Here is a 57,671-nt window from a genome sequence, read left to right as displayed (position 1 = left end):
GGGACATCGTCATTCTGTCGATGCCGCTTGGGGCGTTCGGCCTCTTCGCGTTTTCCGGCATGGCCGACCACGACCAGGCACGCGTCGACCTGTGCGAACGCCACGCGAAACACTTCGATGCCGACGACTGGTGGTTCCTGACCTATCGAGGCTGGGCGCACGGCGAAAACGGCGACCTCCAGCTCGGACGCGCGCTCACGCAACGCGCGCTGCAATTGCGGCGACACAACGTGAATGCGGCGCACGCCGTCGCACACGTGCTGTACGAGTCCGGTGCAAACGACGAGGCGCAACAGATGATTACCGGCTGGCTGCCGGAGTATGACAAGACGGGCGTGCTTCACGGCCACATAGCATGGCATAGCGCGCTCATCGCCCTTGAGCGGGCAGACACCGACCGTGCGCTCGCCATCTACAACGAGCATGTCGCGCCGGCTGCGTCGCTCGGCACGCCGATCAACATCGTCAGCGACACCTCATCGTTTCTCTGGCGCATGCAGGCCTACGGCCACGCTGTTCCGTCGGGCATGTGGGAGGACGCCGCAAGGTACGCGTCGGATTACTTCAAGGACGCAGGCTTTCCGTTCGCTGACTTCCACATGGCGCTGGTAGCCGCGGCGACGGGCGACAGCAAAGCCGTCGAACAACGCGTTGCCGTGCTCAGCAGGCTCGTCGACGAAGGCAAGCTCCCGGCTGGCCCCGTCGTCCCGGCGATCTGCCGCGCGTCGTTGGCCTTCGCGGAAGAAAAGTACGCGCTTGCTGCGGAGATCCTCGAGCCGGTCGCGCGAGACGTCGTGCGAATCGGCGGAAGCGGCGCGCAGCGCGAGGTCGTCGAGGACACCTTGCTGGTTGCGCTCATGCGAAGCGGCGAGGCTGGGAAAGCGCACGCGATCCTCAACGAACGGCTGCATCGTCGCCCGTCTCCTCGAGACGAGCGATGGCTCGACCAGTTGCGCAGCGCTCACGCGCCCCTCGCGAATCGATGATCAGGGCGACGGGCGTGCGGAAACGGCTCATTGAAGGGATAGGTCCGGTCGCCGCAATCTCGATCGCACAACTCTTCGGTACTGCACTGTGGTTCAGTGCAAACAGTACTGTCGGCGACCTGGTGAAAATCTGGCAGATCAGCACTGCCGACATCGGTTGGTTGACGAGTGCGGTGCAGCTTGGGTTCATCCTCGGCACACTCATCGTCTCTCTGAGCGGTGCCGCCGATCGTTTTCGCGCGAGCAGGATCTTCGTCTGCAGCGCCGTCGTCGGTGCGCTGTTCAACCTCGGCTTTGCGTGGCTGTCGACCGGTCTCGTGAGTGGTGCGCTCTTCCGGTTCGGCGTCGGTATCTGCCTCGCCGGCATCTACCCGATGGGAATGAAGCTGATCATCGGCTGGGCGCCCAATCGCACGGGGCAAGCGCTCGCGCAGCTTGTCGGGATGCTCATACTCGGCACGGCGCTGCCCCATGCGATGCGAGTGCTGGGAATGGGTCTCTCATGGCAACTGGTCATTTCTGCGTCGTCGTTGCTTGCTGTCGGTGGGGCCGGCATTATCGGCGCGCTCGGCGATGGGCCGCACTCCGTCGTGTCGACCCGTTCTGCGAGCGACAAGGAGACACCGGCGACGTCGCCGCCATCCGTACTCAGCGCGTTTCGCGTTCGCCGGTTTCGGGCCGCGACGCTCGGGTATTTCGGTCACATGTGGGAGCTTTACGCGTTCTGGACCGCCGTACCGCTGCTGCTTTCCCATACCTCTCTGACTAGCGCTTTTCCTGGGCTCAGTGTTTCCGCGATGTCATTCGGTGTGATCGGGATCGGTGCGCTGGGCTCCGTGCTCGGCGGTGTTCTGTCGCGATACCTCGGCAGTGCGAAGGTGGCGATCGGCGCACTCGCGATGTCCGGTCTATGTGGGCTCGTCTTCGCCCTGTGCTGGCGCCACCTGGCTCCCGAAACGATGGCGGTGCTCCTCTTGCTATGGGGCGCGTCGGCCCCCGCTGACTCGCCGCAGTTTTCCGCCCTTGCTGCCGACGCATGTCCGCGCGCGCTGGTGGGAAGCGCGCTCGCGATCCAGAACTCGATTGGCTTTGCGATCACGGTGGTATCGATTGCAGCGACCACCTCGCTTTTCGAACATATCGGGCTCGATGCGATGTGGCTTCTGGTGCCAGGACCGGTGCTGGGTCTGGCCGCGTTTGCGTTCACCTTGCGGAAGGCGGATTCATCGCGAGAGCCGATGCAGTGCACCGGTAGCGTCGATCGCCCGCGAAGCACCGAAGCATGCGCTGATGGAGAACAGGAATGCTAGACCTCCAATACCTCTCGATCGTGATGGAAGTGGATCGTCTCGGCAGCGTGACCGCGGCCGCCGACCGGTTGAATGTGACGCAGTCGGCGCTCTCTCATATGGTTCGAAAATTCGAAGAGCGGCACGGCGTCAAGCTCTGGACCAAGAACGGCCGCGGACTGCGATTCACACACGCCGGCGAATATCTGCTTGGCCTCGCTGGGCGTGTGCTACCGCAGATGGAGCACGCGGAACGGACGCTGACGAATTTCGCGGAGGGTCGCCGCGGAGCGCTGCGCGTGGGCATGGAATGTCATCCGTGCCAGAAATGGCTTACCCGGCTCACGCCGCACTATCTCGCCGCGTGGCCCGATGTCGATTTCGACGTGCGCACCGCATTCCGTTTTGACGGCGTTGCCGCGCTGCTTGGGTACGAAATCGATCTGCTCATCACGCCCGACGCGATCGACGTGCCGGACATCACGTTCTCTCCCGTCATCGACTATGCGTTGATGCTGGTGGTGCCGGAGTGCCATCCGCTCGCGACACGCGAGTTCGCTGTGCCTCAGGACCTGATGAGCGAGGAACTGATCACGGTTCCCGTGAGCAAGGAGCGCCTCGACATCTTCACGCGCTTTCTGGTGCCCGCGCACTGCAAGCCGAAATTTCATCGGACGGCCGAGCTGACTGAACTGATGCTGCAACTGGTTGCAGCCGGTCGTGGCATCGCCGTCTTGCCGGACTGGCTCGTGGCGGAGGAGGGGAGCGGGCTGCCTGTACGGACCGTCCGGCTCGGCGAACATGGCTTGAGCAAGAGCATCAATGTCGGGGTTCGCAAGGGCGAAGAAGATGTCGCCTATATCGCCGGGTTTCTGACGATGGCGCACGATCTCTGGGCACCTGCGCAACGGAGGGTGGCCGGCTAAACGGATCTGGAATGACGCAATGAATACAGAAGCCTCGCAACGGAGCGGTTCGCCGCACGAGACAGCCGATGCCGGTAGCAACATCGCGAGACTGACGCGATCGCGCAAGCGCTGGCAGGCGCCAATTCGACGGTCGTGTATCCACAAAGTGGTCACTCGATATGAGGGCCAACGTACTTCGTATGTCAGTCGACGCAAGCCTCGCCAAGGAGCCAATCGCGAAACGCGACAAGTCTCGGCAACGCAGCACACTCCTTCCGGTAGACGACGTAATACGCGAGCACCGACGGCCGCACGATATCTGGAAACAGGCGAACGAGACGCCCGGCGGCGAGATCGTCACGCACAAGGACACTACGCGCTAGCGCGACTCCTCGGCCATCTATCGCGGCTTGCAACACGGCGGCAGAATTGTTGATTTTCAACCCGGATCGAGCCGCGATTGCTTTCTTTCCAACGGTTTCGAGCCACGCATCCCAGGTGACGAATCCGATCTGACGATCGACGGAGAGATCGTCTATCAGTGTCAGCCCGGCCAGGTCTGCCGGGCCGCGCAAGCGGCGATGCTTGTCGAGAAACGCCGGTGAGCACACGGGAAAAACCTCTTCGTCCATCAGTTTCTCGGCCTCCAATCCTGGCCAGTTCCCCGCGCCGTAGCGGACTCCGATATCAATCCCCTGGGTCGCAAAATCCATCAGCTTCAGGCTGGTGTCGAGACGCACGTCGGTTTCCGGCCAGGCGCTCTGGAAGCGGTCAATGCGCGGCAGCAGCCATTTCGCGGCAAACGCCGGACTGACGGTCACCGTCAGCACGCCCACAGCCGAGCCTTCCTTGAGTCGCGCGAATCCCAGGTTTAAACGATCGAACCCATCGCGGATGTCGGGCAGTGCCCGTAGGGCAACATCCGTTGGCACAAGACGCGCTCGCCCGCCGCTGCCGCGATGGAACAGCGGCACACCCAGCCATTCTTCGAGGCTGCGAACGAGTTGGCCGACGGCAGCGGGCGTGACGTTCAGTTCCAGTGCGGCAGCAGAAAAGCTCTGATGGCGCGCGCTCGCCTCAAAGGCGCGCAGCGCGTTCAGGAAAATCGGAGCGCTCATAGATAGAAAAGATTTTCTTTCAATGACGAACAGAATATCTCGTTTGTGAATGTGGTGCTGGGTGGCGAGAATACTTCCATGAATTGGCAGCGTCGGCAGAAGTCATGTTGCTTGGTTCCAGTCTTTCATCCTTTCCGGGAGCAGTCATGGGTAATAGTTTTTCTTCCAAGGTCGCCATCATCACGGGCGGCGGCTCGGGCATCGGTAAAGAAGTCGCCGCCCGCCTTGTGAACGCCGGCGCCAACGTGGTCATTGGCGGCCGTGACGAGGCCAAGCTCAAGCAGGCGGCGGCGGATATCGACCCGACCGGCACACGAGTGCGTGCCCATGTGGGCGACATCGCCCGGCCCGCCACTGCGACGGCGCTGGTCGACCTGGCGACGCAGGCGTTCGGCGGCGTCGACATTCTTGTCAACAACGCGGGCGTGTTCCGCCCCAAGGCATTTCTCGACGTGAACGAGTCCGAGTACGACTGGTTTCTCGACACGATCCTCAAGGGCAAATTCTTCATGGCGCAGGCCGCGGCGAAGGCGATGCAGCTGCGCGGTGGTGGCGCCATCGTGCAGACAGGCTCGCTTTGGGCCCTGCAGGCCATCGGGGCGACGCCTTCGGCTGCGTACTCTGCCGCGAATGGCGGCGTACACGCGTTGACGCGCAACCTTGCCCTCGAACTGGCGACCTCGAACATCCGGGTCAATACGGTCGCACCGGCCGTGGTGGAAACGCCCGTCTACAACACGTTCATGACGGACGAACAGGTCAAGGAATCCTTGCCGGCATTCAATGCCTTTCACCCGCTTGGTCGCAATGGCCAGCCGGCCGACGTCGCCGAGGCGATTCTGTTCCTGGCTTCTCCGGGCGCGTCGTGGATTACGGGCACCGTCCTCTCCGTCGACGGCGGCGTGATGGCGGGTCGCCAGGCCTGATCAACCCTTCCATGACAGGAGCCGAGAAATGGTCTATCTGCAAATCACCCTGAAGATCGCCGCTGCTAACCGTAACGCTGCCGCTGGCGTCTATCAGAAGTACAAGGCAGCATTCCTCAATACGACCGCGGGCGCGAAGTCGAAGGAGCTGCTGGTACGCGAGCAGGACGTGCAGGTGTTGCACGGCTTTGACACCGAGGAGAACGCGAAGGCCTACCTGGAGAGCGCGTTGTTCAGCGCCGATGTGGTCGGCGGTCTCAAGCCGCTGCTGGACAGCGTGCCGGACGTGCGCATCTACCAGGCCGCATAACACCCGTTCTACTGCGCGCCGAGCAACGGCGCGAGCCCTCACATAGCCACTGGACACAACGCCATGATGCAAGACTGGAATACCTATCGCGACGCGCTGCGGGAGCGCGTGAACGAATACGCCACGCTCACTCCCGATGTGGTGCGTGGTTTGATGACGATCGAAGGCGCCGCCGTGAAGACCGGCAAGCTGGAGCCCAAGATCCATGAGTTGATCGCGCTGGCCGTGGCGGTCACGACGCGCTGTGACGGCTGCATCACTGTGCATACCAGGAAAGCGGTCGAGCACGGCGCCACGCTGGAGGAGATCTCCGAAGCGCTGGGCGTCGCGATTGCGCTGAACGCAGGCGCTGCGCTGACGTACTCGGCGCGCGTTCTCGACGCACACGCTGCGTTGCCGGACAAATAGTCCATCCGAGGCCGGCGGCTGAGGCTCTTGTAGCAATCGGCCGCCGGCCTCCCGTTCATGGAGGAAACGCGATGCACGTCAACGCGGACTTCTCGCGCCGCGCTGTCGTCGCGGCCGATCAATACCAATGGGTTGCCTCGCCACAGAGCGGGGTCGAGCGCGTGATGCTCGACCGGCTGGGCGGCGAGACGGCTCGTGCCACGAGCATCGTGCGATACGCTTCGGCCTCGTCTTTTCCGCAGCACCGGCACCCAGACGGCGAGGAGATCCTCGTGCTGTCCGGCACGTTCTCGGAGGAGAATCAGCACTATCCGGCCGGATGGTATCTGCGCAATCCGCCTGGGTCGTCGCATCAGCCCTTCAGCGATGGAGGCGCAATCATTTTCGTCAAGCTCGGGCAGATGTCGCCTGGGGACGACTGCTCCGTGCGTATCGACACACGCAACCCGTCTTGCTGGGAACGACGCTCGGGCCGTGAAGTTTGCCCGCTGTTTGCGGATGCCTCCGAACAGACCGTCCTGGTACGTCTCGATCCGGACGAGCCGCTTTTCGCGAACGCAGTCGATAGCGCCGAACTGCTGGTGCTAACCGGCGAACTGTGCGGCGAACTGTGGACCGACGGGCGGCAATACGTTCGAGATAGCTGGTTGCGTCTGCCTGCGGGCGAATATCCCGACCTCGTGGCTGGCGCGCATGGCGCCACCCTGCATCTGAAGACGGGCCATCTCGCCGGTCTTGCGGCGGGCGGATAACCCATGTCGACTGCACACATCGCGATCATCGGCGGCGGCCTCAGTGGGTTGTATGCCGCCTTTCTGCTCGAACGGCATGGCCTCAGGGACTACGTACTCCTTGAGGCGCGCGATACATTCGGCGGCCGGATTGAGTCCGTTCCTGCCAACGGGCCGATGGTTGCAGGCACCGGGAGCGTAACGGAAGATCCTCACCGTTTCGACCTCGGACCGGCGTGGTTCTGGCCTGCGTTACAGCCTCAGCTGGACCGACTTGTCCGCGACCTGGGACTGGAGCGCTTCGAGCAGCACGAAGCGGGCGACATGATGGTTGAACGTTCGCCGCACGAGCGGCCAGCGCGAATCCGTGGTCATGGCCCTTCAGTACGCGCGTCGCATGGGTTTCAAGGTCGTTGCGGTCGGACGCGGCACTGACATCGCTGCCGATGCGCGATCACTCGGCGCGCATGTCTATATCGACACGAACCAGGAAGACGCGGCAGCGAGGCTCCAGGCGATGGGTGGTGCGAAGGCCATCGTGACGACCATCGGCAACACCGCCGTAGTGTCCGCGCTGTTGCGGGGGCTTGCGCCGCAGGGCCGGCTGATCGTGCTCGGTGTGGGCAAAGACCCGCTGCCCATATCGACCGGCCAGCTAGTCGTCGGCGAGCGCAGCGTCGCGGGATCGATCACCGGCTCACCCTATGAGAACGAGAAAACGCTGAACTTCAGCGTGCTGACGGGCGTGCGTCCGATGATCGAGACGATGCCACTGGAGAACGCGTTCATCGCCTACCAGAGGATGAAGCGCGGCGACGTCAAATTCCGGATGGTCCTGACCATGGGGCAAACGCGCGACGTGCGCTAACGACGACCTGTGGCAACCGGTCATCGTTCATGCCAGCAAAGCCGGATGGGGTTTCGAGTCCAGTGCCCGGCGGACGCTGCTTCGGATCGGCGGCGAGCCGCACCAACTTGAATCAAATGTCATACATCAACGCGGACACTCTCACTGAGGCGGCATCGTCGCCCCTTTACCCTCAAGCAAGGGGCAATGTCGCAAGACTGACCATCGCGCAGGCGCTCGCCGGCGCGAACTCGACCGTCGTCTACGCAACAGGCGCAATCGTCGGCAACACGCTGGCACCCAGTCATGCGCTGGCGACCCTGCCGATCTCGATCTTTGTGGTGGGGATGGCGGCCTGCTCGTTACCTGCAGGGGCCATGGCCCAACGTCACGGTCGCCGCGTCGCCTTCCTGATCGGGACCGGATTTGGCGTGCTTGTCGGCTTGCTCGCGGCTTTGGCGGTTGTGCTGGGCTCCTTCTGGCTATTCTGCGCGGCGACGTTCTTCGGCGGCGCGTATGCCGCTGTGGTCCTTTCCTTCCGTTTCGCGGCCGCGGACTGTGTGCCGCCGGAGCGGAGTCCTCGTGCGCTGTCCCTGGTCATGGCGGGCGGCGTGCTCGCCGGAGCAATAGGGCCACAACTCGTCATCCACACCATGTATCTGTGGGCACCTTACACGTTCGCGGCGACTTTCCTGGCGCAAGCGGCCGTCGCTGCGTTGTCCGCACTCATCCTGCTTGGCGTTCGTCTTCCAATGCCGGCGGCGTCAGAGGCAGCGGGCGGCCGTCCGATCGGCGTCATTGCCCGCCAGCCCCGGTTCGTGACTGCCGTCATCTGCGCGGTCGTCTCGTACCTGCTGATGAACTTCCTCATGACGGCGGCACCACTGGCCATGCAAATGTGCGGCCTGTCACAGGCGTCGTCCAACCTCGGCATTCAGTGGCACGTCATCGCGATGTACGCTCCAGGCTTCTTTACCGGGCGGCTGATTACGCGCTTCGGTGCGCACCGGGTGATCATCGCCGGCCTGGCGCTCACAGCCCTCTCGGCAGCAGTCGGCATGTTGGGCATCGATGTCGCGCATTTCTGGCTCACGCTTATCCCGCTCGGCATCGGGTGGAACTTCGGGTTTGTGGGCGCATCGGCTCTCGTGCTCGAGTGTCATTACCCGGAAGGAAAGGCCCGCGTGCAGTCGCTCAATGATTTCGTCGTATTCGGGACGATGGCGTTCGGCTCGTTCCTGTCGGGTGGCCTGCTGACGGCATATGGATGGGGCACGGTGCTTCGGCTGTCATTTGTTCCGCTCGTACTGGCGTCCTCGTTCTCGCTGGCTCGTCTGCGGCGCGCAGCCGTGGGACACCGGGGTGATCAATGCGCCACGTTCCGGGTGTCTGACTTCGGCACGAGGGGTAGCCCGGGTATCTGCGTCGCCTCGATAGCGGGGCAAAGGATCAGGCTGCCTGGATACTGAGGCTGCCCGGAGAGGACGCATCGAGAAAAATTATCGAAAAGTGTCCGCATCTCGATCGAAATTTGCAGAAAGGTCCTCGCGCCTGATTTTGGCTACTGTGCGGCGTCGTTACGATGGTTACAGGGCGGGCGCAGTGTTGCCGAGCCCAACGGGTCGCGGATTCTGTCGATCCGATCCACAGCCAACCTATCGTGAGTACGACCATGCAATTATCCCGACCGACGATATGCCTCGCGTCTCTGATGCTTTTCCTGCAACCTCTCACGGCTCACGCAGATCTGACGGTAAAGATCGGGCAGGTTTCCCCTCTGACTGGCGAACTCTCCCACATCGGGAAGGACGACGAGAATGGTGTGCGGCTCGCAATCGAAGATCTGAACAACAGAAAGGTCCGCATTGGCGGGCAAAACGTTACGTTCGTGCTCGACTCGCAGGACGATGCGGCCGATCCCAAGACGGCAGTGACCGTCGCGCAGAAACTGGTGGACGATGGTGTGGCGGGTGTTGTTGGACATGCGAACTCCGGGACATCGATACCCGCTTCCAAAATTTACTCGGATGCAGGCGTTCCGATGATCACCGAATCGGCGACCAATCCGAAGCTCACGCAGCAAGGATTCACGAATGTGTTCCGTATGGTTGCGAATGATGTGAGACAGGGTTCGGTCATCGGCGCGTATCTGGTCCACGATCTTGGCGCGCACAAGGTTGCCATCGTCGATGACCGCACGGCGTACGGTCAAGGTCTTGCCGATGAGATCGAAAAGTCAGTCAAGGCTGCCGGAGGCAACGTAGTCGCCCGTGAATTTGGCACCGACAAGACAACGAACTGGATGGCGATTCTCACGACCATCAAGAGCCGTCAACCAGAAGGTATCGCTTTCACGGGTGGCGACACGCAAGCTGCGGCATTTGTGCAGCAGGCGCAAAAGCTTGGGTTGAAGGTCAAGTTCATTGCCGGCGATGAAGCGTGTACCCCGCAGTTCATCAAACTGGCCGGTGCGTCGATGAACAACGATACCTATTGCACGCTGGCGGGTGTGCCGCCCGCAAAGATGCCGCAAGGACCCGAATTCTTCAAGCGCTATCAGCAGCGCTTTGGTGTTCCCGTGCAGCTATACGCTCCTTATGCCTATGACGCGGTACTCGCAATGGCCGACGCAATGCAGGCTGCCGGGTCGACCGACCCGAAGGTGTATCTCCCGAAGCTGCGCGCTTCGAAGCTGGACGGCGTGACAGGCTCCATCCAGTTCGACGAGAAGGGGGATATCCGTAACGGCGCAATTACCGTTCGCCAGTTCGACCAGGGCAACTGGACCGACAGGTCAGTAGTCCGTTGATTGCGTCACCCGCCCTCGGAAGCCACGGGTACACCGAGCCCCACCTTCACGCTGCTCATGCTCACCAGCGTCTTGAAGCGTTTGACGTTGTTGTTTGAGAAGAACAGTTGCCGCGTGAGGGCCGTGTACTCCTCCATGTTGCGAACCGTCAGTATCAGCACGAAGTCCCATTCACCCGCAACGTAGTAGCACTGCTGGATTTCCGGGCACTGCGCGAAGGTGCGTTTCATCGAGTCGAGCAGATCGATCTGCTCGCTCTCGACCTCGACCGTCGCGATGATCGTCAGCGGATAGCCGACCTTCTCGGGCGCGACGATGGCGGCGTAGTTACGAATGACGCCTTCGTCCGACAGGCGTCGCAATCTGCGATTGACGGCAGCCGTAGACAGGTTGACGCGTGCGCCGAGTTCGTTTTGAGGGATTTGCGCGTCGCGTTGGACTTCCATCAACAGCTTCAGATCAAAGTCGTCGAGGCTGAGTGTCATGGTTTTGCAGCCAGAAGGTCGAAACAAAGATATTTTTGCACGAGAGCTACCGATTTAGAGACTTTTTCCAGCCCCGCAAACAATACTATTTCCGTAGCCGACATGCTCGATATGCGCATTCCGCGAACTTCATAAGCAAGGGTGTCCGACTATGGAAAGCACGCTGCAGGGCCAGCTGAAGAGCTGGCGTCAGTATTTGCATCAACATCCCGAGACTGGCTTCGAGGAAGTCAATACGTCCGACTACGTGGCGAATATTCTAAGGACGCTGGGACTGGAGGTTCACCGCGGCATCGGCGGAACCGGACTCGTTGCCAACCTGACGGTCGGAGACGGGAAGCGAGCTATCGGCCTGCGCGCCGATATGGACGCGCTGAACATCGCCGAGCAGGCGCCCGATCGGGAGCATGCTTCGCGTACTGCCGGAAAGATGCACGCGTGCGGGCACGACGGGCATATGTCGATGATTCTAGGGGCGGCTCGACTCCTTGCCGAGCGGCGCGACTTCAACGGCACTGTCCGCTTCATCTTTCAGCCGGCAGAAGAGCATGGCCGAGGCGCGAAGGCGATGATGGCCGACGGCCTGTTCGAACGGTTCCCGGTCGATGCGATCTTCGGTGCGCACAACATGCCGGGCATGCGTGCGGGAACCTTTGCAACGCGTCCGGGCGGCATCATGGCAAGTGAAGATAACTTTGTTATTCACATCAAGGGACGCGGTACACACGCTGCCCGTCCTCACATGGGAGTGGACCCGATCGTCATCGCGTCACAGATCGTGATGGCATTGCAGACCGTCGTTTCGCGCAATCTCGACCCGAGTCTGCAGGCAGTGATTTCCTGTACGGAATTCATCACTGACGGCCTGAGAAACGTCATTCCGTCGAATGTCACCATCAAGGGCGATACGCGAAGCTATTCGCGCGAAGTGCAAACGCTGCTCGAGACGCGCATGCGCGAAGTATGCGAAGGCATCTGTCGCACGCACGGTGCCGATTGCACGTTCGAATACACGCACGAATTTGCTCCGACGGTGAACTCGGAGCAGTTCGTGGACGTCGCGGTAACAGCGGCGCGCAATGTGGCGGGAAGCGATGGCGTCGACGCCAACATCCAGCCGATGATGATTTCGGAAGACTTTGGCGCGTTCCTGCAGGTCGTTCCCGGCAACTTCACTTTCATCGGCAACGGCGAGTCGGTGGAGAAAGGGGGTATTCCCCTCCACAACGCTACCTACGATTTCAATGACGAAATCCTTTTGACGGGAGCGCGATATTTCGCCGAGATCGCCCGGCTCGAGTTGCCGGTCGGTTGACGATTAAAGGGAAATAAATGAATACGTCTGTACCTTCATCACTGACACTCGACGGCGCGTTCATGATCCAGCAATTGCGCCAGCTCGGCGAAGTGGGCGCCGATCGTGAAGCCGGTGGACGGACGCGCATTGCACTCACAGACGATGAGCGCGCCGGGCGCGATCTCGTCGTCAGATGGATGCGCGAACTGGACCTCGATGTCCGCATTGATCGCATCGGCAACATCTTCGGCACGTTGCGTTCCGATTCGGATGACGGCAGGCAGCGTCCACTGATGATGGGCTCGCACATCGACACGGTGAAAAACGCCGGAGCGCTGGATGGCTGCTACGGCGTGCTGGCGGGGCTCGCGGTCGTGAGAGCTTTTCGTCAGGCAGGCATCGGGCCGCAGCGGTCCATCACCATCGGTGTGTTCACCAACGAGGAAGGCATCCGCTATCAGCCGGATATGATGGGTTCGCTGGTCTACGCTGGCGGCCTGTCCGTTGATGCAGCATTGAACACTATCGGAATCGACGGCACGCGGCTTGGCGACGAACTCGTACGCATTGGCTATGCCGGCGACCTGGAGCCACGCGCAATCGCTCCGCACGAGTATCTCGAACTGCACATCGAGCAGGGCCCGATCCTTGAAGCAGAGAACATCCGCATCGGCGTGGTCGAGAATCTCCAGGGCATCTCGTGGCAGCAGATTACCGTTCAGGGCAATGCCAATCACGCGGGTACAACGCCAACGCGGCTTCGTCATGATGCGGGCTGGGCGGCCGCTGCCGTTTCGACGTTCCTGCGTGAGCTGGCCGTTACTGCCGGCACCACGCTGGCGACAATCGGCATGCTGCGCATCGAGCCGAATGTTATCAACGTGATTCCGCGCAAGGCAGTCTTTACGGTCGATCTGCGTGATCCGGACGAACAGCGCCTGCAGGATGCCGAGCGGCGGCTCGCTGAGTTCCTCGAAGAGGTCGCGGAGAAGGAAGGCGTGAAGATCACGACCGAGCGCCTGGTCCGCTTCGAGCCGGTCGTATTCGATGCAGAACTAGCCGATGCAATTGAAGCGTCGGCAGAGCGCATGGGCTTCACGCATCGCCGGATGACGTCGGGGGCCGGACATGACGCCCAGATGATCGCGCGCATCGCGCCCGCGGCGATGATATTCGTGCCGAGCCGCGGCGGCATCAGCCACAACCCGCGCGAACATACAGACGACGATCAGCTCATCGATGGCGCAAACGTTCTGCTAGACGTCGTGCTCCAGCGCCTCGCGGCGAAGTGAGCGGGATTCCATTCGCCAATTCACATCATTCAATACTGGAGTGTCACGGTCATGTTGGTAGGAAATCCGCGCGCAACGCGCACCTCATATCCCGCTGAGCTGAAGGAGATTCTCAGCATCGAAAAAGCACAGGAGAGCCGCGCATGGCTTTCCTGCTGGGACAAGATTTCGCCCGATGCGACGCCGCTGCGTGAGTTGCCCGGGCTGGCCGCGAGGCTCAAGGTCGGCAGCATCAGCGTCAAGGACGAGTCAGCGCGCTCCGTATTGGGTAGCTTCAAGGCTCTGGGCGCGCCCATTGCACTGGTGCGCCTGATCCAGCGGCTATGGCCGGATCATGATCTCGATGCGCGTGGTCTTTTCGAAGGACGCTATCGGGACCTGCTGACGCACTTCACGGTGGTGAGCGCCACGGACGGCAATCACGGAAAGGGACTGGCTGCTGCCGCGCAAACGCTGGGTTGCCATTGCGTGATCGTGCTGCATGCCAATGTCAGCGTCGAGCGCGAGAAGGCCATTGCCGCGTACGGTGCCGAAATTGTCCGGATCACCGGAAACTACGATGAGTCGGTCGAAGAGGCGGCTCGCCTGGCTTCGCTGAACGGCTGGCACGTCGTTTCCGACACGTCATACGACGGTTACGAAGACATCCCGCGTGATGTGATGCAGGGCTACGGCACGATTGCAGCGGAGATCGTCGAGCAGGGCGACAGTCAGCCGGATCAGCCGGCCTATACACATGTGTTCCTTCAGGGCGGTGTCGGTGGCCTTGCAGCAGGATTGGTCAGTTACCTTTGGGAATTTCATGGCGAGCATCGTCCGCGATTTGTCGTCGTCGAACCGCAGCAGGCCGACTGCCTGTATCAGAGCGCGTTGGCGGGACGCGCTGCACGTGCGACGGGCTCGGTCGACTCCCTGATGGCTGGGCTCGCTTGCGGCGAGACCTCGCCGCTCGCATGGAGGTTTCTCCAACCTGGCGTCGATGACTTCATGACGATCAGCGATGACGATGCAGTGAACGCCATGCGTATTCTGGCTGCCGGCAGCGATACCGACGCACCGATCGTTGCTGGCGAGTCGGGTGTAGCGGGTCTTGCTGGTCTCATCGTATTGCTGCAGGACCAGCAGCTGGCCAGGCAAGTGTGCCTCAATGGCGCTTCCCGCGTATTGCTCGTCAATACTGAAGGCGCGACCGCGCCCGCTACCTATCAGGAACTGGTCGGGGAGTCCGCCGAATCCGTCCTCGAGCGCCAAATGGCCTGGCGCGCCAAGGCGATAGCCTGAGCGAACGCCTGCTCGCCGTCATCGCCATCGCGATGACGGCTTAATTGCCCGGACGACAACGAAGCGCCGCGGCGGCGAGGATCAGTCACGCCCCGCGGACGCGATTCACGAGACACGTTGATGAACGATTAACGTCAACCGAAGTATCGGCCCGGTTACATTGCTCTTTACAGGCTTGGGCTCGATTATCGGCTTCGGATGGCTGCTTGGCGCTTCGCACGCTTCCGGGATTGCGGGCTCGGCCCCATCGTTGCATGGGCCATTGGTGCGGCTGTCGTGCTGGCCATCGCACTGACACTTATGCAGAACCGGGTACGACGTTTCCAGAGGCCTGCACTCCGCTGCCTACCTCGTTGCCGACCCGGACAGGCGCTACATCGATTTTATCGACATCAGCGCAGGGATGTTCCGCCCCCGTTTGACCTGTTCGCCCAATACCCTCGAAAACCCTGGCTCCCGAGCCTTTTTGATCCGTTGACATATGACGTCTCACCTAATACCTTGATGGGCATGACGTCTGGTTCCAATGCATGGCCCGGTGGTCTGACCGGGTTGAGGCGGGCGTGGTCCAGACTGACACCTGTTTTTCAACCTGTCGAAACTCGCAGAGGATCAGATGAACATCCCACATCAACTCAAACGCATTGTGTTCGCCGCGAGCGTGGCCTCAGGGGCATTGCTGGTCGCTCCGGCCGCTCATGCGGGGGACGTGACGATCGGCTTCGCCGCCCCGTTGACGGGGGCATCTGCCCACTACGGGGTCGATCTGAAGCGCGGCGTCGAACTTGCAATCGACGACGCAAACGCGAAAAAGCTCGTGATAGGTGGCCAGCCGGTGCGTTTCGTACTGGATGCGGAAGATGATCAGGGTGACCCGCGCATGGGGTCGCAGGTCGCGCAAAAGATGGTCGACGCGAAGGTCGCGGGAATCGTCGGGCACTTCAATTCGGGCACGAGCATCCCGGCTTCGCGGATCTACTACAACGCCGGTATCCCGATGGTGTCGCCGACGGCAACGAATCCGATGCTCACCTCGCAGGGCTTCAAGACGGTATTTCGCGTCACGAACTCCGATGCACAGATGGGGCAGCTCGCGGGCCATTCAGCCGTGCAGGCGCTGAAGGGCAAAAGCATCGCCGTCATCGACGACAGGACCGCGTTCGGGCAAGGCATGGCAGACGAGTTCGTCAAAGGCGTGGAAGCGGCGGGCGGGAAGATCGTAGATCGTGAGTTTTCGACCGACAAGGCAGTCGATTTCAAGTCCCAGCTCACGCGCATGAAGTCTTTCAGTCCCGACGTCATTTTCTGGGGCGGGCTCGATCAACAGGCGGGCATGCTGATCAAGCAGATGCGGCAGCTCGGCATCAAGGCGACCTTGCTGGGCGGCGGCAGCTTCGAGAACGACACGTTCCTGAAGGTAGCGGGCGACAGCGCGGAGGGCGCTGTTTCGTGGGACTATGGCGTGCCCTTGTCGAAGCTGAAGGCCGGGAAGGATTTCGACAACAAGATGAAGGCGAAGTACAACGAAGGCGTCGTCGCCTATTCGCCTTCAGCGTACGATGCGACGTGGGTGCTGATCAACGCGATGCAGAAGGCGAACTCGACCGACCCGAAGGTCTATGGACCGCTCATCAGATCGGTTGCGTTCGAAGGCGTATCGGGCAATATCGCCTTCATGCAGAACGGCGACATGAAAGACCCCGCCGCGACGTTCTATAAAGTGATTGGCGGAAAGTGGGTGCCGCAGGCGATCGCAATTGGCGACAAGGTCGAGGCATTGCAGAACTGACGGGGCGTCCTGCTCAAGTTAATACGCCGGATGAAACGAAGCGTCACACGACGCATCGTTCGTCCGGCGTTTGTTGTCAAGGAAAGCGCTGACGCGAAGCGCCAATTCACTCGCTGCGCGTGCTCGAGAGATGATGGTACCGTTCGAGACTCTCGTTCAGATGGCGTCGCATCGCGCGCCGCGCCGCGCTCTCGTCCTGCCGTTCAATTGCATCGAGAATGTCGGCGTGCTCGCGCTGAATCCGCCTGATGTACGTCTTGCGTTCCTTGGGGTTCGCTTTCGCGTGCTTCAGACGCAGGTCAATGATGATCTCCTGGCCGAGCGAGCGGAGAATCGAAGCGAAGTGCGGGTTTTCAGAGCAGGTGGCGACGGCCAGATGAAATTCGAAGTCAGCGCGCGCGCATTCAGCGTCGTCATCCGCGGCGACGATTTCCATGCGCGCATACACTTCCTTCAGTGCACGGAGATGTGGCTCTGACCGCCGCTGCGCCGCATAGGCCGCGCACTCCGTCTCGACGCCTATGCGCAGTTCCAGCACATGCATCGAGTTGTGCAGCGTCGTCGTGTCGATGAAACCCGTTTCGCCCGACTGGCTAGGTGCCTCCGAAACGAACACGCCAACACCATGGCGCGCAATCAGCCTGCGCCCCAGCTTGAGCGACGCAACGGCCTCGCGCACAACGGTTCGGCTGACGCCAAATTCACTGCACAGTTCAGGTTCGGTTGGAAGCTTGCCACCCGGCGCGTATTCGCCGCGGTCGATTTTGTCGTTCAGTGCCTGGATGACCAGTTCGGTCAGGCTGCGGCGCTTGCCAGTGCTCGCCGCGTTCTTCAGTAGAGTTTCAGCGTCCAGAGTCATTCCGTGTACTCACACCGGATCAGAGTGCTCTGCATTTCTCGGCTGCAGGCGTACCGCGCCGGCGTGGTGGAACGGGTCTGACCTGCGCCGTATGACATATTATGACTCTACCACAGGCGCGAATGCGTCGTTGCCCGCCCATCAACCGGGCGGGCCGACTGATTGATGAGGCTCAAGCGTAGATATAGCCGCCGCTGACGATGACGTTTTCGCCCGTTGCATAGGTGTTGCGTGCGCTCGCCATCATGACGACCCACTGCGCGATCTCTTCGGGTTCCGCGGCACGTCCCAGCGGATTTGCAGCGGCGAGTTCACCGAGAAAGCCGGCCTTTTTCGCTTTCTCTGTCGCAAAACCTGCGGGCGCAACAGAGTTCACTAGAATGCCGTCCTTCGCGACTTCCTGCGCGAACGATTTCGTCAGACTCACGACGGCGGCTTTGGTCGCCGCATAGTGCGCGTTCTGCGGATGAGCCTTGAACGCATCGACGGACGTAATGTTCACGATGCGTCCCGCGACGTGCGCTTCGACCTTCGGACGGCTGCGCATATGGTCGATCGCGGCGACCATCATGTGATAGGTGCCCTTGATATTGACGGCGTTCTCGAGGTCCCATTCGTCGTCGGAGATTTCGAGGATCGGGCGGCGCGGATAGATCGCCGCGCTGTTGATCAGGCAATCGACACGGCCGAGTGCTTCCAGCGCGTTGCGGAACACTTCCTGCGCGGATTCCTTGCGCCTGATGTCGCCGACCGCGCCGAATACCTGGTGACTTTGCGCCTTCAGCGCGCCCACGGTTTCGTCGAGCAGCGGCCCGTTCTTGTCGATCAGCGCGACGCTTTCAGCACCATCCGCGAGCATCAGCTTTGCGACGGTCAAGCCAAGGCCGGAGGCACCGCCGACGATAACGACTCGTTGATTCTTCATGGTTCGAATATGTCCTGTTTGACGATGCGTTGATTACTTGACGGCGACGATCTGCGAGCCGCCTGCTGCCTGATCGGTCGGGAAAACTTCCATGCGCGAGACGTCGACTGCATCGGGCAGCGAGAGCGCCGTTGCAATCAGTTCCGCGATGTTGTCAGGCTGGATCGAGCGATAGGCGTCGTAGAGCTTTTCGTTCGCGCCTTGCGCGCCGAGTGCGGTGCGATACAGGCTCGTCTGCACGCGGCCGGGCGCAATCTCGGTGACGCGCACTTTCGTGCCGAGCAGATCGCAACGCAGCGAATCGCAGAACATGCTGATCGCGGCCTTGGTCGCGCCATAGACGGCCGTGTTCGGATGCGGAAAACGCCCCGCACTCGACCCGACAAAAAACAGGTGACCGCGCTTGCGTCGGGTCATGCCGTCGAGCGCCATGTGAGCAAGACGCAACGGCGCGCGCAGATTGATATCGATCATGCGGTCGATATCCGTCAGCTCGCACTCGCCGAATTTCGCAATGGCAGGCAGCAGGCCAGCGTTATTCACGACGACGTCGATTTCGACGCGTTCGAACAGATCGCGCAAAGGCGTCGTGTCCTGCAGATCCAGCGCGATCGGCGTGACGTTGCACTCGCTCGCGAGCGCATCGAGCGCCTTTGCATCGCGGCCGAGTGCATAGACGTGCAGCCCGTCTTTGACGAGCCGCTGCGCAACGGCGCGCCCGATGCCGCTCGATGCACCCGTAACCAGTGCGGTCCGGTACAAATGGGAAGTCATGTTTTCAACCTCTGCAAACAGTGATGACGCGTTCAGATCACGCCTTCTTCGAGGAAGGGCTTGTTCTCGACTACGCGCTCATAACCGAGCGGTTTGAGATCGAGTGAACGGTATTGGCCGTAGACGATCAGTTCGCTCAAGCCCCGGCCGATCGCGGGAGACTGCTGCAAGCCATGTCCGCTGAATCCGTTGGCAAACAGGAAGTTCGTGACCTCGGGATGCGGGCCGACGATCGCGTTATGGTCCAGCACGCAGAAGTCATAATGGCCCGCCCACGAATTGACGACCTTGATGGCTTCGAACGCGGGAATGCGTTCGGCGAGGGCGGGCCAGATGATTTCTTCGAACTCGGAATGGATCACGTCGAAGTCGTCGACATCCGCAAGCGGATCGGGGTCGGGGTAGCAGCCCGTCAGGTAGTACTGTCCTTCGGGCCGGAAGAAGATGCCCGTCGTATCGATCGTGAGCGGGACGGTGCCTTGCAGCGGCGTGCGGCAGTCGAATACGAACAGGCAGCGCTTTCTCGGCTCCACAGGAATGTCGAGGCCAGCGAGTCGCGCCATCGCGGGGCCGCGCGTGCCCGCTGCGTTCACCATCAGGCCGCAACTGATGCTCTCGCCGCTCTTGAGCTTGATGCCCTTGATGCTCGCTCCTTCGCGAACCACATCGACCACTTCGTTTTCGATGTATTCGATACCGAGCGAGCGTGCCTTGCGGCGCATGCCTTGAAGCAGCCCATAGCTGTCGAACCAGCCTTCGCCGCTTTGTCCGTAGACGCCGTTCACGAGTCCTTCGGTATTCAGCCACGGAAAGCGGTCTTTCAACTGCGCCTGATCGAGCAGCGCGACATCGGCGCCGTTTTCGCGTTGCGTCGCGTAGTTACGCTCGAACATCGGCGCGCCTTTGGCATCGCCGAGGTACAGGTAGCCGTTTTCCTTGAAACCGAGTTCGGGCGCGTCGCCATCAACTTCCACGAGTTCGTGAAAGTTTCGAATGAACTCGGTGCCGAACTGCGAAATGCGGATGTTCAGCGGATTCGAAAACTGATGCCGGATCGAAGCGCTCGACAGCGCCGTCGCGGATTTCGCGTAAGTCCAGTCCCGCTCGACGACCAGCACCGAGCCGTTGAAGTCCGGGTTCGTCGCGAGAAAGTACGCGGTCGCGCTGCCGACGACTGCGCCGCCCACGATCACCACGTCGTAGTGGTTCTTTGTTGCTTGCTGTGCCATCTCAATGCTTCCAGAAAGTCGATCGGGTCAGCGGCGCTTACCTGTTGTTTGGATCATCTTCGAAGTGGCCGTCGGCAGCGAACTGGCCACCCTGAAAACGCACGGCGGGATGGCGCGGATCGCCGATGGGCGTGTTCGCATAGACTTCGGCGCGATACGCATCGGCGGAATCCTTCGGGTGGTAGCCGAGGTAGCCGGCCTGCGTGTTGTCCCAGAAGTTCGCGCTGTTATTTGAATTGCCATAGACGATCATATGGCCGACGCTCGGCGTCATCAGCGCCTGAATGCACAGGTGCGAGAAGTCGTCGTAGGAAAGCCAGGTGGCCAGCATGCGGCGGTCGACGGGTTTCGGGAAACACGAGCCGATGCGCACGCACATGGACTCGAGCCCGAACTTGTCGAAGTAGTAGCGCGACAGGTTTTCGACGAAGGTCTTGCTCACGCCATACAGGCTGTCCGGGCGTTGCGGCACATTGGCATCGATGGTCTGCGTGCATTCGTAGAAGCCGATCGCATGAACGGAACTCGCGTAGATCACGCGCTTTACGCTTTCCTGGCGCGCCGCTTCGTAGATGTGATAGCTGCCCGCGATATTCGAATCGAGAATGACCTGAAACGTGTTCTCGCGCGGCGCGCCGCCCAGATGGATGACCATGTCGACGCCTTTCATCATGTCGAACACGGCGTTGCGGTCGGCCAGATCGCAGACGAAGTGACGCTCGTTCGCGCGGACTTCGCCGAGCGGCGCGCGGTCGCTGAGCGTCAGTTGTTCTGCGTACGGCCGCAGCGATTCGCGCAGCACAGAGCCGAGCGCGCCCGCGGCGCCCGTGATCAGGATGTTCTTGAACGGAGGCTTGCTGATGTCGGTCATGTCTGTTCCTTACTTTCCTGCCGATGCTTTCAGGGCATCGAGCGTTAGACCGTAGTCGTCGCGCAGTTGCGCTTCGGAGATGTACTCGTTGCGGATGTCGCGCAACAAGGCTTCGCGGTCGCGCTGTTCCGGAGAACCGACGCCGCCGCCGCCCGGCAGGGACAGCGTGACGCGTTCATGCTCGGCGACGGCCTGCGTCCCTTTGCCCTTCATCTTCGTGCCGTCCGACAGTGTGACCCGACCCGGCGCGCCTGACTGGCCGCCCGACTGTCCACGCGCGGGGTGATCGATGCGATCGAACATCGCATTGAAGCGGAAGTAATAGCCTGCGCGCGGCCCGATTTCGACGATCTGGCCGAGGCCGCCGCGCAGCTTGCCTGCGCCGCCCGAGCCCGAGCGCATTTCCTTGCGCCACACGACGATCGGTCCGACCTGCTCGGTGGCTTCGACGGACATCGCATGCACGCCGCTCGGAAACGCAGTGGCGGACAGTCCATCGAGTTCCGCGCGCGCGCCCGTGCCGCCGCTGTTGAACATCAGGATCTCGCTGCCCTTGAGGCCCGAATCTTCATGCACGGGACGCGCGCTGACGTGCAGGTTCCACAGCGCGCCGGAGCCTTCCGCTGGCACGCGGTCCGGCAGGATCTTGTGCAATGCGCCCAGAACGAGGTCGGGCACGAAGTGGCCGAGCACATGGCGAACCGCGACGGGACTCGGGCGTTGCGCGTTCAGGATGCAGCCCGCCGGCGCCGCCACGCGGAACGGTTCCAGCGATGCCGCGTTGTTCGGCACCTCCGGCGCGATGATGCACTTCAGGCCGTAGCATGCGTACGCTTTCGCGTAGAGCAGCGGTACGTTGATGCCGTACGGACTGGCCAGCGAAGAACCGGCGAAGTCCGCCAGCAGGTGATCGTCGCCGACGGTGAGCGTCACGTTGAGCCTGACGGGCGTGTCGTAGCCGTCGAGCGTCATGTCGTTGGTCTGTGTGCCTTTCGGGAGCGCGGCAATGCGTTCGAGCGTTGCTTCGCGGCTGCGCGCCAGAATGTATTCGCCGATCCCTTCGACATCTTTCAGGTCGAACTCCCCGAGCATCTCCAGCAGGCGCTTGTGGCCCGTTTCATTGCATGCCGCCAGCGCGTAGAGATCGCCGACGACCTTGTCCGGCTCGCGCACGTTGTTGCGCAGAATGTTGATCAGATCGCGATTGACGTCGCCGCGCTCGATCAGCTTCATGATCGGCACGAACAGACCTTCTTCGTAGATTTCGCGCGAGTCCGGCCCGAAGCCGCGGCCGCCGATATCTACCACGTGCGCCGTGCTGGCGAAGTAGCCGATCAGTTCGCCATCGTGAAAGGAAGGAGAGACGACTGTGAAGTCGTGCAGGTGGCCCGTGCCTTTCCACGGATCGTTCGTGAGGTAGACATCGCCCTCGTACATCCTGTCGACGCCGATGTCGTTCATGAAGTGCTCGACGGCTTCAGCCATCGTGTTCACGTGCCCGGGCGTGCCCGTCACGGCTTGCGCGAGCATGCGGCCGCGCCTGTCGAATATGCCCGCGGAGAGGTCGCCCGCTTCGCGCACGCTGGTGCTGAACGCAGTACGGATCAGGGCCATCGCCTGTTCTTCCACGACGGAAATCAGGCGGTTCCACATCACCTGCATGTGGATCGTGTCGAGATTGTCAAGGGACATGGTTTGACTCCTGATCAGCGGGTGGCGTTCGGTTCTTTGGCGACGACGAGCAGACATCCGTCGGGCTGCACCATCGCATCGAACGACGAGGTGACGAGCGTCGAGGTCTCAGGCTCGACGATGATCGCAGGTCCCGTCACGCATTCGCCCACTTTCAGCGAACCGCGTTCGACAATGGCTGCTTCGACGAAACGATGCAGGGCCGCGTCGAAAATCATGCGGGTCTTTGCAGCGGCTACGGTCTCGCGTGACGTCACGAGTTGCAGGCGCTCAACGGGCGGCATCGGCGAGCTTGCCTTCACGGCCCAGCTGACGATTTCGATGTCGAGACCATCGATCGGGCGGCCGAAGAACTGCGTATAGGCTTTCGTGAACGCATCCGCGAAGGTAGTGCGATCGTCGGTGGCGAAATGGCGGCGTGGAATCGTCACGGGGATTTCCCAGCCCTGGCCGACATAGCGCATGAACGCCTTGATTTCGACGAGCGGCTCCGCATCGCCCGAGCCTTGCCGCGCGAAGTGCACGGCTTCTTCGCTCAACTGGCCGACGATCTCGTTCAATGCATCGGCATCGAAGTCGTTGAAGCGCATGCTCGCGCTGCGCACGCTTTCATAACCGAACGGCGCGCGCAGAAAGCCGATCGCAGAGCCGACGCCCGCGCCCGGCGGCACGATGAACTTCCGGATGCCGCTCTTCTCGCACAGACGCGCCGCGTGTAGCGGGCCTGCGCCGCCGAACGTGATCATCGTGTAGTCGCCGATGTCCTTGCCGCTTTCGACAGCATGTACGCGCGCCGCATTGCTCATGTTCTCGTCGACGACTTCGGCGACGCCATAGGCAGCTTCTTCAGCTTTGAGATCGATTGCGCCGCCCACTTCCTCGACCATCGCGGTGGCGGCGTTGTCGGTGGAGAGCTGGATTGTGCCGCCAGCGAAATTGGCGGGATCGAGGCGTCCGAGCAGCAGATCGGCGTCGGTCACGGTCGGCTGCGTGCCGCCGCGCTGATAGCACGCGGGGCCGGGCTCCGATGCCGCGCTATGCGGGCCCACGCGAATCTGGCGCATCACGTCGAGCGAAGCGATTGAGCCGCCGCCCGCGCCGATTTCGACCATCTCCACGACGGGGATCGAAATGGGCATGCCGCTGCCTTTCTTGAAGCGATAGGTGCGGGCGACTTCGAACGTGTTGGCCGTCTTCGGCGTGAGGTCGTCGATCAGGCAGATCTTGGCGGTGGTGCCGCCCATGTCGAAGGAAAGCACACTGTTCAGATCGTAACGCGCTGCGATGTGCGCGGCGAAGATCGCGCCGCCCGCCGGCCCCGATTCGACGAGGCGAACCGGAAACGCGGAGGCGCTTTCGATCGAGACGATGCCGCCGCCCGAGTGGATGATAAACAGCGGGCAAACTGCGCCCGCTTCGCGGACCTTGCCGAGCAGGCGATCCAGATAGGACTTCATGATGGGACGCACGTAGGCGTTTGCGCAGACCGTATTGAAGCGCTCGAACTCGCGAATCTGCGGCGACACTTCACTCGATATCGACACGGACACGTTGGGCAGACGCTTCTCGATCGCATCGCGCATCATGCGTTCATGCACGCCGTTCGCGTACGCGTGAATGAAACCGATTGCGACGCTCTCATAGCCGCCTTGCCCGATACGATCGACGATCGATTCGATTTGCGCTTCTGTCGGTGCGAGCAGAATGCCTCCTTGCGCGTCGATGCGCTCGCCGAGCGTGAAGCGGTCGCAGCGCTCGATCAGCGGCGGAGGGAGCTTGATGTTCAGATCGTATTGCTCGAAGCGGTTTTCCGTGCGCATTTCGATCGTGTCGCGAAAGCCTTCCGTCGTGACAAAGGCCGTCTTTGCACCGCGTCGCTCGATGAGTGCGTTGGTGGCGAGGGTGGTGCCGTGGATGATGACGCCGATATCCTGCAGCGCGATACCGGCCTTGTCCGCAACGATGCCGATGCCTTTGATGATGGCGCGTTCGGGCGCCGTGTAATCCGTCAGCACCTTGGTGGAGAACAGCGTTCCACCGAGTTCGAGCGCAACGTCGGTGAAGGTTCCACCGATATCAACGCCAACCCGTGCCTTGTCGTGACTGGCCACCATGACTCTCCTGTTTAACCAATGACATGTGCCGGGGGTGTCCCAGCGAAAAATACCGCCGACGAACGCTCCGGCAGTGCTTCGTGTCCTTTCCTCATGAAACACCGGAAGTACGATTTTTTGTTCGTTGACATATGATGAGTGACGTCTTACAGTGCTGTCAACACGAACAAAATGAATTTCGTATCCAGGCTATTTTTGATTGCTCCTGTTTCTTTGTAAAGCACGGTTTTATAAGGGTTTTCGTGAGCTTTCGTGGTTTGGCTCGGTCTGCGGCCGAGGCGCTGCGAGTGAGGAGGCGGAACGGTAGTGGACGCGAAAAATCGGGATTTTTCATAAATTCGGGCACACTGAGGGCCCGACGGCAGAGGAACAACGATGAAGGTTTTGGTGCCAGTGAAGCGGGTGGTCGACTACAACGTGAAGGTCCGCGTGAAGTCGGATGGGACGGGCGTCGACATCGCGAACGTAAAGATGTCGATGAATCCGTTCGACGAGATTGCCGTCGAGGAGGCGGTGCGCCTGAAGGAAGCGGGTGTCGCTAGTGAGGTCATTGCCGTTTCATGCGGAGTCGTGCAGTGCCAGGAAACGCTGCGCACGGCGCTGGCCATTGGTGCTGATCGCGCGATCCTCATCGAATCGAATGAAGACCTGCAGCCGCTGGCCGTGGCCAAGCTGCTGAAGGCGCTGGTCGACAAGGAACAGCCGCAGCTGGTGATTCTCGGCAAGCAGGCGATCGACGACGATTCGAACCAGACAGGCCAGATGCTGGCCGCGCTGGCGAACCTGCCGCAGGCGACTTTCGCATCGAAAGTCACGGTTGCGGATGGCAAGGCGACGGTGTCGCGTGAAGTCGATGGTGGTGCGGAAACGCTGTCGCTGAAGCTGCCCGCTGTCGTGACGACGGATCTGCGCCTCAACGAGCCGCGTTACGTGACGCTGCCCAACATCATGAAGGCGAAGAAGAAGCCGCTCGAGACCGTGAAGCCCGAGGAGCTGGGCGTCGACGTGACGCCGCGTCTGAAGACGCTGAAAGTCAGCGAGCCGCCGAAGCGCTCTGCTGGCGTGAAGGTGCCGGACGTGAAAACGCTGGTCGAGAAGCTCAAGACGGAAGCCAAGGTGCTTTGATCGACGCGAATTTTGCGGAAAGCGGAGACGAATGAAATGACGATTCTGGTAATTGCTGAACACAACGCACCGAAGGGAGTCCCCGTGGGGGGCAACGCGTCGATCAAGGCCGCGACGCTGAACACGGTCGCTGCCGCGCAGAAGATCGGTGGCGATATTCACGTGCTGGTCGCGGGCCACAACGCACAGGCAGCGGCTGAAGCCGCATCGAAAATTGCAGGCGTAGCGAAGGTGCTGCTCGCCGATGCGCCTCAACTCGAAGCGGGCCTCGCCGAAAACGTCGAAGCGACGGTGCTGACGCTTGTGCAAGACCCGGCGAAGGACTATTCGCACATCCTTGCGCCCGCGACCGCTTACGGCAAGAACATCGCGCCGCGCATCGCCGCGAAGCTCGACGTCGCGCAGATCAGCGACATCACGGCGGTCGATAGCGCGGACACGTTCGAGCGCCCGATCTACGCTGGCAACGCGATTGCAACAGTTCAATCGCAAGACCTGGTCAAGGTCATCACGGTGCGCGCAACCGGCTTCGACCCGGTGGCAGCAGAAGGCGGCAGCGCATCGGTCGAGAAGATCGACGCCGCAGCCGATGCAGGCATCTCGCAGTTCGTGAGCCGTGAAGTGACGAAGCTGGACCGTCCGGAACTGACGTCGGCGAACATCATCGTGTCGGGTGGCCGGGGTCTCGGCAGCGGCGAGAACTACACGAAGATTCTCGAGCCGCTTGCCGACAAGCTCGGCGCGGCGATGGGCGCATCCCGCGCAGCCGTCGATGCGGGCTACGTGCCGAACGACTATCAGGTCGGCCAGACCGGCAAGATCGTTGCGCCGCAACTGTACATCGCGGTGGGCATCTCGGGCGCGATCCAGCACCTCGCGGGCATGAACGACTCGAAGGTGATCGTCGCGATCAACAAGGACGAAGAAGCGCCGATCTTCAGCATCGCGGACTACGGTCTGGTGAGCGACTTGTTTGAAGCAGTGCCAGCCCTCGTAGCCGGGATCTGAACGGCAACCGAAACAACAAACCTGAGCGCGCGGTATCGCTGCGCGTTATGACTATCGAACCCGGAGAGCATCCAGCATGATTTCCACGACCGATCCGCATACTAATCGAAAACCTCGAAACGTTTCCCAAGCCGAGTGGGACACACGTGTGCAACTCGCGGCAGCCTATCGGCTGGCAGCAAAGTTCGAACTCACGGATCTGATTTACACCCACATCTCGGCCCGCGTGCCCGGCATCACCGACCAGTTCCTGATCAATCCCCATGGCTGGTTCTTTGACGAAATCACGGCATCGTCGTTGGTGAAGATCGATGTCAACGGAAATCCGATCGGCGATGATCGCTTCGAAGTCAATGCTGCGGGCTTCACGATTCATAGCGCGCTGCATCAGGCGCGACACGACGTCGAGTGTGTCGTTCATCTGCATACGACGTACGGCATGGCCGTCGCAGCGATGGAGTGCGGTCTCCTGCCGTTGAACCAGATCAGCATGCAGTTCTATAACCGCGTGGCGTATCACGAGTACGAGGGCATTTCGCTGGAACTCGATGAGCGCGAGCGCATAGTCGCATCGATTGGCAGCAGAGACTATCTGATCCTGCGCAATCATGGCCTTTTGACTACGGGCCGCTCGGTTGCAGAGGCATTCACACGCATGTTCTATCTGAACAGGGCTTGCGAAATTCAGGTGGCGACACTGTCAGCGGGACAGAAGGTCGTCATTCCTTCTCCCGAGGTGTGCGAGCACGCCGCGAAGCAGCACGATGACTATGCCTACCTCGGTACGGTGCATCTTGACCGCGAATGGACGGCGTTGCTGCGGCTGCTTGAGCGTGATGGCGCGAACTATCGGGTTTGATATCGGATATACCCGTAGTGATTCAAGGAAGAACGCGCTGCCCGTCGGGAACCTCAGCTCGAGCGACGAACGAGGTTCATCATGCCGGTTCGGGGGAAGTGAAAACTGGTTGTACTGCAATGGCGCAAGTCGATCTGTGGACCAAGCGCTCACTAATGAGACCCGCTCCCGGTCTGGAGCGCGGTGTGAGGCCAGGATATTTACGGACCGGTCGAACAAAGAGGTCCCGTGCTGTTGCAGTTCTTCGATTATCGGCAGGTACGGGTTACCGTTTGCGCGCGCATTGGCGATCACCGCGCCCCTCGATGTTGCGTAGACGTCGCGACCATGTGCGCTGGTGTCCAGCTCGCGGTGTCGCGCTTGTCACGCCGGCTTGTGGATCGCGTTGTACGCGCTGGCCTCTTCGAGGAGCCACGCTCTGAAAAGTTCGAGCGGCTTGCCATGGCTGAGTTCGGTCGGATAAACGAGGTAGTAGGCTGAATCAACCGCGGAGGCCACTTCGAACGGAATGACAAGGCCCTGCTGTTTCAGATGCCCATCGACAAAAAATTTCGGAACCAGCGCGATTCCTAGTCCCGCTGCTGCGGCGGCAATCAGCATCGTGTACAACTCATAGCGCACACCTTGCATCGTCGAATTGTCCTCGACGCCCAAATCGAAAAACCAACGCGTCCATGCGTCGGGGCGAGTCGTGGAGTGAAGAAGCGGATAGTTGAGCAACTCGTGCGCTTTTCTTATCGGTCTGGATAGCAGCGACGGCGCGCAGATCGGTACGACTTCTTCCCCGAACAGATAATCTGCGGACGTGCCGGGCCAGGTGGGCTTGCCGTAGTGAATGGCCGCCTCGAAGTGCGATTCCTCGAAGTCGAACATGCCGGTCTGCACACCCATGTTGACCCGTACGTCCGGCGTGTGATCGTTGAAGTACCTCAGCCGGGGAATCAACCAGTGCGAGGCGAATGTCGGAAGCACGGCAAGTTCGAGATAGCCGCCGCCGCTGCCATGCGCGATGATCGAAAGCGTATCGCGGTCCAGATTCTCCAGCGCCCGGCGCACCTGCGTGCCGTACAGCCGCCCGGCCCGGGTAAGAACCACGCGCTGCTTCGCACGAACGAAGAGGCGCACGCCGAGGTTCGATTCGAGCGTCGCTATCTGCCGCGACACTGCGCTCTCAGTCAGAAACAACTCCTTGGCCGCATGCGTGAAGCTCTCGTGCCGCGCTGCGGCTTCAAAGGCCATTAGCGCACCCATGTTCGGAATCTTGAACTTGCGCATCTTGGTTCCAAAAACTCATCAAGTGACAATTTTATATCGCTTTACGAGGTCCGCAAGGATTCCAATAATGCGAATCACGTTGGGATCGCCTTCAACTGGAAGGCAGAAGGATGACCCATTTCCGCCTTTGCGGCGGTCTGCTCTGAGAGACAAGCGATGCGCAATGCGAACGTAGAACGTCTGTTGACGAAGCTGCTCGGCAACGAAAAGACTAAACTCCTGTTTTCGACGCTGAATGTCCCGGCTATCCTGCAGGACTGGGAGGACGGTACCGTCACGCGTGCCGAACTGGCGCAAGCCATGAACATGGCGCTTTTCGAGGACCTGCTACAGCGCTCGCCGAACGGACGCACGTACACGAGTGACGCCATCGCCAACGGTGGCTCGGTGTACTTCGACCATGGGGCGCTTCGTACTGTCCGCTGGCCGCATAACGGAGCGCTGCCTCCGGGCGAAGGTGCTTTCACCCGAATCCTGCGTCCGCTGGGTTTCAGGCTGAACGGTCGCTACCCGTTGGACAAGCTCGGCATGACGGGCCGCGCGTACGCGCACGAAGACGCGCCAGACGAGATCGCGCAGTTTTTCGTCAGCGAACTGCACCCCGAGCGGTTTTCGAAGGAATTTCAAACGGCCGTCACCAACGTCGTGAAATCGTCGAAGGACCCGTTGACGCCGCTCGCGATTTCGCAACTGTCGGATCTTGAACGCGATGGCTCGCTGCCATTCGAGGCGGCTCAGGAATTGCTGCCCGTCATCGTTCGCGCATTCGCCCGTCAGCACGACATTCCCAGCGAAGCAGACTATGCAACGCTGCTGCTAGAGTCCGCCGAGATGGCGTGGATTTCGACGGAAGGCAATGCTTTTAACCATGCAACGGACCGCGTGGACGATGTGTTCGCATTGTCGGATGCCGAGAAGGCGAAAGGCCGGCCCATGAAGCCCGAAGTCGAGCGTTCGCGTTCGGGCCGCGTTTTCCAGACGGCGTACCGTGCCGATACGGTCAGGCGTGAGTTCAGGTCCGCCGACGGCAGGACCGTGACGCGGGAAGTGCCGGGCTCGTTCTATGAATTCATTACGCGCAAGCGCGCGTTCGATCAAAAGGAGCGCCGCTGGCAGACCGACCTGCGCTTCGACGCCGGCAACGCGACGGGTATCTTCAAGATGACCGCCAACGCAGCGAAGTAACGTGAAAGCCGCCACACCGTTTCAGGCAAGCAAGAGTCTGCTTCAGGAAGTCGAAGCGGAGCTTCGGAGGTCGATTCGAGGTGAAGTCCGTTTCGATTCCAGTTCGAAGGCCCTCTATGCTTCCGATGCGTCGAACTATCGGCAGATACCGCTAGGCGTCGTCGTGCCCGCCGACGTCAATGATCTCGTTGCAGCACTGGGCGCGTGCCGTCGCAAGGACGTTCCGTTTCTGACCCGCGGCGGTGGCACGTCGCAGAACGGGCAGTGCGTGAACGTGGCGGTGGTGGCCGACGCAAGCAAGTATGTGAACCGGGTCGTTTCAGTCGATCCGGAAAGCAGGACGGCAATCGTCGAGCCAGGCGTCGTGTGCGATACGTTGCGCGACGCTGCGGAAAAGCACGGTCTCACGTTTGCGCCGGACCCGGCGACGCACAGCCGCTGCACGCTTGGCGGCATGATTGCCAACAACTCGTGCGGCGCGCATAGCGTCATGGCGGGCAAGACCGTCGAAAACGTCGAAGCGCTCGAAATCGTCACGTACGATGGCGCCCGCTTCTGGGTCGGGCCGACCACCGACGCCGAACTCGAAGACATCATCGCGCAAGGCGGTCGTCGCGGCGAGATCTACCGCAAGCTGCGCGATCTCCGCGATCGTTATGCGGACCGCATTCGGCACGAGTTCCCGCAAATCAGGCGGCGCGTATCGGGCTTCAACCTGGATCAGCTGCTGCCGGAGAACGGGTTCAACGTCGCACGTGCGCTGGTTGGAACGGAAGGAACCTGTGCCGTTACGCTTCAGGCGAAGGTCCGGCTCGTCCACAGCCCGTCATGCCGCGTGCTGCTTGTCCTCGGCTTTTGCGACATCTATACGGCAGCGGATGCGGTTCCTCATTTCAACCGCTTTGCGCCGATAGCGATCGAGGGTCTGGATCGCGGCATCATCCGGGGACTGCAGACGCGCGGGTTGAAGGCCGAGGAAATTGCGCTGCTGCCCGCTGGCGATGCGTGGGTCGTGCTGGAATTCGGCGCCGACACCATTGCCGATGCTATCCAGCAGGCCAACGATGCGCACGCCTGGTTTGCGGCGGGCGAGGGCGGCGTTGGTGTCACCGGCCTCGTCGTCGAAGATAAAGCGAAGCAGCAGAAGATCTGGTCGATCCGTGAGACGGGCGCCTCTGCTGTATCGCTATCAATCGATCGTTCAAAGCCTGACCCGATGGTTGGCTGGGAAGATGCGGCTGTCGATCCGCTGCGTCTCGGTGATTATCTGCGCCAATTTCAGGCACTCGTTGACCGCTATGGTTACGAGACGTGTCTCTACGGTCACTTCGGCGACGGCTGTGTTCACGCCCGTATCACGTTCGACGTCCGTACCGCTGAAGGGGTGCTGACGTGGCGGGGCTTCCTGCGCGAGGCGGCGCAACTGGTGGTCGATTTCGGCGGTTCGCTCTCTGGCGAACACGGTGACGGTCAGGCGAAGGCAGAGTTTCTGCCCATCATGTACGGCCCCGAAATCATGCAGGCGATGGAAGCTTTCAAGGCCATCTGGGACCCGGCGAACCGGTTGAATCCAGGCAAGGTCGTGAACGCCTATCGTGCGGATGAAAATCTGCGCATGGGGCCGTCCTACAAGCCGGTCAAGCTGACTACCCGACTCACGTTCGCGAGCCCTGAAGGCGACGGCATGCAACGCGCAGTCGAGCGCTGCATCGGGATGGGCAAATGCCGGTCACTCGAAGGCGGCACGATGTGCCCGAGCTTCCGGGCCACGAGAGAAGAGAAGTACTCGACGCGTGGGCGTGCTCATCTGTTCTGGGAAATGCTTCAGGGCGAAGTCATCACGAATGGCTGGAACAGCCATGAAGTGAAGGAAGCACTGGACGCCTGTCTTGCCTGCAAGGGCTGCAAGTCGGATTGCCCGACGCATACGGACATGGCGTCGTATAAGGCAGAGTTTCTTTCACACTACTACGAGAAGCATCGCCGGCCGAGGCAGGCGATGTTCATGGGGAGGATCGGACAATGGGCGCCATTCGCGAGTCGTTTTCCGTGGCTTATCAACTTTTTGGTGTCGACTCCGCCCTTGGCTCGTATCAGCAAGTGGTTCGCTGGCGTCGCGCCGCAACGCAATCTGCCCGTTTTCGCGCCTACGACGTTCAGAGCGCTGGCAAGCCGGCGTGGCATGGCGAACGGTAGAACCGTTCCGAAGCACGCGAAGAAGGTCATCCTGTGGGTTGACACCTTCAACGATCATTTTTCGCCGGAAATCGCAACGGCCGCCTTCGATGTACTGAGCCAGATCGGTTATCAGGTTGTGCTGCCCCGCAAGCGGCTTTGCTGCGGGCGGCCGCTCTACGACTACGGGCTTCTTGACGAAGCGAAAGCCTTGCTACGCAGCGCCGTCGATGAACTGGCCGACGATGTCCGCACAGGCGTGCCTGTCGTTGGGCTCGAGCCGGGTTGTCTCTCCGTCTTCAAAGACGAACTGCTGAAGCAGTTGCCCGATGACGTGATGGCGAGAAAACTATCCGCGCAGACCTTCCTCTTCTCGGACTTCGTCGCGCGCGCGGACTTCGACTGGCCGAAACTCGACGCTGAAGTGGTCGTGCACGGTCACTGCCATCAAAAGTCGCTGTTCGGGATGAAGGGCGAGACGATGCTGCTGGACAAGCTTGGCGTGAACTGGAAGCTGCTCGATACGGGATGCTGCGGGATGGCGGGTTCATTCGGATTCGACGCCGGCCACTACGACCTGTCGATGAAAATCGCGGAAGACAGGCTGCTGCCGCTGGTGCGCGACGTGCCATCCAACGCCTTCATCGTGACGAATGGATTCAGCTGTCGCGAGCAGATCGAGCAGGGGGCAGGGAAGACGCCACTGCACATCGCCCAGCTTGCGTTGAAAGCACTCGAGAATATGCCGTCGATCCAGTCGGCGCCTTGACCGCGCGTGACGGGCGACCTGGCCTCGGTGTCGTAAGTCGACGCATCGTGGCGACGAGTTACTCGTCTATATAAATTGCATGCCGAACTAAATGAAGCGGGAGCGAAACACAGGCAGATAACGCTCCGAGCCTTTATCTGCCTCGTCGATGCCGCGTACCGAGCCAATGCATTGCGACCTCTCCCAAGTGACAAACCGTTCAGAAACGCCCGGCCTCGGGAATCTACCGACGCTTCAAAACGACCGCCTTATAGGCCTCGAAGCATTGTCAGCAAAGGCTTGATGATAAAAGCGCATCAGGTCGTGCATAGATATCGTTTGATGCACAGGTATTGGCTACGGACAATCCGCTCACGCCTTCACGCTGATGCCTTTGGCACCGACTCCGACGTGAATGTGAGAGGCGCGCTGGGGCCGTTCATCGTCGCCGAAGTGCGTTTAAACCCGACTACAGATATCAAAGGAATGCCCATGATTTTCCGTCTTCGCACTTCCCCTCGTCTGCTCACTGTCGCAATGTCACTCACGCTGGTTGCGGGCGGCGTGAGCGCACAAGAGGTGGTGGTCAAGGTTGGCGTCGCCAGCCCGCTTACGGGTGGTGGCGCGGCGTACGGCAAAGATATCGAGAACGGCGTGCGCATGGCCGTCGACGAAGCCAACGCCGGGCATCCGACGATTGGTGGCAAGCCGGTCAAATTCGTCGTGGAATCGCAGGATGATCAGAGCGACCCGAGGATCGGCGTTCAGGTCGCCCAGCAACTCGTGGATGACAACGTCGCAGTCGTTATCGGGCACTTCAATTCGGGCACGACGTTGCCGGCGTCGAAAGTCAATGCAAAGGCGGGCGTCCCGATGATTACGCCCGCGGCGACGAACCCGACCATCACGCAGGCAGGACTGAACACGGTCTACCGCGTCATCGCAACGGATTCGCAGAACGCCGGCAACGCCGGGACGTACGCTGCAACGGTGACGAAGGCCAAACGCATCGCCATCATCGACGATCGCACCGCGTTCGGACAGGGCGAGGCCGATGAATTCGAAAAGGCAGCGAAGGCTGCAGGCGGGACCATCGTTGCGCGGGAGTTCACGAACGACAAGGCGGTGGACTTCAGCGCACAGCTCACGCATATCAAGAGCACGAATCCGGACCTGGTCTTCTTCGGTGGTCTGGACGCGCAGGCGGCGATGCTCGTCAAGCGTATGCGTCAACTCGGCATGAAGGCGCAGTTCCTGGCCGGCGGCGGCGTGATGGATGCGAACTTCATCAAACTTGCCGGTGACGCCGCTGATGGCGCGTCGGTCTGGGAATACGGCCAACCACTCGGAACGCTTCCGAAGGGCAAGAACTTCGAAGTGAAGTTCAAGCAGAAGTACGGAGTCGACATGCTTGCCTATGCGCCGTTCGCCTACGACGCAACCTGGGTTGCCATCAAGGCGATGGAGAAGGCCAACTCAGTGAAGCCGGCGGAATACAACGCTGCACTGAAGGCCACGAACTACGATGGCATTACCGGGAAGATTGCATTTACGCAGACGGGCGACCTCAAGAGTCCCAGCTCGACGATGTACCAGGTCAAGAATGTGGCTTGGGCTCCCGTGACGACCAAGACGGCAGACTGATGTCTCGTCCGGGCATCGATTGAAGGAGTGCGGCCTGGCCGGCCGCATTCATGCTGCCACAACGGCATCGAACGCGAAATGGTGTGCATGTTTCCATGCGATATGGCTCCTGTGTTTGCAGGCAAAATTGATTTGACGGCATCAAACCCCAGGAAGCTGCTGCGTGCGTTAAAGGCCTTGAAACCGCGAGTGCGAGTGTTGTAGCCACATGGCGCGCGCATACGGTTTCCTGACGTACTTTATTTCGTATCGGAAATTTGAAGAGGTATCAAGTGAAAGCATCGGCCATCCTCTCGGAACTCGGCATTTCCCACCTCGCGGAAGCTGGCGACATCGCCGTGCATTCGCCCATCAACGGCGAGCTGATCGGCCGTGTTGCAAGCAGGTCGGTTGCAGACATCGATGCGGCACTGGCGAAAGCACAAGACGCCTTCAAGATCTGGCGTAGCGTGCCCGCGCCGCGCCGTGGCGAGCTGGTACGGCTGCTGGGCAACAAGCTGCGTGAACAGAAGCGCGCGCTCGGCAGCATCATTACGCTGGAAACGGGCAAGATTCTTCAGGAAGGCTTGGGCGAAGTGCAGGAAATGATCGATATCTGCGACTTCGCGGTCGGCCTGTCCCGCCAGCTTTACGGTCTGACCATCGCGTCGGAGCGACCGGGTCACCGTATGGCCGAGACGTGGCATCCGATGGGTGTTTGCACGGTCGTCTCGGCATTCAACTTCCCGGCGGCCGTGTGGTCGTGGAACGCGGCGCTCGCACTGGTGTGCGGCAATGCCGTCATCTGGAAGCCGTCAGAGAAGACGCCGCTGACGGCGCTCGCTGTCGACAAGATCCTGCAGGACGCGCTCAAGGAATTCGGCGATGCGCCGGAAGGTCTGACGAGTCTCATCAATGGCGGACGAGACGTCGGCGCGAAGATGGTTTCCGACCCTCGCTCGAACATCGTGAGCGCGACTGGTAGCACGGAAATGGGCCGTGCGGTCGGTATCGAAGTCGCACGCCGCTTTGGCCGCTCGATCCTGGAGCTGGGCGGGAACAACGCCGGGATCATTTCGCATACGGCTGATATGGAACTGGCGCTGCGCGGCATCCTGTTCTCGGCAGTCGGCACGGCGGGCCAGCGCTGCACGACGCTGCGACGACTGTTCGTCCACGAAAGCGTGTACGACAAAACGGTCGAGCGTCTGAAGACCCTGTACAGCAAGGTCGTGATCGGCAACCCGCTGGAACAGCGCACGTTGATGGGCCCGCTCATCGACGAGCCGTCGTTCAATCGCATGCAGGCAGCACTGGAGCAGGCAAAGCGCGAAGGCGGCAAGGTGTTCGGGGGCGAACGTCATGCTGTCGCCGGCAATGAAAAGGGCTTCTACGTGCGTCCGGCTATCGTCGAAATGCCATCGCAGACGGAAGTGGTGCTGAAAGAGACGTTTGCGCCGATTCTCTACGTGCTAAAGTACAACGAGCTCAATGACGCGATCGAAGCAAACAACGCGGCAGTGCACGGCCTGTCGTCCTGTGTCTTCACGACGGATATGCGCGAAAGCGAGCGCTTCCTGTCGGCTTCGGGCAGCGACTGCGGTATCGCGAACGTCAACATCGGCCCGAGCGGCGCCGAAATCGGTGGTGCATTCGGCGGTGAGAAGGAGACGGGCGGTGGCCGCGAGTCGGGCTCCGATGCCTGGAAGGCCTACATGCGCCGCGCGACGAACACGGTCAACTTCTCGTCGGCGCTGCCGCTTGCACAAGGCATCGACTTCAACATCGAATAAAGACGGTCGTCCTTCGAAACCAGCCGGTACGAACTTCTACAGAAGAACGTATCGGCCTACAGCTTTACCGGGCACGCACCTGACAAGCGGCCCAGACAAATTGCAACGTGGAGCAAGTCGTGAGTTCTCAAGTCGTTATCGTTGGCGGCGGAGTGATCGGTAGTTCTATCGCCTACTTTCTGCGCGCTTCGGACCCGACGGTTTCCGTAACCGTTATCGAGCGTGACCCGAGCTACGCGAAATCGTCATCGGCGTTATCGGCCGCTTCTATCCGGCAGCAGTTTTCGACGCCGCTGTCGATCCAGATGTCGCTGTATGGCATCGAATTCCTGCGCAACATCGGCGAGCTGCTCGAAGTCGGCGGGAACAAGCCCGCTATCGACCTTCACGAAGGCGGCTACCTGTTCCTGGCGACGCCCGCAGGTGAATCGACGCTGCGCGAGAACCATGCATTGCAGAAGAGCCTCGGTGCGGATATCGACCTGATGTCGCGAGACGCGCTGAAGGCACGGTTCCCGTGGCTGAATGTCGAAGACATCGTCGCTGGTGCATACGGCATCAGCGGTGAAGGCTGGTTCGACGGCTATGGCCTCGTTCAGGCCTTGCGCAAGAAGGCACAATCGCTTGGCGCACGTTACATCGCAGCGGATGTGACGGGACTGGCGGCCGGAAAGTGACTCATGTGATTGCGAGCGACGGTGAACGGTACGCGTGCGATACGCTCGTCAACGCTGCAGGCGCATGGACGCGCACGGTATCGGAGATGATGGGCATCGACATCCCTGTCTATGCGCGCCGTCGAAGCATCTTCAATGTATCGTCGCCTGCCCGCCTGACCAATGCGCCGTTGCTGATTGACCCGACGGGCGTGTACTTCCGCCCGGAAGGCAATACGTATATTACTGGAACGTCGCCCGGCATTGACAACGACCCGGACGATCTGCCGCTGGACGAAGTCGACCATAACATTTTCGACGAAATCATCTGGCCGACCCTGGCTAACCGCGTACGGGAGTTCGAAGCACTGCGCGTCGAGAACTGCTGGTCAGGCTACTACGAGTACAACGTATTCGACCATAACGCCATCATCGGTTATCACCCGGATATCGATAACTGCGTGTTTGCCAATGGCTATAGCGGTCACGGTTTGCAGCAAGGCCCCGCAACAGGGCGCGGTGTGAGTGAGCTGATTCTCGAAGGCAAGTATACGACGCTCGATCTGTCGTCTCTCAGCTGGTGCCGTGTTCTGGAAAACCGTCCCATTGTCGAAAAGAACGTCGTGTAGTTGTGACGTAGCGCCGCTCCGTTCCGGGGTGGCAATCTCCCTGGTATCTTTTGCTTGGGCCCGACGCTGTCGGGTCTTTTTCTTTCTGCTCGCGAAACGGTTCAACTTCTATTTCAAAAGTGCGGATTCGGGGGAAGTACCGACGGTGTCCAGACCCGCATAAAGCTGGCTGTCAGCGTATGTAGTGCCACGGTTGATGAGAAAACGGCATGACCTGGTGCGTAGATATCGTTTGATGGACGAGTAATGGCTGACCACAATGAAGGCTCAAATTACCAACTGACGCCCACGAGCATCGACGGCCTGGACGACGCGACCGCCCGGCTCTCGGCCATCACCGACATGTACGAATTCACCGCGCCTTTCCAGAGCCCCTCCGGTTCCCCGATTCGAGAATTGTTCAAGTACCTGAGCGAGCCGGGCATGATTTCGTTCGCGGGCGGCTATCCGGCCAGCGACCTGTTCGATGTCGAAGGTCTGGGCGCGGCTGAGGCACGCGCGTATCAGGCTTCCAACCAATGTCTGCAATATGGTCCGACCGACGGATTGCCCGAGCTGAAACAAGAACTGCTCGCGTTGATGGCGCGTCGCGGTGTGACATGTGCGCCGGACCAGCTTCTCGTCACCACCGGCTCGCAGCAGGGCCTGGACCTGTTGCTTCGCATCATGGTTGCGCCGGGCGACGTCGTGATGACGGAGCAGCCGGCCTACCCAGCGACGCTCCAGGCGATGAAGCTCCAACAGGCCCGAATCGTCACCGTGCCCGTCGACGAACACGGCCTCGATGTCGACGCGCTTGCGGCGTTGCTTGCGTCAGGCACGGTCGCGCGTCCCAAGCTGATTTATACGGTCCCGACGTTTGCCAATCCGACGGGGGCAACGCTTACGCGTGAGCGTCGAATCGCATTGCTGAAGCTGGCCGTGAAGTACAGGCTTCTTATCGTCGAAGACGATCCTTATGGCGATCTGCGATTCGCGGAAGACGCTGTCCCTTCGATTCTGGCGCTCACGAGCGAAGTTGAAGACTCGCGCGAGTGGGTCGTGCACTTCGCAAGCCTTTCGAAAATCGTTGCGCCTGGCCTGCGTGTGGGCTGGACGATTGCTCACGCGGAAATTACGCGCCGCTGCGTGATCGCCAAACAGACCGTCGACCTTTGCAGCACGCCCTGGACGCAGGCAACGGCCGCTCAGTACCTGGCAGATGGCGCGCTCGAACGGCATCTGCCGCGTATAACCAGCATGTACAAGCGCAAGAGTGATGCGTTGTGCAACTCGCTGCATGAGAAATTGGGTCATGCCATTCAGTTTCACCAGCCGGCGGGCGGCATGTTCGTCTGGGCTCGCGTTGAGGGCATCGATGCATCCGGGCTGCTCAAACGCGCGATCGCGAACAAGGTCATCTTCGTACCAGGAAAGGCATTCTTCGCGGACAAGATCGACACGTCAGCATTGCGTCTGTCGTTCGCAGCGCCTGGCGTCGAAGACATCATGGAAGGCGCGAAGCGGCTCAAGCGCGCATATGACGAAGCACGAGCGGGCACCATCTCATCAGTTCAATCGTAGCAGGCTGAGGTACTCGGAAATGAAAGTATTGGTTGCTGTGAAGCGGGTCGTCGACTTCAACGTGAAGGTTCGCGTGAAAGCCGATCAGACGGGTGTCGAACTGGCCAACGTCAAGTTCTCGATGAACCCGTTCGACGAAATTGCCGTCGAAGAAGCTGTGCGGCTCAAGGAAGCGGGTCACGCGAGAGAAGTCGTTGCAATATCGGCTGGTCCGACGCAGTGTCAGGAAACCTTGCGCACGGCACTGGCCATCGGCGCTGATCGTGGCATCCACGTGAAGGTCGACACCGAGCTCCAGCAGCTTGGTGTCGCGCGAATCCTGCGCGCGATCTTTGAGCGGGAGAAGCCTGATCTCGTCATTCTCGGCAAGCAGGCTATCGACGACGATGCGAATCAGACAGGCCAGATGCTGGCCGCCCTCGCGGATCTTCCGCAAGCGACCTTTGCATCGCGGCTACAGGTGGAAGGTGGTGTGGCGCTCGTTGCCCGGGAGATCGATGGTGGTGCTGAGACCGTCAGCATCAAGCTGCCTGCCGTCGTGACGACTGATCTGCGCCTCAATGAACCGCGCTACGTAACGCTGCCCAACATCATGAAGGCAAAGAAGAAACCGATCGACGTCGTCGACGTAGCGGAACTCGGCGTCGACATCGCACCGCGCGTAAAAACGTTGACGGTCAGTGAGCCATCCAAACGGGCGGCGGGTGTGATCGTGCCGGATGTCGATGCGCTGGCGCAGATGGTCAAAAGCAAAGTCACGCTGAATTAAGGTCCTGTCATGACGACATTGGTAATTGCGGAACACGGCAACGTCGAACTCAACGCCTCGACGCTTCATACTCTGATGGCAGCACGTCGAATTGGTGAACCGATTCACGTACTCGTCGCGGGTTTCAGATCAGCTGAAGTCGCAGCGGCGGTGGCAAGGCTCGAAGGTGTCGAGAAGGTATGGCACGCCGACGCAGAACATCTGAAAGACGGGTTGGCCGAGGCCATCGAACCCAACGTAGTCGCTCTCGGCAATCAGTATTCGCATCTTGTTTTTCCGGCGACTGCCTATGGCAAGAACATCGCTCCGCGCGTCGCTGCAAAACTGGCGGTCGGACAGATCTCGGACATTACCGCAGTGATAAGCGCAGACACGTTCGAGCGCCCTGTCTATGCGGGCAACGCCATCGCAACGGTACAGTCGCTGGACCCGGTGAAGGTTCTGACGGTCCGTCTGTCAGCCTTCGATGCGAGCGCCGCAGAAGCGGCAGGAGCGGCACCCGTCGAAGCCCTTGCGGCCGTGCCCGACAGAGGGATTTCGACGCTCGTCAGCCGCGAACTGACTAAACTCGAGCGCCCGGAACTGACGGCTGCAAGGGTCATCGTGTCGGGTGGCCGCGGACTGGGATCGAGCGACCAGTACAAGTCCGTGCTGGAACCTCTTGCCGACAGACTCCAGGCTGCGCTCGGGGCTTCGCGTGCAGCCGTCGACGCTGGCTACGTGCCCAACGACTATCAGGTTGGACAGACCGGAAAAATCGTCGCTCCCGACGTCTACATTGCTGTGGGCATCTCTGGCGCCATCCAGCACCTTGCTGGCATGAAGGATTCGAAAACCATCATCGCGATCAACAAGGACGCGGAAGCGCCGATTTTCTCGGTTGCGGACATCGGCCTCGTCGGCGACCTCTTTGAGGCCGTGCCCGAACTGGTGGAAAAACTCGATGCGTGACCCGTTGCCATGTGCATCGCAATCGAATTGCACTGTCACAAGATCCGGGAGAAGACATGGACGAGACTCGACAGAGTCTACGTCGCGGCGAAGCCGCGGCAGGTATCCGAACAGCAGGTTTCGCGTCGTATGCGATGCGATGAGCGAACCGCTGTTTTATGAGGCCTCTGACCTGGCTGAACGCAGTGGGACGCTCGGGGATGGACATGGCCAGCTTTCGCTGGCTGCGCGGCCAACAACCTGGCACCGAAGTACGTCTTCGAGTCATGGCTGTCGACGACAAGGGCGATTGCCTTGCTGGTCTACCTCGTCATCGCGCTTAGCCAGTTGCGCCTGCGGAGCCAGTTGCTTTCTTCGCCGAAACTCAGGGTTCGTATGTAGCTGTGCCTGTTCCTTGGACTGTTCGTCGTGTTCCTGATTGTGGGCGCGCTTGTGGTCTTGGTGTGTGGAGACGCGCATCGCCAGGAAGTCGTTGCGACATTGGGCTTTAGCGCTGTGCGGGAATGCATTTGCTATTTCCAGCAAAGGCGTGCGCGGAAGCCCCGCGTTTAACGAGGGCGGGGCAGTACGGTAACGCGTTGCCCGGCCTTGGCGGCTACCTTCCTCGGCCCGCGAGGCGTTCCGATACAGCACCGTACCTCCGGGCTGAACAACGCACTGCCCATACCCACACTATGGCGGAGTCTGACTTCTTCCGCCCGTCCTCCTGGACTACGGCTCCTTATCTTCCCGATGCGGCCCCAGTTCACAGTGCAACTGGCCAGATCAGAAATCCGGTTGTTCTCGCGCAAAGAGCGTGCGTGCCAGGGTTTTTGACCACGCCGTGTCGTCAGGACGCTCGCGCTTGCGCGCCGCTCCATGTGGCCTTCCGCGTTCTGAACCGCCTCGGTCCCCGGATTTACACAACTATCGTGGCTCAACGGCTTGCCCAGGACGCTCCTCTACCGACGCTCCGCAGATCGCGTCGCGGCGGTCTGCGGACTCAGAACTTGTGTCGAATCCCTATCTGAACGAAAGTCTGCCGGTTGGTCGATGATGCCGTCAGCGCATTGAGTGTCGCTCGCGCCGCGTGGCCTGTGGAGTCTGTGCCGCTTGCGAATTGCGTGCTGCTGATTACATACACGTCCGTGCGCTTCGAGAGGTAATAGTCGAGCGACAGCGAAATCGTGTTGTATTCCGAGCTGCCGATCGGTCCCGCTCCCGAGCCGTGCGTGTAGCTATAGACGAATTCGCTCGCCAGAGCCGGTGTCCAGAAATAGGTGAGGTTGAATTCGCCAGTATTGAACTTCGCGGTGCCCGTCAGTTTGAGGGGATTGGAGCCGGACGATGCATCGCCGAGATCCTTGAATTGCACGTTGCTGTAGACGAGACCCAACGTAGCCGGGCCGAGGATATAGTTGCCGGCGACCGCGACGGCCTGATACGTATGCGCTGAAGCGTATCCGCTGTAGACCGGGCTTGCCGTCATATTGTTGACGTTCGTACCCGCAACGTTCGTGGGCGTTGCCGTAAAGAACGATTGATTCGGGTTTCTCACGTCCATGAAGGCCGCGCCCGCCGAGAAGCTGCCATATTCGTAGCCTGCACCGACCGACCAGATCTGATTGCGCGCGAAATCGCCTGCCTGCCCGCCGAAGCCGTACACGCCGCCCACGGTGAAGCCGCCAAGGCTCGGGCTCGTGTACTTCACCGAGTTGTTTACGCGCTTGCTATTGTTGAGGTTGTCGAGATCGCCGGGATGCGCAGTGGTGCCGCCGCCATAGTTCGCCGAATTCATGCGGGATTCGACGAAAGTCACGAGCGAATCGTACTGACGTCCCAGTGTCAACGTGCCATACGTCTTGCTCGACAGCCCCATGTACGCCTGGCGCCCGAACAACAAGCCGCCCTGCAAGGCGGAGCCTTTGCCGAGATCGAAGCCGTTCTCGAGCTGAAAGATCGCCGACAGGCCGCCGCCCAGGTCCTCGACACCCTTGAAGCCCCAGCGTGAGCCCTGCATGATGCCACTCGCGCCGCCGAACACGCGTCCGCCTCCGGCGTTGCTCTGGTAGTTCACGCCGTAGTCGATGAGTCCGTACAGCGTGACGGAACTGGTATTCGCTTGCGCAACGCCGCAGGCAGCGAAAATGGCGACAGCCGATATTGTCTTGATCTTCATTGGCATGACGAAGTAATGGATTTGTTGAGAACCTATCGGTGATGGAGTGTATGCAGCGTCGACTCTTCATGCCACATTACCCACACGAAAAAATTCTTGTATTCGCAATCTATCAAGCTGGGTTTGCGAGAATCGCAAGGCTTCTTTCCTGTCTGCGAATAGAAAAAGCGCGATGCCGAATCCGGGCATCGCGCTTCCTCAAAACGACTCCAAACGTCAGTTCAGATCGGCTTGCCCTCGCTCGACGCCCAGTTCCGCATCAGCCTATTGGTGGGCAGCGTTTCGTCGATCATCTTCCTGGCCGTCTGAATGCCCGCGACGGGCAATCCGCTCGGATCGAGCACGCCGATCTGCACGAGCACGGAAGCCTGATCCCAGTAGATGTGCTCGTTATAGAGCTTGTCGCCGCGAAAGCACACGACGGCAAGCATCGGTACCTCGAAGTACTTACCCGTCGGCGCGACGCTAGGCAGCAGCCAGTCAATCTCCCGATCGTGCGTTGCGCAGAATACGAATTCGTCGACGATGCGGTCCGCGCCGATGGTGCGCGATATCGGAATGAGCTTTGTGTCCTCGGGATTCGAATTGACAAAGTGATAGCGATAGAAGCGCTTCAACTCGTCATGTCCGACGCCGCCCGTCATCGTCGGGACGTGATTGACGTACGGCTCGCCGACCATCGTCGGCATGACGGCGTCGACGTCGCGCGTCGCGAATTCGTAGTAGCAGTGGCGCTCCCACAAGTTGTTCAGATCATGAATCGGACCGAGCACGCTTCGCAAGAGCGCGATGGTGCGCGAATAGGCCATCGTCGCGGCGGGCTTGTCATAGTGAGCGCGCTCCGGCGTGGCGAAGGCGTGATCGCAGCCGGGGTACACATGCGCTTTCGTTTGCGGGTTGTCAGCGAAAGCGGCGAGCAGTCGTTCGCGTGTATCTTGCGGACAGAAGGCATCTTCACCCGCGAAGTGAAAGAGCATCGGGCAGCGGATCGACGGCACTTCGTCGATGTACGCGTCGAGCCCCACGCCGTAGTAGCTCACCGCGCAATCGAGATCCAGTCGAGCGGCCGCCAGCATCGCGAGCTTTCCGCCGAGGCAATAGCCGATCGTACCGACCTTGCCCGCCTGCATCGGCAGTGCGTGCAAAGTTTTGAGCGTCGAGCCGATGTCTTGCACCGCGAGATCGATATCGAGCCTCTCGTTATAACCGAGCGCCTGATGAAAATCCATCTCGCCGTAGCCGAGTTCGACGCCTGGTTTCATGCGCCAGAACAGGTCCGGTACGAGCACCACATAGCCTTCTTCGGCGAAGCGGTCCGCCATCGCGCGCATGTACCCGTTGATGCCGAAAATCTCCTGCAATAGCACAAGGCCTGGCCCCGAGCCGTGCGCGGGCGCTGCCTGGTACGCGCGAAAGTGCTTGCCGTCGTGACTGTCGATGTCGATGTAAGAGCCCATGTCGTTATCCGTCTCAGGGTGTTGAGAGAAGTTGCGCGTGCGTGGCGGCACGATCCAGCGCGAGACCTTGCGCGAGTCCGTGCGCCATCGCGCCGATATAGGCCTCGCCTGCCATGCCTGCCAAGGCATCGAGCGCCGCATCGGCGGTATCGGCGGGATCGAGCTTCGGGCCTTCGAAATCGCGGCTCATGTCAGTGTCGATCGCACCGGGCAGCGCCGCCAACACACGCACGCCGTGCGGCCCGAGCTCCGCACGCAGCGATTCGGTGAGTCGCAACGCCGCCGCCTTCGATGCGCATAGCGAGCCCATCGCGGGAAGGCTCACGCGCGCGAGGATCGACAGCACGTTGATCATTGCACCGCGCCTGTCGATGAGCATCGGCGCGAACGCGCGTGCCATGCGCAGCGTGCCGAAGAAGTTGACGTCCATTTCGGCGCGTGCATCATCGATGTTCAGCGGCGCGAGAAACGACGAGTGACGGTTCACGCCCGCATTGTTGATGAGCAACGTGGTATCCGCGGCGAGGCGCGCGGCATGAGTCACGCACTCGTCGTCGGTGATGTCGAGCGTGACGGGAACCACGCGGGCGTCGTCGATATCGACATGACGGGCGCGCGATGCGGCATAGACCTTGCCCGCGCCGCGCGCGAGCAAGCGCGCGACAAACTGCGCGCCGAGCCCGCGATTCGCGCCCGAAACGAAGGCGACAGTGTTGTGATCGATCATGAGCGGCGGGTCATGAGAGTGAGAAATCGGCCGGCAAGGTCACTTCGAGCAGTTCCAGATCCGCGCTGCAATGCTTGAACGCGTAAGGAAGCATGCCCGGGATCGCGATGCTGTCGTCCGCACAGAGACGCCATTGCTCATCGCCGTGCACGACGTCGAGACTGCCCGCGAGCACGAAGAAGAAGCAGAACTCTGTATCGTGCATGCGCAAGGCTTCCTGTCCCTCGCCCTGCGGGCGAACCACGCGCACGCCCGCGAGTCCCTTCGTCGCCGCGCCGATGCCTGTGTCCGTCACGACGAAACCCGGTGATTTCCACGCTTCCCACACCGCATGCTTTGCGACATGCCGTACGAAGCGCTGACCATTGAATTCATGGTCTGGATCATAGACAGGCGAGGGCAGCGCCATGTCGTGATCGGCCATCGTGATGTGTTCGGCGGGGCTGCCGAGTTCGATCACCTCCGCACCCGCCGAACATTCCAGCACGCGATGACGGATCTCGGGCGGTTGAAGCACGCAATCGCCCGCTTCGAGCATGAATGGATCGCCTTGCCCTTCGTAGACGAGACGCACCCAGCCCTTGCGGCAGAAGATGGTCTGAAAGCGGATCTTGTGGAAGTGCACGTAATCGGGCACGGGTCCGGCATCGAGAATGCGGATGTGCGAGGCGATGAACGCGCCGCCATGTCGTTCGGGCAGGAGATCGCGATAGCGCATGCCCGCGCGTCCGACGCTCCAGTGTGCATCGTGGTTTGCCCGGGCGAGCACGAGTTGCTGGCGCGTCGGCGGCAGCACCATCGGTGGATTGGCATGAACGAGACGAATGGTGACGCCATTCGGCGCGATCAGATCCCGCGTTTCGCCGGGCACTTGCGAAGGGTCGTCGCAGAGGACGTCCAGCGTCTTGATGCCGTCGCGTATATCGAGGCCGAGTCGCAGTTTGAAACCGTCGCGAGAAAGGATCGCGGTGCGCGGGCCGTCTGCGGGGAAGATCGCGTCGAGCCGGAAGCCCAGGCGCGTGATGAAGAACTGCATCGTAGCGGCAAGATCGGTGCAGGGCATGGATACGAGAATGCCTCGCACGCCGTCGATCGCTGCGTCAGTCGGTGCGGAAGTACTGGAAGAAGTGTTCATGGGAAGTCATATCGATGATGAAAGGGAAGCGGTGACGCGTCGTCTTCGCGCATACCGGCGGCCCTGTCAGCACGCAGGCGATTCCCATGCGCCGCGGCGCGCGCGAGAAGTTATCGCCCGCGATCATCGCGGCAGACATCGCGCGAGCCTGTCGAGTCCCGCGCGGGTCGTGCAGATGCCCGGCGACAAGCGCAGCGTGCGACTGCGCGAATCGACGAAGAGGCCCGCGTCCTTCAGTTGCACGACGATCTTCGCGGCATCGAGATGAGCGGGGACTTCGGCCATGATGCTCGCGCCGCGTTCGTCATCGGCGCGCGGGGAGAGCAGGCGATAACCTTTGTCGTCGACGAGTGCGATCAGTTCGTGGCACAGCGCGAGATTGTGCGCCCGCGCGCTGCCTGCAGGCTGCGCGCGCATCCATGACATTCCCGGCTGCGACGCGACGAAAGGCAGCACCGAAGGCGTGCCTGTATCGAAGCGGCGCGCGTCGGATGCATAGGTGAAGGCGTCGATGTTCCAGTTGAACGGATCTTCCTGGCTGAACCAGCCGCGCACGGCAGGGGTCGTGCCCGCTTCGAGCGCATGCGGCGCGATATAGCCCAGGCCGGTCCCCGGCGCGCCGCACAGCCATTTGAGCGTCGACCCGCAGACGAAGTCGAAGGGCGTGTCGTTCAGATCGAACGGCAGGATGCCGATGTCCTGCGTGACATCGAGCGCCGCGAGGCTGCCGCGCCGGCGCGCCTGCTCGCACATCGCGGCAAGAGTCACGCGCTTCGATGTCAGCGACGATATCCATGTCACGAGCGCCAGCGCGACATCGCCGGTCCATGCGTCGATGAAGTCTTCGTCGCGCACATAGCTTTCCCCCTGGCGTACGGGCACGGTACGCAGCGTGAAGCCGCGTCGCTGTGCAAGGCCCGACAGCAGGAAATGGAGGCTCGGGAAGCAATCCGCCGCGACGAGCACGGTGCGATTGCGCAGCACGTCGTCAGCGAGGCCGTCGAGATAGCGGGCAAAGGCATCGGTGACGTTTTGCGCGCCAAACACGTTCGCGTCTTGCGTACCGATCAGCGCGGCCCAGTCGGAAAGCAGCTGCGCGCGTGCGGCAAGCGCGGCGTCCCAGCGCGTGTCGTCTGGCGCGCACCACGTTGCGGCAAAATTCGCGAGCGCTGCCGTCATCGCTTCGCGATGGCCCGGATACACGCCGACCGAGTGATACATCAGCCAGCCGCTGAAATCGTTGGTGAGATGGTTCATGGCTCAGATGTGCTTGACGAGCTTGTTGTGATAGACCACGACGCATGCGAGGCTCAACACAGCGCACGCCATCAGGTAGAACGCGGGTGACAGCGGATTGTGCGTCGCGCCGATCATCGCGGTCACGAGCCAAGGCGTGAATCCGCCGAACACCATGACGCCGATGTTGTAGCTGAATCCCAGACCCGTGCTGCGCACGCTGGTCGGGAAGAGCGACGAGAGCACGGCAGCGAGCGGACCGAAGTAGATGGCCTTCAACGCGCCGGCCAGCACCATGATCGCCATCAACACGGAGAACGACGGGCTCGACAGCAGCCACGCAAAGCACGGATAGATCGTAACGAGCGTAACCACGGCCGAGATCACCATCATGCGGCTGCGTCCGTAGCGATCCGCGAGATGGCCCATGAGCGGCGTGAAGATCATCAGGATTGCGCCCGTCACAACCGTCGCGGCGAAGCCCGTCGATGCCGGCAAGTGCAATTGCTTCACTGCATAGGTCGGCATGTAGAGGATCATCAGATAGCTCGCGGCCGTCGACACGGCCATGATGCCCGCGGCCAGCAGGATGCGGCCCTTACTGTGCGCGAGCAGTTCGCGCACGGGGGCGTTGCGCTTTGCGCGGGTAGCGGCATCCGGCAGTGTGTCGTCGATATGCTTGCGGATATAAAGACCCACGGGCGCGACCAGCAAGCCGAAGATGAAAGGCGCGCGCCATCCCCACGATTCGATCTGCTCGGGCGACAGTTGTGTGCTGAGCGCGAGCCCCGTGCACGACGCGAGAACGGTGCTCATGCCCTGGCTCGAGAACTGCCAGCTCGCGAGGAATGCCTTGCGCTTGCTCTTCTGCTCGATCATCAGTGCGGTGCCGCTGCCGAACTCGCCGCCCGTCGAGAAGGAGATGAGAATGCGTGCTGTCATCAGGCCGACAGGCGCGGCAAGGCCGATTTGTGCATACGTCGGAATGACCGCGCAGATGAGCGTGCCGATTGTCGTCAATGCAAGCGACACGAGCAGCGCCGCCTTGCGTCCGCGACGGTCCGCATAACGTCCGAGCAACAACGCACCGAGCGGCCGGAACACATAGGAGAGACCGAAGGTGCCGAACGTCATCAGCAGGGAGACGGTCTCGTCGTGCGCGGGAAAAAACAGCTTCGACAGTGTGACGGCGAAGAAGCCGTATGCCGCGAAGTCGAACCATTCGAGTGCGTTGCCGATACTCGTCGCGACAATCAGACGCCGCATTGGCCTGGCGTCGGGGCGGGGTACGCCTTCATCGATGACGGTCGAATCCATGGTGTGTGTTCCGTGCAAGAGGTCGGAAGGAGAGCTAAAACGGCTCCACTGCGGTACGGCGTCAACTGCTGTGCGGCGCACCGGGCTCGCCCAGATCCCAGAAGACGCCCGTCATCAACTCCAGTGCTTCACGCATGACGGGAGCGAGCACGTGCTCGTCGGGCGCGTGCTGACGACAGCCGGGATACGAGTGTGGAATCCAGATGGTCGGCAGGCCGAGCGTGTCCGCAAAGCATTCGTTCGGGATCGTGCCGCCGAGATTGGGCAGCAGCGTCACGGGCTTGCCCGTTGTCGATTCGATCGAGCGCTCCGTGAAGGCGACCCAGCGGTTGTTCGGATCGAGCCTCGTTGCGGCGCCCGACGCTTCGATCGTCACTTCGATACCGTCGAAACCTTCGCGGGTGAGATGCGCTTCGATCAGTTCTTTCGCGCGATGCCAGTCGGTGCCGACGACGAAGCGCAACTGGCAGACCGCTTCCGCCGCGCGTGGAATCGCGCTGACGGGATTGGCGATGTTGCCCGACTGCATCGCGAGCACTTCAAGCGTGTTCCAGGCGAATACACGTTCGGCGGGTGTCAGCCCCGGTTCGCCCCAGTTCGGTGACAAGGGAGGATCGCCTTCGTCCGTGCCGATTTCCAGATGCGCGACGCGTTCGCGCACTTGCGGCGGAATCGCCGGCGGCAGGAGCCCGTTGATACGGATGCGCCCGTGACCGTCGACGAGGCTCGCAAGCGCATTCGCGAGCACCGTCGCCGGATTGGCGAGCACGCCGCCCCAGTTGCCCGAATGGCGCGCGCCGAACGCATTGACCAGCGCGAGGCGGAAATGCAGCGCACCGCGTGAGCCGAGGAACACCGTGGGCGAGGGCGCGCGTTGTCGCGGGCCGTCGGAGGCGATCAGCAAGTCGGCGCGCAGGCGTTCGCGCAACATCGAGCACATGACGTCGAGCCCCGGCGAGCCGACTTCCTCGCCCATCTCAAAGATGATCTTCGCATTGAAGCCGAGCTCGCCGCGTTCCGCGAAGACTGTCGCGAGCGAGGCGAGATTGATCGAGTGCTGGGCTTTGTTATCCGCGATGCCGCGGCCGTACCAACGCTCGCCTTCGACTTTCACTTGCCACGGCGAGCGTGCGTTCGTCCAGTTGCACGCGTCGCCACCGATCACATCGCCGTGGCCGTATAGCAGCACCGTCGGCAGGCTCGGTGACTCGATGCGCTCGCCGACCAGAAACGGAGGCATTCCCGAGATAGGGTTTTCCACTATCTCGCATGCAAAGCCGAGCGATACGAGCTGGCTTTCGATCTCCTCTGAAAGATATCGGCGCAGCAGTGGCGCGGCGTCGGCTCGCTGGCTTTCGGTTGCGAACGCGACACGGCGGCTCAGTGTGTCGAAGAAGGCGCCGCTGTCGAAATGCGAGCGGACCTGGGCGATTGCGCTTTGTCGGGACATATCGGTTGCGTTTGTTCGATCGATTGTGTCCAGCGTACCTGGATCGAAGTGTTTTGGTATTCGCAATCAAACAAGGTACATTTGCGTGGAAATCAAACCTCGCTCGTCGCCTGAGTGGAAGATGCGCAAACTGCTCGAGCCCTCTCTCTATTATTTTTCGGTCGTCGCGCAGGCGGGCTCGCTGTCGTCCGCAACGGAAAAGCTCGGTCTTACCGTGTCGGCGTTGAGCCGCCATATCGCAAAGCTGGAAGGCGATATCGGTGTGCCGCTCTTCGAGCGTCACGCGCGCGGGATGGTGTTGTCCCATGCGGGTCGGTTGCTGTTGCGACACGCGCAACCGACGCGCAGGCGGTCTTTGATGAAATCCAGGGCGAGGAGCGCAGGCGCGCACGAACGATTACGATCGCGTGCACCGAAGGGTTTGCATTCGACTTTCTGCCCGTATCGCTCAGTACCCTTTGCAGCGAGCATCCCGATATCGCCATTGAACTGGAGGTGGTGTCGTCCGAAAGGGCGAGCCAACTATTGCTGTCGGGGCAAGCGTCTATCGCGCTCGCATTCAGCTTCAAGCCCGAGCCGGGTGTCGTCGTGCAGTTCACGCAGAAAGCGCCAGTCATGGCGTTGATGCATGTCGATCATCCGCTCGCAAGTAAGCAACAAATTTCGCTCAGGGATCTCACTGGGTATCCCGTCGTGCTACAGGACAAGGGCACGACCAACCGGCAGTTGTTTGATATTGCGTGCAATGTCGAAGGCATCGAGATCGTGCCAATGATGACCAGCCGCTATGTCGCCGCGCTCTATCGTTTCGCTCAGGCTGTACCCGAGGCGATCATGCCCTCGGGGTACGTGTCGGTCGCGAAGCGGCTGGGCGTCGACGGCCTCACTGCGATTCCGTTTGATAATCCGCTGTTGACGCAGCGTCGGCTTCAGGTGATGACACTAGCCGGGCGACAACTGGACGAACTGGCGCAGAGCTGCCTGAACTGGATTGTTGCGGATCTGGAGGAAACGTCCCGCGGTTCGTTGGTTGACGTTCACTCACTGCGGAGCTGAGAGCAGCTACGTTCGCTAAATTTTACATAAACCAAATTTAGCGATGTCGCGACATAATAATTAGGCATGCATATCAATTGTCGATCGGCTTGGAAAGGCGATATTGGCGGCAACCTGATCACAATTGGCATGGCGGCAGGCACGCGGTTCTGACACACGAGGCTGTCAAGGCGCGGCTCGGTCGATGGCAGGCATCGATCAGTTCGGGTCGAGGTCAACGGACGCAGGCCTTCGCTGCAAGCGACTTCTTCTGAGGCGCGCGGCAGCTGTGCAGAGGCACGTGTAGCATGTCGAGGCGCGATGCGCGAATTAAACAGTTCCGCCCATCTTGTCTGCAACTAACCGTCAGTGACGTTATCAGCCGTAGCCGGCTTCGCCAGCAATCCGTCAGCAGCGAGGGAGGCGAACCACGAGGCGCGTGCGACGTGACCACGATGCCCGCCGGCACGGCGCACGGTTATTTCAGGGTGTCGGAGGGCGGCGCGGCGGGCGCAATCGCATCCGTCACCAGTCAATGCGATGCTTTTCTCCCGTCTCGCGGTGCCGGCGGTCGTCGTCGACGTGCGGGTAGAGGCTCGTCGTGGTCTGCGACGCGTGACCGAGTTTGTCGCGCACGACGTTGCGCAGATCGACGCCGCCATCGGCCTTAAATCGGGGCAAGTGCACCAAGCAATGCCTTGGCCTCTCGCAGGTCAGCGGTGTCGAAGCCCTCCGTAAACCAGCCGTAGACCTCGGACAGCGCTTGCCGGGCGTCTGCAATTTTGCCCTTGCGCTGCCACAGCTGGGCCAGACCTGACGCCGCGCGCAATTCCAGCGATCTCGCGCCCTGATGGCGCGCCACCGCCATTGCCTTGCGAAAACAGGTTTCCGCTTCGTCGCTGCACGCGGACAGGCAACCATCCTTGTCCATTGCACCGAGCAGTATGCTGCCCTGGAGCCGATACAACTCCGCCTCGTAGTAGCGCTCCCCGGTTTTGTCCACGAACGCCATCGCCTCCTCAAGCATGCCGAGGGCAGTTTCGCTGTTGCCCCCGCACCGATAGCTGTCGGCCAGGAGGGCCAGAAAGTACGATCGATGGTCCTCGGAACCGGCAGCCCGGGCGGCGGCCAGGCCTTCGCGCATCTGGGCGATTCCCGCCTGGAGGCTTTCCAGTTCGGTCAGGGCCCAGCCCCGAAAATAGGTTCCCCACGCGACCCACAATGGCAGCCCCTCCTCGGACGAGAGCGTGAGGAGAGCATCGGCGTGCTCGAGGACCCGCGATGACTCCCGCCGGAGCTGATGCAACTCGGCCGCGTAAGCCAGAGCGTTCGCCAGGGTTGGACCAAAGGCAAGCTTTTGTGCGAGGGCAAGTGCCTCGAGGTTTCGCTTGTACGCCTGATCGGGGTAACCCTGAAGCCACAAGGTCAGAACCAGGATGTTCAACGCCCAGATGCCGGGATCCAGCGCATGAGCAATGGCATGTGCCTGATGCTGCTCAGGGTCGTAGAGGGCAAGCGCCTGTTCCGCGTGCGTGCGGGCGGCTTCGAGCTCCCCCTGGAGGAGGAGGCACATACCGAGTGCGTCATGTGCGTAACCGAGCAAGGCCGGATCCTGGGCACGCTGCGCCGTTTGGAGCATCCGTTCGGCCAGTTCGCGCGCAGTGGCATACTCGGCGCGCGACACATAGTGGATTCTCAGTCCAAGTTGCACCGCGAAAAGCTGTGACGTCTCGCCGATCTGCTCGCACAACGCCAGCGCGCGGGTATAGGTCGCCGCCACTTCCGGCGCGCCATAGCCTCTCACGTCCATCAAGGCCGGACCCAGCGAAAGCAGAAGTGTCAGTTCCCACTGCATGCGTGCAGGGGTGTCCGGCAGACGCTTGAGCAACTCGAGCGCGACGCCGAGGTGGTGCATCGCGTCCAGGTGGGCCGCATGTCGAAGGGCCTGTTGCGCGGCACGATGCAGATACTCGACGGCTTTCGGGATATTGCCGCTCAGGCCGTAGTGATGCGCCAGTTCGCTGCAGTAATCCGCGATGCGGGTTGGGAAGAGCGCCTCGATCGCCTGCGCGGTGCGCTCATGCAGTGCGCTACGGCGCTCCGTGAGCAGCGAATGGCCGGCGACTTCCTGGGTCAGCGCGTGCTTGAACGAATACTCGACCTCCGGAAACGCGGGCCGTTCGAAAATGAACTCCGCGGCTTCCAGGTGGGCAAGAAGCTGGCGCAGATCGTCATCCGTGTGCGCAACGTGGGCAGCGCAGATGCGCTGGATCAGGCTGAACGGGAATTCCTTGCCGATGACGGCGAGCGTCTGCAGCAACTCCTTCTCCGCGACAGGGAGCCGGTCGATACGGGCGGCGAGCACGCCCTGAACGGTAGTGGGAATATGCAGCGACGCCGGGGTCTGCTCGATCCGGTAACGGCCAGGATCGCCAAGCAGCGATTTTTCCTCGGCCAGCGTCTGGACCACTTCCTCCATGAAGAACGGGTTACCCTCCGTCTTTTCCAGGATGAGCTGCCTGAGGGGCACGAGAGAGAGGTCGTCCCCGAGCAGCGCCGTGAGCAGTCCCTGGGCTTCGGCCGGGCCCAGCGGTTCGAGTCGCAACGAGCTGCAGTGATCCGCGTGCTGCCAGCCGGGCTGATACTCGGGCCGGTAGTTCAGGAGGAGCAGGATCCGGGTGCCTGGCACGTGTTCGATCAGGTATGCGAGGAAGGCTTCCGTCTCGCGGTCCAGCCATTGCAGGTCCTCGAAGAGCAATTCGATCGGCTGATCGCGGCTCTCGCGCGTCAGCAGTTGCGTGATCGCGTCGAAGGTGCGGTCCCGCCGGATCCGGGAATCCATCTCTGCCAGCGCCGAACCGGCTTCGCCAACACCCAGCAGATGGAGCAGGTAAGGCACGAGATCCCCGAAGCTGCGCTCGAGCGTCAGCACCTTGCCCATGACCCTTTCCCGGCAACGTCGCTCGTCGTCCTGGGCGGTGATCTGGCAATAGTTCTTCAACAGCTCGATGAGCGGCAAATTGGCAAAAGCCTTGCCGTGTGATACCGAAAACGTCTCCAGCACCAGACAGCCGCGCCGGGAGCGCTCCTTGAATTCATGGAACAGCCGCGATTTCCCGACTCCGGCCTCGCCGACCACTGCAACCACCTGCCCGTGGCCCGTCCTGACCTCATCCAGCGCCCGGTTCAGGTGCTCCAGTTCGGCCTCGCGGCCTACGAACCTTGCGAGACCACGGTGCGCCGCCAGTTGCAGCCGCGTGCGCAGCGCGCCAAGACCCAGCACCTCATACACCGGGAGTGGTTCGGGAATGCCTTTGACCTGGGTGGCCCCCAGGGCCCTGAACTCGAAATAACCTTCGGCCAGCTTGTGGGTCGCCTCGCTCACGAGGATTGACGAGGGCGTGGCGATCCCTTCCATCCTGGACGCAATGTGAATCGTGTGTCCGACCGGATCGTAGTCGGTGTGCAAGTCGTCCGTGCGGATCGAGCGCACCACGACCTCCCCGGTGTGGACGCCAACGCGGATCTGCAGCGGAATGGCTTTCTCCAGGCGAATGCGATCGCCGTGGCTGCGCATCGCCTGCTGCATGCGCAGCGCCGCGAAGAGCGCGCGCTGCGGATGGTCTTCGTGCGCGATGGGCGCGCCGAACAGGGCGAGGATGCCGTCGCCCAGCAATTTGGCCACGTAGCCCTCGTAGTAGTGCACGGCTTCCATCATCAGCGCGATGACAGGCTCGATCAGTCGATGGGCCTCTTCCGGGTCCAGGTCGTGGATCAACGCGGTGGAACCGGCCATGTCGGCGAATAGCGCCGTAACGGTCTTGCGTTCACCGGCCGTCTCGCCTCTCGCTTCCATGGCCGCCTGCTCGGCGAGGATGCGCTGGGCAAGGTGGTGTGGCGTGTAATGAACCGGCGCTGGGGATGGTCCTGGAACAGGCCGCGGACGCGGAGTAGACGCGGCAGGCGCCTCGGTCAGGGGACAGCCACACTCATTGCAGAATCTGGCGGAAGGCGTCGCTTCGTGCCCACAGCGAGGACATGCGCGCGGCAGAATTGCTCCACACACTTCGCAGAATTTGGCTCCGGCGAGGTTGTCGTATCCGCAGTTTGCGCAGTGCATAACAGCATTTCCCTTGCTACGGGGCCGTTTGAACATTATGCGCCCTACCCCGAGGGAAGTTCTTCGGTGTACAGGAGCCGTTGGCGGTTAGATGGGGATTTGGTGGCCGCGAGACGTCTCGCACGGTCGATCGCGTGTCACGGAGAGGGACGTCCGAAGGACTTTGGAGTTGGCTGTTGAGGGCCGAAGTGCGACAACTGCGGGGGGAATCCAGCGGGCTACCGTGCGGTGAAAGCCCGATCCATCTGGCAAGCCCTTTGACCTCATCTCTCTGCCTTGGCAACCGTCGCGATTGAGGCACGGTGCAGGTTGTCGCGCACCGTCGTCAGCTCTTCCCGCGGGCAGTGCATCCCCTTTTAAGGACTGGGTGGCCGAAAATGCCCGTTGCGACGTCCGCCTCAACACGTGCCGTGTCCAGGTGGCGGCGGATCGGCGATCGGCCCGGGCGCCGAGCGTGGACGGCAGGCAAGACATCGGCGTCGCAAATAGATCCGATGGCGCGGCCGGTCTATCTGTCAGGCGGATCGCGGTCGTCGGGCGTCCCACGTTCCGTCGCCCGCGCCCAGTTCATCCGGTGACGCTCGACCGTTGCGGCGTGACGGGCGTCGTCTTCCGCGTGGAGGTAGAGGCTAGTCGTGTTCAGCGATGCGTGGCCGAGATTGTCGCGCACGGTGCGCAGGTCGACGCCGCCGTCGGCCTGGTGGGAGCCCGCCGTGTGCCGCAGCCAGTGCGCCGACGCGCGTCCGAGTTCACCGGCGCGATCGGCGAAGGCCGGCCCGCGCGACCGGAGCCAGGCCGCAGCGTCCGCAAAGATCGCCTTGATCGCATCGTGCACCGCGGACCGGGACAGCGCGCGGGGCGGCCCCCGGAACGGCAGCAGCAGCGGCAGCTCGTCGGCGCGCGCGGGCAGCGCGGGGAGGCCGTGCGCGAGCCGGTAGCGGCGCAGCTCCTGCAACAGCTCACCGGACACGGGCACGGTACGCAGCTTGCCGCCCTTGCCGAGCGTCTGCAGCCACCACTGTTCCTGGCCATCGGCGCGGATCCGCCGGAAGAAGTCGCCCATCCGGCCGCCGGCCACCTCGGAAATGCGCAGCCCCTGCAGGTAGAAGAGGGTCATCAGCCACCGGCTGCGCGCAGCCCAGGCGCGCTGCGTCTCCGTCGCCTGCGGCAGTTGCGCGACGAACGCCTTGACGTCGTCCCACAGCGAGACGGACAGATAGCGCGTGACACGCGGCGCCGGCCGCGTCGTGCGCTGGCGCAGCAGCGCCAGCGGGTTGCCGCGCAGATAACCCGCGTCGACCAGCCAGATGAACATCGTGTTCAGGATGACCAGTGCCTGCCGCTGGCTGTGCGGCGCCAGCGGACCATTGAACGGCCGCCAGCGCGCGTCGCGCCGCGGATATTTACCGCGGCCGGTCGAGACCCAGCGGGACGCGGGCTGCGGATCGGCGAGGAAGGCGCGAAACGCGAGCAGGTCCTCGTGCGTGAGCGACGACAGCGGCTTGCCCAGTTGCACGACCGCCCACAGCAGCAGCCGTTCGGCTTCCTTGCGGTAGCTGTCGAAGGTCGTTTTCGTGATCGCGTAGTTGGCCAGCCACGCGCGCACCGCGTCGAGGTCGTGGCGGGCGGCCAGCTGGCAGTGCGCGACGCCGGCGCGGTTGCTGCCGGCGCGGCCATCGAGGGTGGCCGGCAACACCAGCGTCTCCACGGGCGCAACAGCAGGAGGGGCAGGGAGGG

The 57,671-nt window shown here is 61.5% G+C and carries 46 protein-coding genes and 3 pseudogenes (1 of these 49 running past the window's edge); 28 read left to right on the top strand and 21 right to left on the bottom strand.

Features of this window, described 5'->3' with window-relative positions:
* The 3 genes in view from GCT13_RS32075 to GCT13_RS32065 are tightly spaced (each overlapping or abutting the next) and all read left to right on the top strand, a layout consistent with a single transcriptional unit that may run on beyond the window.
* On the top strand, positions 1–986 hold the 3' portion of the coding sequence (locus GCT13_RS32075) for a tetratricopeptide repeat protein (protein WP_152765039.1). 358 nt of this gene lie to the left of the window's left edge; 986 of the gene's 1,344 nt are visible here — the last part of the coding sequence; its start codon lies off the left edge, out of view; its stop codon occupies positions 984–986.
* Positions 983–2,296, top strand: coding sequence for an MFS transporter (locus GCT13_RS32070; protein WP_152765053.1), 1,314 nt, complete (start codon positions 983–985; stop codon positions 2,294–2,296). Before GCT13_RS32075 ends, GCT13_RS32070 begins: the two co-directional genes overlap by 4 nt.
* Positions 2,290–3,201 carry a LysR family transcriptional regulator gene (locus GCT13_RS32065; RefSeq protein ID WP_152765037.1) on the top strand — a complete coding sequence of 304 codons (912 nt, stop codon included), beginning with the start codon at positions 2,290–2,292 and terminating at the stop codon, positions 3,199–3,201. Before GCT13_RS32070 ends, GCT13_RS32065 begins: the two co-directional genes overlap by 7 nt.
* A gap of 185 nt (positions 3,202–3,386) precedes the next feature.
* On the opposite strand, the gene gcvA is transcribed toward GCT13_RS32065, so the two are convergent.
* Positions 3,387–4,301 (bottom strand): transcriptional regulator GcvA, encoded by a 915-nt coding sequence (gene gcvA, locus GCT13_RS32060; RefSeq protein WP_152765035.1) that lies wholly within the window; start codon positions 4,299–4,301, stop codon positions 3,387–3,389.
* 146 nt (positions 4,302–4,447) lie between these two features.
* Between gcvA and GCT13_RS32055 the strand changes: the two genes are divergently transcribed.
* The 8 genes and pseudogenes from GCT13_RS32055 (at position 4,448) to GCT13_RS32020 (ending at position 10,332) form a co-directional block, all read left to right on the top strand.
* Positions 4,448–5,227: an SDR family NAD(P)-dependent oxidoreductase gene (locus GCT13_RS32055; protein WP_152765033.1), complete on the top strand. Its 780-nt coding sequence runs from the start codon at positions 4,448–4,450 to the stop codon at positions 5,225–5,227.
* A 28-nt stretch (positions 5,228–5,255) separates the two neighbouring features.
* Complete coding sequence (locus GCT13_RS32050; RefSeq protein ID WP_152765031.1) at positions 5,256–5,537, top strand: hypothetical protein; 282 nt, start codon at positions 5,256–5,258, stop codon at positions 5,535–5,537.
* A 63-nt stretch (positions 5,538–5,600) separates the two neighbouring features.
* A complete protein-coding gene (locus GCT13_RS32045) occupies positions 5,601–5,945 on the top strand; it encodes a carboxymuconolactone decarboxylase family protein (protein WP_152765029.1) in 345 nt (114 codons plus the stop codon).
* A gap of 71 nt (positions 5,946–6,016) precedes the next feature.
* Positions 6,017–6,697: a cupin domain-containing protein gene (locus tag GCT13_RS32040; RefSeq protein ID WP_152765026.1), complete on the top strand. Its 681-nt coding sequence runs from the start codon at positions 6,017–6,019 to the stop codon at positions 6,695–6,697.
* Positions 6,698–6,700: 3 nt separating this feature from the next.
* Positions 6,701–7,111 carry an NAD(P)-binding protein gene (locus tag GCT13_RS32035; protein WP_407670890.1) on the top strand — a complete coding sequence of 137 codons (411 nt, stop codon included), beginning with the start codon at positions 6,701–6,703 and terminating at the stop codon, positions 7,109–7,111.
* Positions 7,050–7,544: pseudogene (locus GCT13_RS32030) on the top strand (zinc-binding dehydrogenase); the annotation flags it as partial. The gene GCT13_RS32035 and the pseudogene GCT13_RS32030, both read left to right, overlap by 62 nt.
* A 116-nt stretch (positions 7,545–7,660) precedes the next feature.
* Positions 7,661–8,992, top strand: coding sequence for an MFS transporter (locus GCT13_RS32025; RefSeq protein WP_152765024.1), 1,332 nt, complete (start codon positions 7,661–7,663; stop codon positions 8,990–8,992).
* Positions 8,993–9,195: 203 nt separating this feature from the next.
* The gene (locus GCT13_RS32020; RefSeq protein WP_152765051.1) at positions 9,196–10,332 is read left to right on the top strand and encodes a branched-chain amino acid ABC transporter substrate-binding protein; all 1,137 of its coding nucleotides are present in this window, start codon (positions 9,196–9,198) and stop codon (positions 10,330–10,332) included.
* A 5-nt stretch (positions 10,333–10,337) separates the two neighbouring features.
* On the opposite strand, the gene GCT13_RS32015 is transcribed toward GCT13_RS32020, so the two are convergent.
* Positions 10,338–10,817 carry an Lrp/AsnC family transcriptional regulator gene (locus GCT13_RS32015; protein ID WP_152765022.1) on the bottom strand — a complete coding sequence of 160 codons (480 nt, stop codon included), beginning with the start codon at positions 10,815–10,817 and terminating at the stop codon, positions 10,338–10,340.
* A gap of 151 nt (positions 10,818–10,968) precedes the next feature.
* On the opposite strand from GCT13_RS32015, the gene GCT13_RS32010 reads away from it, so the two are divergent.
* From GCT13_RS32010 to GCT13_RS31990, 4 genes are all read left to right on the top strand, one after another.
* On the top strand, positions 10,969–12,132 hold the full coding sequence (locus GCT13_RS32010; protein ID WP_152765020.1) for a M20 aminoacylase family protein: 1,164 nt from the start codon (positions 10,969–10,971) through the stop codon (positions 12,130–12,132).
* A 17-nt stretch (positions 12,133–12,149) separates the two neighbouring features.
* The gene (locus tag GCT13_RS32005) at positions 12,150–13,406 is read left to right on the top strand and encodes a Zn-dependent hydrolase (protein ID WP_152765018.1); all 1,257 of its coding nucleotides are present in this window, start codon (positions 12,150–12,152) and stop codon (positions 13,404–13,406) included.
* Between the two features lie 51 nt (positions 13,407–13,457).
* Complete coding sequence (locus tag GCT13_RS32000; protein ID WP_152765016.1) at positions 13,458–14,687, top strand: diaminopropionate ammonia-lyase; 1,230 nt, start codon at positions 13,458–13,460, stop codon at positions 14,685–14,687.
* A gap of 616 nt (positions 14,688–15,303) precedes the next feature.
* Positions 15,304–16,476 (top strand): branched-chain amino acid ABC transporter substrate-binding protein, encoded by a 1,173-nt coding sequence (locus tag GCT13_RS31990; RefSeq protein WP_152765014.1) that lies wholly within the window; start codon positions 15,304–15,306, stop codon positions 16,474–16,476.
* A gap of 106 nt (positions 16,477–16,582) precedes the next feature.
* Here GCT13_RS31990 and GCT13_RS31985 read toward each other — a convergent pair whose 3' ends face one another.
* From GCT13_RS31985 to GCT13_RS31955, 7 genes are all read right to left on the bottom strand, one after another.
* Entirely contained in the window at positions 16,583–17,335 is a 753-nt protein-coding gene (locus tag GCT13_RS31985; protein WP_152765011.1) for a FadR/GntR family transcriptional regulator, read from the bottom strand.
* 172 nt (positions 17,336–17,507) lie between these two features.
* The gene (locus GCT13_RS31980; RefSeq protein WP_152765009.1) at positions 17,508–18,260 is read right to left on the bottom strand and encodes an SDR family NAD(P)-dependent oxidoreductase; all 753 of its coding nucleotides are present in this window, start codon (positions 18,258–18,260) and stop codon (positions 17,508–17,510) included.
* A 33-nt stretch (positions 18,261–18,293) separates the two neighbouring features.
* Entirely contained in the window at positions 18,294–19,034 is a 741-nt protein-coding gene (locus tag GCT13_RS31975; RefSeq protein ID WP_152765007.1) for an SDR family oxidoreductase, read from the bottom strand.
* A gap of 32 nt (positions 19,035–19,066) precedes the next feature.
* Positions 19,067–20,263 (bottom strand): NAD(P)/FAD-dependent oxidoreductase, encoded by a 1,197-nt coding sequence (locus tag GCT13_RS31970; RefSeq protein WP_152765005.1) that lies wholly within the window; start codon positions 20,261–20,263, stop codon positions 19,067–19,069.
* Between the two features lie 37 nt (positions 20,264–20,300).
* Positions 20,301–21,134, bottom strand: a complete 834-nt coding sequence (locus tag GCT13_RS31965; protein WP_152765003.1) for an NAD-dependent epimerase/dehydratase family protein — start codon at positions 21,132–21,134, stop codon at positions 20,301–20,303.
* A gap of 9 nt (positions 21,135–21,143) precedes the next feature.
* A complete protein-coding gene (locus GCT13_RS31960; RefSeq protein WP_152765002.1) occupies positions 21,144–22,826 on the bottom strand; it encodes a hydantoinase B/oxoprolinase family protein in 1,683 nt (560 codons plus the stop codon).
* Positions 22,827–22,840: 14 nt separating this feature from the next.
* Entirely contained in the window at positions 22,841–24,940 is a 2,100-nt protein-coding gene (locus GCT13_RS31955; protein WP_152765000.1) for a hydantoinase/oxoprolinase family protein, read from the bottom strand.
* A gap of 375 nt (positions 24,941–25,315) precedes the next feature.
* On the opposite strand from GCT13_RS31955, the gene GCT13_RS31950 reads away from it, so the two are divergent.
* The 3 genes from GCT13_RS31950 (at position 25,316) to GCT13_RS31940 (ending at position 27,932) form a co-directional block, all read left to right on the top strand.
* Positions 25,316–26,065, top strand: coding sequence for an electron transfer flavoprotein subunit beta/FixA family protein (locus GCT13_RS31950; protein ID WP_152764997.1), 750 nt, complete (start codon positions 25,316–25,318; stop codon positions 26,063–26,065).
* A 36-nt stretch (positions 26,066–26,101) separates the two neighbouring features.
* Positions 26,102–27,073, top strand: a complete 972-nt coding sequence (locus GCT13_RS31945; protein ID WP_152764987.1) for an electron transfer flavoprotein subunit alpha/FixB family protein — start codon at positions 26,102–26,104, stop codon at positions 27,071–27,073.
* A 76-nt stretch (positions 27,074–27,149) separates the two neighbouring features.
* The gene (locus tag GCT13_RS31940) at positions 27,150–27,932 is read left to right on the top strand and encodes a class II aldolase/adducin family protein (RefSeq protein WP_152764984.1); all 783 of its coding nucleotides are present in this window, start codon (positions 27,150–27,152) and stop codon (positions 27,930–27,932) included.
* A gap of 363 nt (positions 27,933–28,295) precedes the next feature.
* Here GCT13_RS31940 and GCT13_RS31935 read toward each other — a convergent pair whose 3' ends face one another.
* Positions 28,296–29,207: a LysR substrate-binding domain-containing protein gene (locus GCT13_RS31935; protein ID WP_152764983.1), complete on the bottom strand. Its 912-nt coding sequence runs from the start codon at positions 29,205–29,207 to the stop codon at positions 28,296–28,298.
* A gap of 156 nt (positions 29,208–29,363) precedes the next feature.
* Here GCT13_RS31935 and GCT13_RS31930 point away from each other — a divergent pair, with 156 nt between their 5' ends.
* The 8 genes and pseudogenes from GCT13_RS31930 to GCT13_RS31895 all read left to right on the top strand — a co-directional run bounded on the left by GCT13_RS31930 (position 29,364) and on the right by GCT13_RS31895 (position 41,299).
* Complete coding sequence (locus GCT13_RS31930) at positions 29,364–30,392, top strand: DUF1338 domain-containing protein (RefSeq protein ID WP_152764981.1); 1,029 nt, start codon at positions 29,364–29,366, stop codon at positions 30,390–30,392.
* A 1-nt stretch (position 30,393) separates the two neighbouring features.
* Positions 30,394–33,336 (top strand): FAD-binding and (Fe-S)-binding domain-containing protein, encoded by a 2,943-nt coding sequence (locus GCT13_RS31925; RefSeq protein ID WP_321574750.1) that lies wholly within the window; start codon positions 30,394–30,396, stop codon positions 33,334–33,336.
* 471 nt (positions 33,337–33,807) lie between these two features.
* Complete coding sequence (locus tag GCT13_RS31920; protein WP_152765048.1) at positions 33,808–34,959, top strand: branched-chain amino acid ABC transporter substrate-binding protein; 1,152 nt, start codon at positions 33,808–33,810, stop codon at positions 34,957–34,959.
* Between the two features lie 272 nt (positions 34,960–35,231).
* Positions 35,232–36,731, top strand: a complete 1,500-nt coding sequence (amaB, locus tag GCT13_RS31915) for an L-piperidine-6-carboxylate dehydrogenase (RefSeq protein WP_321574749.1) — start codon at positions 35,232–35,234, stop codon at positions 36,729–36,731.
* Between the two features lie 119 nt (positions 36,732–36,850).
* Positions 36,851–38,016: pseudogene (locus GCT13_RS31910) on the top strand (NAD(P)/FAD-dependent oxidoreductase).
* 342 nt (positions 38,017–38,358) lie between these two features.
* Positions 38,359–39,579, top strand: coding sequence for an aminotransferase-like domain-containing protein (locus GCT13_RS31905; protein WP_152765046.1), 1,221 nt, complete (start codon positions 38,359–38,361; stop codon positions 39,577–39,579).
* Between the two features lie 19 nt (positions 39,580–39,598).
* Positions 39,599–40,348: an electron transfer flavoprotein subunit beta/FixA family protein gene (locus GCT13_RS31900; protein ID WP_152764977.1), complete on the top strand. Its 750-nt coding sequence runs from the start codon at positions 39,599–39,601 to the stop codon at positions 40,346–40,348.
* A gap of 9 nt (positions 40,349–40,357) precedes the next feature.
* Entirely contained in the window at positions 40,358–41,299 is a 942-nt protein-coding gene (locus tag GCT13_RS31895) for an electron transfer flavoprotein subunit alpha/FixB family protein (RefSeq protein WP_152764975.1), read from the top strand.
* Between the two features lie 982 nt (positions 41,300–42,281).
* Here GCT13_RS31895 and GCT13_RS31890 read toward each other — a convergent pair.
* From GCT13_RS31890 to GCT13_RS31860, 8 genes are all read right to left on the bottom strand, one after another.
* The gene (locus tag GCT13_RS31890) at positions 42,282–43,457 is read right to left on the bottom strand and encodes a porin (RefSeq protein ID WP_152764973.1); all 1,176 of its coding nucleotides are present in this window, start codon (positions 43,455–43,457) and stop codon (positions 42,282–42,284) included.
* 221 nt (positions 43,458–43,678) lie between these two features.
* The gene (locus tag GCT13_RS31885; RefSeq protein WP_152764971.1) at positions 43,679–44,914 is read right to left on the bottom strand and encodes a dienelactone hydrolase family protein; all 1,236 of its coding nucleotides are present in this window, start codon (positions 44,912–44,914) and stop codon (positions 43,679–43,681) included.
* Between the two features lie 13 nt (positions 44,915–44,927).
* The gene (locus tag GCT13_RS31880; protein ID WP_152764970.1) at positions 44,928–45,641 is read right to left on the bottom strand and encodes an SDR family NAD(P)-dependent oxidoreductase; all 714 of its coding nucleotides are present in this window, start codon (positions 45,639–45,641) and stop codon (positions 44,928–44,930) included.
* A gap of 10 nt (positions 45,642–45,651) precedes the next feature.
* Entirely contained in the window at positions 45,652–46,776 is a 1,125-nt protein-coding gene (locus GCT13_RS31875) for a cupin domain-containing protein (protein ID WP_152764968.1), read from the bottom strand.
* The gene (locus GCT13_RS48615) at positions 46,742–46,915 is read right to left on the bottom strand and encodes a hypothetical protein (RefSeq protein WP_193727802.1); all 174 of its coding nucleotides are present in this window, start codon (positions 46,913–46,915) and stop codon (positions 46,742–46,744) included. Before GCT13_RS48615 ends, GCT13_RS31875 begins: the two co-directional genes overlap by 35 nt.
* A complete protein-coding gene (locus GCT13_RS31870) occupies positions 46,900–48,033 on the bottom strand; it encodes an aminotransferase class V-fold PLP-dependent enzyme (protein WP_152764966.1) in 1,134 nt (377 codons plus the stop codon). The genes GCT13_RS48615 and GCT13_RS31870 overlap by 16 nt, the downstream gene beginning before the upstream one ends.
* A gap of 3 nt (positions 48,034–48,036) precedes the next feature.
* Entirely contained in the window at positions 48,037–49,329 is a 1,293-nt protein-coding gene (locus tag GCT13_RS31865; protein WP_152764964.1) for an MFS transporter, read from the bottom strand.
* Between the two features lie 61 nt (positions 49,330–49,390).
* A complete protein-coding gene (locus GCT13_RS31860; protein WP_152764961.1) occupies positions 49,391–50,779 on the bottom strand; it encodes a M20 family metallopeptidase in 1,389 nt (462 codons plus the stop codon).
* A 121-nt stretch (positions 50,780–50,900) separates the two neighbouring features.
* Here GCT13_RS31860 and GCT13_RS49670 point away from each other — a divergent pair.
* Positions 50,901–51,035, top strand: a pseudogene (locus GCT13_RS49670) (helix-turn-helix domain-containing protein); the annotation flags it as partial.
* Positions 51,036–51,142: 107 nt separating this feature from the next.
* Positions 51,143–51,835, top strand: a complete 693-nt coding sequence (locus GCT13_RS31855) for a LysR substrate-binding domain-containing protein (protein ID WP_321574756.1) — start codon at positions 51,143–51,145, stop codon at positions 51,833–51,835.
* Between the two features lie 504 nt (positions 51,836–52,339).
* On the opposite strand, the gene GCT13_RS31850 is transcribed toward GCT13_RS31855, so the two are convergent.
* The 3 genes from GCT13_RS31850 to GCT13_RS31840 form a co-directional block, all read right to left on the bottom strand.
* Positions 52,340–52,495 carry a hypothetical protein gene (locus GCT13_RS31850; RefSeq protein WP_407670889.1) on the bottom strand — a complete coding sequence of 52 codons (156 nt, stop codon included), beginning with the start codon at positions 52,493–52,495 and terminating at the stop codon, positions 52,340–52,342.
* Entirely contained in the window at positions 52,482–55,934 is a 3,453-nt protein-coding gene (locus GCT13_RS31845; protein WP_152764959.1) for an adenylate/guanylate cyclase domain-containing protein, read from the bottom strand. The genes GCT13_RS31850 and GCT13_RS31845 overlap by 14 nt, the downstream gene beginning before the upstream one ends.
* A 508-nt stretch (positions 55,935–56,442) precedes the next feature.
* Entirely contained in the window at positions 56,443–57,642 is a 1,200-nt protein-coding gene (locus GCT13_RS31840; protein WP_321574755.1) for a tyrosine-type recombinase/integrase, read from the bottom strand.
* Positions 57,643–57,671 lie beyond the last annotated feature (29 nt).

Origin of the sequence: Paraburkholderia franconis, assembly GCF_009362735.1 — a bacterium.
GTDB lineage: Bacteria > Pseudomonadota > Gammaproteobacteria > Burkholderiales > Burkholderiaceae > Paraburkholderia > Paraburkholderia franconis.
The sequence above is the reverse complement of the archived record's forward strand: the minus strand, read 5'-3'. Positions and strand labels throughout refer to the sequence as shown.

What these genes read in the sequence shown, in the direction of transcription:
- GCT13_RS32070 (WP_152765053.1), top strand. Translation starts at nt 983, where the DNA reads ATGATCAGGGCGACGGGCGTGCGGAAACGGCTCATTGAAGGGATAGGT.
- GCT13_RS31935 (WP_152764983.1), bottom strand. Translation starts at nt 29,207, where the DNA reads ATGCGCAAGTTCAAGATTCCGAACATGGGTGCGCTAATGGCCTTTGAA.
- GCT13_RS31900 (WP_152764977.1), top strand. Translation starts at nt 39,599, where the DNA reads ATGAAAGTATTGGTTGCTGTGAAGCGGGTCGTCGACTTCAACGTGAAG.
- GCT13_RS31950 (WP_152764997.1), top strand. Translation starts at nt 25,316, where the DNA reads ATGAAGGTTTTGGTGCCAGTGAAGCGGGTGGTCGACTACAACGTGAAG.
- GCT13_RS31990 (WP_152765014.1), top strand. Translation starts at nt 15,304, where the DNA reads ATGAACATCCCACATCAACTCAAACGCATTGTGTTCGCCGCGAGCGTG.
- GCT13_RS31970 (WP_152765005.1), bottom strand. Translation starts at nt 20,263, where the DNA reads ATGGCACAGCAAGCAACAAAGAACCACTACGACGTGGTGATCGTGGGC.
- GCT13_RS31930 (WP_152764981.1), top strand. Translation starts at nt 29,364, where the DNA reads ATGCGCAATGCGAACGTAGAACGTCTGTTGACGAAGCTGCTCGGCAAC.
- GCT13_RS32065 (WP_152765037.1), top strand. Translation starts at nt 2,290, where the DNA reads ATGCTAGACCTCCAATACCTCTCGATCGTGATGGAAGTGGATCGTCTC.
- GCT13_RS31865 (WP_152764964.1), bottom strand. Translation starts at nt 49,329, where the DNA reads ATGGATTCGACCGTCATCGATGAAGGCGTACCCCGCCCCGACGCCAGG.
- GCT13_RS31920 (WP_152765048.1), top strand. Translation starts at nt 33,808, where the DNA reads ATGATTTTCCGTCTTCGCACTTCCCCTCGTCTGCTCACTGTCGCAATG.
- GCT13_RS31955 (WP_152765000.1), bottom strand. Translation starts at nt 24,940, where the DNA reads ATGGTGGCCAGTCACGACAAGGCACGGGTTGGCGTTGATATCGGTGGA.
- GCT13_RS31960 (WP_152765002.1), bottom strand. Translation starts at nt 22,826, where the DNA reads ATGTCCCTTGACAATCTCGACACGATCCACATGCAGGTGATGTGGAAC.
- GCT13_RS32045 (WP_152765029.1), top strand. Translation starts at nt 5,601, where the DNA reads ATGATGCAAGACTGGAATACCTATCGCGACGCGCTGCGGGAGCGCGTG.
- GCT13_RS32025 (WP_152765024.1), top strand. Translation starts at nt 7,661, where the DNA reads ATGTCATACATCAACGCGGACACTCTCACTGAGGCGGCATCGTCGCCC.
- GCT13_RS48615 (WP_193727802.1), bottom strand. Translation starts at nt 46,915, where the DNA reads ATGTCTGCCGCGATGATCGCGGGCGATAACTTCTCGCGCGCGCCGCGG.
- GCT13_RS31875 (WP_152764968.1), bottom strand. Translation starts at nt 46,776, where the DNA reads ATGAACACTTCTTCCAGTACTTCCGCACCGACTGACGCAGCGATCGAC.
- GCT13_RS31940 (WP_152764984.1), top strand. Translation starts at nt 27,150, where the DNA reads ATGATTTCCACGACCGATCCGCATACTAATCGAAAACCTCGAAACGTT.
- GCT13_RS31965 (WP_152765003.1), bottom strand. Translation starts at nt 21,134, where the DNA reads ATGACCGACATCAGCAAGCCTCCGTTCAAGAACATCCTGATCACGGGC.
- GCT13_RS31945 (WP_152764987.1), top strand. Translation starts at nt 26,102, where the DNA reads ATGACGATTCTGGTAATTGCTGAACACAACGCACCGAAGGGAGTCCCC.
- GCT13_RS32005 (WP_152765018.1), top strand. Translation starts at nt 12,150, where the DNA reads ATGAATACGTCTGTACCTTCATCACTGACACTCGACGGCGCGTTCATG.
- GCT13_RS32040 (WP_152765026.1), top strand. Translation starts at nt 6,017, where the DNA reads ATGCACGTCAACGCGGACTTCTCGCGCCGCGCTGTCGTCGCGGCCGAT.
- GCT13_RS31845 (WP_152764959.1), bottom strand. Translation starts at nt 55,934, where the DNA reads ATGCACTGCGCAAACTGCGGATACGACAACCTCGCCGGAGCCAAATTC.
- GCT13_RS31890 (WP_152764973.1), bottom strand. Translation starts at nt 43,457, where the DNA reads ATGAAGATCAAGACAATATCGGCTGTCGCCATTTTCGCTGCCTGCGGC.
- GCT13_RS32020 (WP_152765051.1), top strand. Translation starts at nt 9,196, where the DNA reads ATGCAATTATCCCGACCGACGATATGCCTCGCGTCTCTGATGCTTTTC.
- GCT13_RS31870 (WP_152764966.1), bottom strand. Translation starts at nt 48,033, where the DNA reads ATGAACCATCTCACCAACGATTTCAGCGGCTGGCTGATGTATCACTCG.
- GCT13_RS32050 (WP_152765031.1), top strand. Translation starts at nt 5,256, where the DNA reads ATGGTCTATCTGCAAATCACCCTGAAGATCGCCGCTGCTAACCGTAAC.
- GCT13_RS31905 (WP_152765046.1), top strand. Translation starts at nt 38,359, where the DNA reads ATGTACGAATTCACCGCGCCTTTCCAGAGCCCCTCCGGTTCCCCGATT.
- GCT13_RS31975 (WP_152765007.1), bottom strand. Translation starts at nt 19,034, where the DNA reads ATGACTTCCCATTTGTACCGGACCGCACTGGTTACGGGTGCATCGAGC.
- GCT13_RS31980 (WP_152765009.1), bottom strand. Translation starts at nt 18,260, where the DNA reads ATGAAGAATCAACGAGTCGTTATCGTCGGCGGTGCCTCCGGCCTTGGC.
- GCT13_RS32010 (WP_152765020.1), top strand. Translation starts at nt 10,969, where the DNA reads ATGGAAAGCACGCTGCAGGGCCAGCTGAAGAGCTGGCGTCAGTATTTG.
- GCT13_RS32055 (WP_152765033.1), top strand. Translation starts at nt 4,448, where the DNA reads ATGGGTAATAGTTTTTCTTCCAAGGTCGCCATCATCACGGGCGGCGGC.
- GCT13_RS31880 (WP_152764970.1), bottom strand. Translation starts at nt 45,641, where the DNA reads ATGATCGATCACAACACTGTCGCCTTCGTTTCGGGCGCGAATCGCGGG.
- GCT13_RS31860 (WP_152764961.1), bottom strand. Translation starts at nt 50,779, where the DNA reads ATGTCCCGACAAAGCGCAATCGCCCAGGTCCGCTCGCATTTCGACAGC.
- GCT13_RS32035 (WP_407670890.1), top strand. Translation starts at nt 6,701, where the DNA reads ATGTCGACTGCACACATCGCGATCATCGGCGGCGGCCTCAGTGGGTTG.
- gcvA (WP_152765035.1), bottom strand. Translation starts at nt 4,301, where the DNA reads ATGAGCGCTCCGATTTTCCTGAACGCGCTGCGCGCCTTTGAGGCGAGC.
- GCT13_RS31895 (WP_152764975.1), top strand. Translation starts at nt 40,358, where the DNA reads ATGACGACATTGGTAATTGCGGAACACGGCAACGTCGAACTCAACGCC.
- GCT13_RS32000 (WP_152765016.1), top strand. Translation starts at nt 13,458, where the DNA reads ATGTTGGTAGGAAATCCGCGCGCAACGCGCACCTCATATCCCGCTGAG.
- GCT13_RS32015 (WP_152765022.1), bottom strand. Translation starts at nt 10,817, where the DNA reads ATGACACTCAGCCTCGACGACTTTGATCTGAAGCTGTTGATGGAAGTC.
- GCT13_RS31885 (WP_152764971.1), bottom strand. Translation starts at nt 44,914, where the DNA reads ATGGGCTCTTACATCGACATCGACAGTCACGACGGCAAGCACTTTCGC.
- GCT13_RS31985 (WP_152765011.1), bottom strand. Translation starts at nt 17,335, where the DNA reads ATGACTCTGGACGCTGAAACTCTACTGAAGAACGCGGCGAGCACTGGC.